Source organism: Microbacterium sp. MDV22-iso44 (assembly GCF_058629135.1).
In genome coordinates this window covers 1,239,758-1,294,525 of sequence record NZ_JBZVWS010000001.1, presented here as the reverse complement: position 1 = coordinate 1,294,525, position 54,768 = coordinate 1,239,758, and the positions used below count along the sequence as shown (strand labels likewise).

Annotated in this window: 55 protein-coding genes and 1 riboswitch (1 of these 56 running past the window's edge); of the genes, 27 read left to right on the top strand and 28 right to left on the bottom strand. The window is 70.8% G+C overall.

The features are described from left to right. The 5 genes from AC4NN1_RS06360 to AC4NN1_RS06340 all read right to left on the bottom strand — a co-directional run. A protein-coding gene (locus AC4NN1_RS06360; RefSeq protein ID WP_491954821.1) for a glycoside hydrolase family 113 crosses the window boundary here: on the bottom strand, nt 1-754 show its 5' portion. Its footprint begins 212 nt before the window's first position; 754 of the gene's 966 nt are visible here — the first part of the coding sequence; the start codon lies at nt 752-754; its stop codon lies off the left edge, out of view. After that, nucleotides 751-3,252 (bottom strand): glycoside hydrolase family 2 protein, encoded by a 2,502-nt coding sequence (locus AC4NN1_RS06355; protein ID WP_491954820.1) that lies wholly within the window; start codon nt 3,250-3,252, stop codon nt 751-753. The genes AC4NN1_RS06360 and AC4NN1_RS06355 overlap by 4 nt, the downstream gene beginning before the upstream one ends. Further along, nucleotides 3,249-4,145, bottom strand: a complete 897-nt coding sequence (locus AC4NN1_RS06350; protein ID WP_491954819.1) for a carbohydrate ABC transporter permease — start codon at nt 4,143-4,145, stop codon at nt 3,249-3,251. The genes AC4NN1_RS06355 and AC4NN1_RS06350 overlap by 4 nt, the downstream gene beginning before the upstream one ends. After that, nucleotides 4,142-5,065 carry a carbohydrate ABC transporter permease gene (locus AC4NN1_RS06345; RefSeq protein ID WP_491954818.1) on the bottom strand — a complete coding sequence of 308 codons (924 nt, stop codon included), beginning with the start codon at nt 5,063-5,065 and terminating at the stop codon, nt 4,142-4,144. Before AC4NN1_RS06345 ends, AC4NN1_RS06350 begins: the two co-directional genes overlap by 4 nt. A gap of 89 nt (nt 5,066-5,154) precedes the next feature. Next, nucleotides 5,155-6,471: an ABC transporter substrate-binding protein gene (locus tag AC4NN1_RS06340; protein WP_491954817.1), complete on the bottom strand. Its 1,317-nt coding sequence runs from the start codon at nt 6,469-6,471 to the stop codon at nt 5,155-5,157. A 273-nt stretch (nt 6,472-6,744) separates the two neighbouring features. On the opposite strand from AC4NN1_RS06340, the gene AC4NN1_RS06335 reads away from it, so the two are divergent. After that, on the top strand, nt 6,745-7,749 hold the full coding sequence (locus AC4NN1_RS06335) for a LacI family DNA-binding transcriptional regulator (RefSeq protein ID WP_020096662.1): 1,005 nt from the start codon (nt 6,745-6,747) through the stop codon (nt 7,747-7,749). Between the two features lie 6 nt (nt 7,750-7,755). On the opposite strand, the gene AC4NN1_RS06330 is transcribed toward AC4NN1_RS06335, so the two are convergent. After that, nucleotides 7,756-8,724, bottom strand: a complete 969-nt coding sequence (locus AC4NN1_RS06330; RefSeq protein WP_020096663.1) for an acetylxylan esterase — start codon at nt 8,722-8,724, stop codon at nt 7,756-7,758. A 115-nt stretch (nt 8,725-8,839) separates the two neighbouring features. On the opposite strand from AC4NN1_RS06330, the gene AC4NN1_RS06325 reads away from it, so the two are divergent. Continuing rightward, nucleotides 8,840-11,056 carry an NADP-dependent isocitrate dehydrogenase gene (locus AC4NN1_RS06325; protein WP_336124540.1) on the top strand — a complete coding sequence of 739 codons (2,217 nt, stop codon included), beginning with the start codon at nt 8,840-8,842 and terminating at the stop codon, nt 11,054-11,056. Nucleotides 11,057-11,119: 63 nt separating this feature from the next. Here the strand turns inward: AC4NN1_RS06325 and AC4NN1_RS06320 are convergent, their stop codons facing one another. From AC4NN1_RS06320 to AC4NN1_RS06310, 3 genes are all read right to left on the bottom strand, one after another. Further along, nucleotides 11,120-11,572, bottom strand: a complete 453-nt coding sequence (locus AC4NN1_RS06320; RefSeq protein ID WP_116228534.1) for a GNAT family N-acetyltransferase — start codon at nt 11,570-11,572, stop codon at nt 11,120-11,122. 58 nt (nt 11,573-11,630) lie between these two features. Then, nucleotides 11,631-13,055, bottom strand: coding sequence for a L,D-transpeptidase family protein (locus tag AC4NN1_RS06315; RefSeq protein WP_116228535.1), 1,425 nt, complete (start codon nt 13,053-13,055; stop codon nt 11,631-11,633). Between the two features lie 112 nt (nt 13,056-13,167). Then, the gene (locus AC4NN1_RS06310; RefSeq protein ID WP_336124538.1) at nt 13,168-13,596 is read right to left on the bottom strand and encodes a hypothetical protein; all 429 of its coding nucleotides are present in this window, start codon (nt 13,594-13,596) and stop codon (nt 13,168-13,170) included. A gap of 119 nt (nt 13,597-13,715) precedes the next feature. On the opposite strand from AC4NN1_RS06310, the gene AC4NN1_RS06305 reads away from it, so the two are divergent. Continuing rightward, nucleotides 13,716-14,333, top strand: coding sequence for a hypothetical protein (locus AC4NN1_RS06305; protein ID WP_020096667.1), 618 nt, complete (start codon nt 13,716-13,718; stop codon nt 14,331-14,333). Here AC4NN1_RS06305 and AC4NN1_RS06300 read toward each other — a convergent pair. Together AC4NN1_RS06300 and AC4NN1_RS06295 are read right to left on the bottom strand one after the other, a co-directional pair. Next, nucleotides 14,324-15,691 carry an FAD-binding oxidoreductase gene (locus tag AC4NN1_RS06300; protein WP_336124536.1) on the bottom strand — a complete coding sequence of 456 codons (1,368 nt, stop codon included), beginning with the start codon at nt 15,689-15,691 and terminating at the stop codon, nt 14,324-14,326. The genes AC4NN1_RS06305 and AC4NN1_RS06300 overlap by 10 nt on opposite strands. Then, nucleotides 15,688-16,113 carry a YrdB family protein gene (locus AC4NN1_RS06295; protein WP_020096669.1) on the bottom strand — a complete coding sequence of 142 codons (426 nt, stop codon included), beginning with the start codon at nt 16,111-16,113 and terminating at the stop codon, nt 15,688-15,690. The genes AC4NN1_RS06300 and AC4NN1_RS06295 overlap by 4 nt, the downstream gene beginning before the upstream one ends. A 116-nt stretch (nt 16,114-16,229) precedes the next feature. Between AC4NN1_RS06295 and AC4NN1_RS06290 the strand changes: the two genes are divergently transcribed. The 5 genes from AC4NN1_RS06290 to AC4NN1_RS06270 all read left to right on the top strand — a co-directional run bounded on the left by AC4NN1_RS06290 (nt 16,230) and on the right by AC4NN1_RS06270 (nt 21,591). After that, nucleotides 16,230-17,366, top strand: coding sequence for an ROK family transcriptional regulator (locus AC4NN1_RS06290; protein ID WP_311857757.1), 1,137 nt, complete (start codon nt 16,230-16,232; stop codon nt 17,364-17,366). 67 nt (nt 17,367-17,433) lie between these two features. After that, on the top strand, nt 17,434-18,696 hold the full coding sequence (locus AC4NN1_RS06285; protein ID WP_311857755.1) for an extracellular solute-binding protein: 1,263 nt from the start codon (nt 17,434-17,436) through the stop codon (nt 18,694-18,696). Between the two features lie 60 nt (nt 18,697-18,756). After that, nucleotides 18,757-19,728, top strand: a complete 972-nt coding sequence (locus tag AC4NN1_RS06280; protein WP_311857752.1) for a carbohydrate ABC transporter permease — start codon at nt 18,757-18,759, stop codon at nt 19,726-19,728. After that, nucleotides 19,725-20,687 (top strand): carbohydrate ABC transporter permease, encoded by a 963-nt coding sequence (locus AC4NN1_RS06275; RefSeq protein WP_311857751.1) that lies wholly within the window; start codon nt 19,725-19,727, stop codon nt 20,685-20,687. The genes AC4NN1_RS06280 and AC4NN1_RS06275 overlap by 4 nt, the downstream gene beginning before the upstream one ends. A gap of 1 nt (nt 20,688) precedes the next feature. Further along, nucleotides 20,689-21,591: an ROK family protein gene (locus tag AC4NN1_RS06270; protein ID WP_491954816.1), complete on the top strand. Its 903-nt coding sequence runs from the start codon at nt 20,689-20,691 to the stop codon at nt 21,589-21,591. Nucleotides 21,592-21,734: 143 nt separating this feature from the next. On the opposite strand, the gene nagA is transcribed toward AC4NN1_RS06270, so the two are convergent. Together nagA and AC4NN1_RS06260 are read right to left on the bottom strand one after the other, a co-directional pair. Beyond that, a complete protein-coding gene (nagA, locus tag AC4NN1_RS06265; protein WP_491954815.1) occupies nt 21,735-22,868 on the bottom strand; it encodes an N-acetylglucosamine-6-phosphate deacetylase in 1,134 nt (377 codons plus the stop codon). Next, nucleotides 22,856-24,334, bottom strand: a complete 1,479-nt coding sequence (locus AC4NN1_RS06260; RefSeq protein WP_311857746.1) for a beta-N-acetylhexosaminidase — start codon at nt 24,332-24,334, stop codon at nt 22,856-22,858. Before AC4NN1_RS06260 ends, nagA begins: the two co-directional genes overlap by 13 nt. A gap of 67 nt (nt 24,335-24,401) precedes the next feature. After that, nucleotides 24,402-24,485, top strand: a riboswitch (ZMP/ZTP riboswitch). A gap of 38 nt (nt 24,486-24,523) precedes the next feature. Here AC4NN1_RS06260 and glyA point away from each other — a divergent pair. Both glyA and AC4NN1_RS06250 read left to right on the top strand, forming a co-directional pair. After that, the gene (gene glyA / locus AC4NN1_RS06255) at nt 24,524-25,798 is read left to right on the top strand and encodes a serine hydroxymethyltransferase (protein ID WP_311857744.1); all 1,275 of its coding nucleotides are present in this window, start codon (nt 24,524-24,526) and stop codon (nt 25,796-25,798) included. 124 nt (nt 25,799-25,922) lie between these two features. After that, entirely contained in the window at nt 25,923-26,813 is an 891-nt protein-coding gene (locus AC4NN1_RS06250; protein WP_311857742.1) for a bifunctional methylenetetrahydrofolate dehydrogenase/methenyltetrahydrofolate cyclohydrolase, read from the top strand. 320 nt (nt 26,814-27,133) lie between these two features. On the opposite strand, the gene AC4NN1_RS06245 is transcribed toward AC4NN1_RS06250, so the two are convergent. From AC4NN1_RS06245 to AC4NN1_RS06235, 3 genes are read right to left on the bottom strand one after another with little or no spacing between them, the layout of a single operon-like run. Continuing rightward, nucleotides 27,134-27,868: an amino acid ABC transporter ATP-binding protein gene (locus tag AC4NN1_RS06245; RefSeq protein WP_491954814.1), complete on the bottom strand. Its 735-nt coding sequence runs from the start codon at nt 27,866-27,868 to the stop codon at nt 27,134-27,136. Beyond that, entirely contained in the window at nt 27,865-28,710 is an 846-nt protein-coding gene (locus AC4NN1_RS06240; protein WP_018188840.1) for an amino acid ABC transporter permease, read from the bottom strand. Before AC4NN1_RS06240 ends, AC4NN1_RS06245 begins: the two co-directional genes overlap by 4 nt. A 34-nt stretch (nt 28,711-28,744) precedes the next feature. Further along, the gene (locus tag AC4NN1_RS06235) at nt 28,745-29,605 is read right to left on the bottom strand and encodes an ABC transporter substrate-binding protein (protein WP_020096680.1); all 861 of its coding nucleotides are present in this window, start codon (nt 29,603-29,605) and stop codon (nt 28,745-28,747) included. Nucleotides 29,606-29,773: 168 nt separating this feature from the next. Between AC4NN1_RS06235 and AC4NN1_RS06230 the strand changes: the two genes are divergently transcribed. Together AC4NN1_RS06230 and AC4NN1_RS06225 are read left to right on the top strand one after the other, a co-directional pair. Next, on the top strand, nt 29,774-30,577 hold the full coding sequence (locus AC4NN1_RS06230) for a sugar nucleotide-binding protein (RefSeq protein ID WP_020096681.1): 804 nt from the start codon (nt 29,774-29,776) through the stop codon (nt 30,575-30,577). A 39-nt stretch (nt 30,578-30,616) separates the two neighbouring features. Then, complete coding sequence (locus tag AC4NN1_RS06225; protein ID WP_491954813.1) at nt 30,617-31,585, top strand: squalene cyclase; 969 nt, start codon at nt 30,617-30,619, stop codon at nt 31,583-31,585. 15 nt (nt 31,586-31,600) lie between these two features. On the opposite strand, the gene AC4NN1_RS06220 is transcribed toward AC4NN1_RS06225, so the two are convergent. Genes AC4NN1_RS06220 through AC4NN1_RS06195 form a run of 6 tightly spaced genes read right to left on the bottom strand, consistent with a single transcriptional unit; the run spans nt 31,601 to nt 38,057 of the window. Then, nucleotides 31,601-32,383, bottom strand: coding sequence for an aldolase/citrate lyase family protein (locus tag AC4NN1_RS06220; protein ID WP_020096683.1), 783 nt, complete (start codon nt 32,381-32,383; stop codon nt 31,601-31,603). After that, nucleotides 32,368-33,153, bottom strand: coding sequence for a 2-keto-4-pentenoate hydratase (locus tag AC4NN1_RS06215; protein WP_020096684.1), 786 nt, complete (start codon nt 33,151-33,153; stop codon nt 32,368-32,370). The genes AC4NN1_RS06220 and AC4NN1_RS06215 overlap by 16 nt, the downstream gene beginning before the upstream one ends. Next, complete coding sequence (hpaD, locus tag AC4NN1_RS06210; RefSeq protein WP_020096685.1) at nt 33,153-34,316, bottom strand: 3,4-dihydroxyphenylacetate 2,3-dioxygenase; 1,164 nt, start codon at nt 34,314-34,316, stop codon at nt 33,153-33,155. The genes AC4NN1_RS06215 and hpaD overlap by 1 nt, the downstream gene beginning before the upstream one ends. Before the next feature lie 29 nt (nt 34,317-34,345). After that, nucleotides 34,346-35,857, bottom strand: a complete 1,512-nt coding sequence (gene hpaE / locus AC4NN1_RS06205) for a 5-carboxymethyl-2-hydroxymuconate semialdehyde dehydrogenase (RefSeq protein WP_491954812.1) — start codon at nt 35,855-35,857, stop codon at nt 34,346-34,348. Between the two features lie 23 nt (nt 35,858-35,880). After that, nucleotides 35,881-36,564: a GntR family transcriptional regulator gene (locus AC4NN1_RS06200; RefSeq protein ID WP_018188832.1), complete on the bottom strand. Its 684-nt coding sequence runs from the start codon at nt 36,562-36,564 to the stop codon at nt 35,881-35,883. Beyond that, nucleotides 36,561-38,057, bottom strand: a complete 1,497-nt coding sequence (locus AC4NN1_RS06195) for a fumarylacetoacetate hydrolase family protein (RefSeq protein WP_491954811.1) — start codon at nt 38,055-38,057, stop codon at nt 36,561-36,563. The genes AC4NN1_RS06200 and AC4NN1_RS06195 overlap by 4 nt, the downstream gene beginning before the upstream one ends. A 104-nt stretch (nt 38,058-38,161) precedes the next feature. On the opposite strand from AC4NN1_RS06195, the gene AC4NN1_RS06190 reads away from it, so the two are divergent. The 4 genes from AC4NN1_RS06190 to AC4NN1_RS06175 all read left to right on the top strand — a co-directional run bounded on the left by AC4NN1_RS06190 (nt 38,162) and on the right by AC4NN1_RS06175 (nt 42,238). Beyond that, the gene (locus tag AC4NN1_RS06190) at nt 38,162-39,544 is read left to right on the top strand and encodes an MFS transporter (protein WP_018188830.1); all 1,383 of its coding nucleotides are present in this window, start codon (nt 38,162-38,164) and stop codon (nt 39,542-39,544) included. Between the two features lie 16 nt (nt 39,545-39,560). Beyond that, the gene (locus AC4NN1_RS06185) at nt 39,561-41,441 is read left to right on the top strand and encodes an FAD-dependent monooxygenase (protein ID WP_336124506.1); all 1,881 of its coding nucleotides are present in this window, start codon (nt 39,561-39,563) and stop codon (nt 41,439-41,441) included. Between the two features lie 110 nt (nt 41,442-41,551). Further along, nucleotides 41,552-41,788, top strand: coding sequence for a PLDc N-terminal domain-containing protein (locus AC4NN1_RS06180; protein ID WP_336124504.1), 237 nt, complete (start codon nt 41,552-41,554; stop codon nt 41,786-41,788). 78 nt (nt 41,789-41,866) lie between these two features. Further along, complete coding sequence (locus tag AC4NN1_RS06175; RefSeq protein WP_018188827.1) at nt 41,867-42,238, top strand: hypothetical protein; 372 nt, start codon at nt 41,867-41,869, stop codon at nt 42,236-42,238. 34 nt (nt 42,239-42,272) lie between these two features. Here AC4NN1_RS06175 and AC4NN1_RS06170 read toward each other — a convergent pair whose 3' ends face one another. The 3 genes from AC4NN1_RS06170 to AC4NN1_RS06160 all read right to left on the bottom strand — a co-directional run bounded on the left by AC4NN1_RS06170 (nt 42,273) and on the right by AC4NN1_RS06160 (nt 45,275). Then, nucleotides 42,273-42,686, bottom strand: a complete 414-nt coding sequence (locus tag AC4NN1_RS06170; RefSeq protein WP_018188826.1) for a MarR family winged helix-turn-helix transcriptional regulator — start codon at nt 42,684-42,686, stop codon at nt 42,273-42,275. Nucleotides 42,687-42,876: 190 nt separating this feature from the next. Beyond that, nucleotides 42,877-43,440: a hypothetical protein gene (locus tag AC4NN1_RS06165; protein ID WP_116228558.1), complete on the bottom strand. Its 564-nt coding sequence runs from the start codon at nt 43,438-43,440 to the stop codon at nt 42,877-42,879. Between the two features lie 176 nt (nt 43,441-43,616). Continuing rightward, nucleotides 43,617-45,275 (bottom strand): thiamine pyrophosphate-binding protein, encoded by a 1,659-nt coding sequence (locus AC4NN1_RS06160; RefSeq protein ID WP_491954810.1) that lies wholly within the window; start codon nt 45,273-45,275, stop codon nt 43,617-43,619. 161 nt (nt 45,276-45,436) lie between these two features. Between AC4NN1_RS06160 and AC4NN1_RS06155 the strand changes: the two genes are divergently transcribed. The 11 genes from AC4NN1_RS06155 to AC4NN1_RS06105 all read left to right on the top strand — a co-directional run bounded on the left by AC4NN1_RS06155 (nt 45,437) and on the right by AC4NN1_RS06105 (nt 51,086). Next, a complete protein-coding gene (locus AC4NN1_RS06155) occupies nt 45,437-45,778 on the top strand; it encodes a DUF6054 family protein (protein ID WP_018188824.1) in 342 nt (113 codons plus the stop codon). After that, nucleotides 45,750-46,826: a winged helix DNA-binding domain-containing protein gene (locus AC4NN1_RS06150; protein ID WP_491954809.1), complete on the top strand. Its 1,077-nt coding sequence runs from the start codon at nt 45,750-45,752 to the stop codon at nt 46,824-46,826. Before AC4NN1_RS06155 ends, AC4NN1_RS06150 begins: the two co-directional genes overlap by 29 nt. Nucleotides 46,827-46,925: 99 nt before the next feature. After that, complete coding sequence (locus tag AC4NN1_RS06145; protein WP_336126414.1) at nt 46,926-47,513, top strand: RNA polymerase sigma factor; 588 nt, start codon at nt 46,926-46,928, stop codon at nt 47,511-47,513. Beyond that, on the top strand, nt 47,510-48,085 hold the full coding sequence (locus tag AC4NN1_RS06140) for an Asp23/Gls24 family envelope stress response protein (protein WP_256335309.1): 576 nt from the start codon (nt 47,510-47,512) through the stop codon (nt 48,083-48,085). Before AC4NN1_RS06145 ends, AC4NN1_RS06140 begins: the two co-directional genes overlap by 4 nt. A gap of 4 nt (nt 48,086-48,089) precedes the next feature. After that, the gene (locus tag AC4NN1_RS06135) at nt 48,090-48,458 is read left to right on the top strand and encodes a hypothetical protein (RefSeq protein ID WP_491954808.1); all 369 of its coding nucleotides are present in this window, start codon (nt 48,090-48,092) and stop codon (nt 48,456-48,458) included. A 140-nt stretch (nt 48,459-48,598) separates the two neighbouring features. Further along, nucleotides 48,599-49,069, top strand: a complete 471-nt coding sequence (locus AC4NN1_RS06130; protein ID WP_311857711.1) for an Asp23/Gls24 family envelope stress response protein — start codon at nt 48,599-48,601, stop codon at nt 49,067-49,069. Next, nucleotides 49,066-49,254, top strand: coding sequence for a DUF2273 domain-containing protein (locus AC4NN1_RS06125; RefSeq protein ID WP_018188818.1), 189 nt, complete (start codon nt 49,066-49,068; stop codon nt 49,252-49,254). Before AC4NN1_RS06130 ends, AC4NN1_RS06125 begins: the two co-directional genes overlap by 4 nt. After that, a complete protein-coding gene (locus AC4NN1_RS06120; RefSeq protein WP_018188817.1) occupies nt 49,254-49,649 on the top strand; it encodes a hypothetical protein in 396 nt (131 codons plus the stop codon). Before AC4NN1_RS06125 ends, AC4NN1_RS06120 begins: the two co-directional genes overlap by 1 nt. After that, complete coding sequence (locus AC4NN1_RS06115) at nt 49,646-50,230, top strand: DUF6286 domain-containing protein (RefSeq protein WP_018188816.1); 585 nt, start codon at nt 49,646-49,648, stop codon at nt 50,228-50,230. Before AC4NN1_RS06120 ends, AC4NN1_RS06115 begins: the two co-directional genes overlap by 4 nt. Beyond that, nucleotides 50,227-50,841, top strand: coding sequence for a hypothetical protein (locus AC4NN1_RS06110; protein WP_491954807.1), 615 nt, complete (start codon nt 50,227-50,229; stop codon nt 50,839-50,841). Before AC4NN1_RS06115 ends, AC4NN1_RS06110 begins: the two co-directional genes overlap by 4 nt. 68 nt (nt 50,842-50,909) lie before the next feature. Continuing rightward, nucleotides 50,910-51,086 (top strand): CsbD family protein, encoded by a 177-nt coding sequence (locus tag AC4NN1_RS06105; RefSeq protein ID WP_018188814.1) that lies wholly within the window; start codon nt 50,910-50,912, stop codon nt 51,084-51,086. Between the two features lie 82 nt (nt 51,087-51,168). On the opposite strand, the gene efeB is transcribed toward AC4NN1_RS06105, so the two are convergent. From efeB to efeU, 3 genes are read right to left on the bottom strand one after another with little or no spacing between them, the layout of a single operon-like run. After that, nucleotides 51,169-52,473 carry an iron uptake transporter deferrochelatase/peroxidase subunit gene (efeB, locus tag AC4NN1_RS06100; protein WP_491954806.1) on the bottom strand — a complete coding sequence of 435 codons (1,305 nt, stop codon included), beginning with the start codon at nt 52,471-52,473 and terminating at the stop codon, nt 51,169-51,171. Next, on the bottom strand, nt 52,470-53,708 hold the full coding sequence (efeO, locus tag AC4NN1_RS06095; protein ID WP_491954805.1) for an iron uptake system protein EfeO: 1,239 nt from the start codon (nt 53,706-53,708) through the stop codon (nt 52,470-52,472). Before efeO ends, efeB begins: the two co-directional genes overlap by 4 nt. After that, nucleotides 53,705-54,655 carry an iron uptake transporter permease EfeU gene (efeU, locus tag AC4NN1_RS06090; protein WP_311869855.1) on the bottom strand — a complete coding sequence of 317 codons (951 nt, stop codon included), beginning with the start codon at nt 54,653-54,655 and terminating at the stop codon, nt 53,705-53,707. Before efeU ends, efeO begins: the two co-directional genes overlap by 4 nt. Between the last annotated feature and the right edge of the window lie 113 nt (nt 54,656-54,768).

Here is a 54,768-nt window from a genome sequence, read left to right as displayed (position 1 = left end):
CCTGTCCCGACGGCGCGCCCTCGAGAGCCCAGTCGTTCGGTCGCATCGGGGAGTTCTCGCGCGAGGGGCATCCCGCTTCGAGGAAGACGAACGGTTTGCCGGATGCCGCGACGACCGCCTCGATCCGGTCGAGGTTCTCCTGCCACGCGTCGATCGGGTAGTAGCCGCTCGAGGAGATCACGTCGACCGCGTCCCACCAGCCGACCCGGTCCTCCTGGTACTTGTCGCAGTTGTACGTCACGAGTCCGGAGTACACCTCTCGCACCGCCCGCACCAGGTCACGCCAGTGCGTCTCCTGCCCGTCGGCGCGCACCATCTCGCACCCGATGCAGAGCATCGCGCAGCCCTCGGCCTCGGCGATGCGGGCGGCGTCGAGGATGAACTCCCGGTACGAGGCGAACCACTCCGTCCAGCTCGGCTCGCCGGGCACGTCCCAGTCGAAGAAGCCGATGAACGCGCGCCAGGTCCCGTCGGCGACGTTGACGACCGGCTTCAGACAGACCTTCAGGCCGCGGTCGTGCGCCACACGGATGGCGTGGACGATCTCGTCCTCGGTGACCGTCGGCTCGTCGCGGAACGGGATCTCGGTCGAGAACGCGGTCGTCTGCAGGGCGGCGTACGAGAGCGCCGCCCACGTGACGCCGTGGTCGACCATAGCGTCGAGGGATGCCGCGGCCGCAGGTGTCGTCCACGTTCCGCGGACGCCCGTCCACCCCCACGTCATCCCGCAGACGAATCCATCCGGCAGGCTCATCCGGTCACCAGCTGGTTGGCGGAGCGGAGCACGCGGGGGTCCGCGAGCGCGTCCGCGTCGAGCGCGACGCCGGCGTCGTGGCGCACGACGATGCGTCCGATCTCGCCGGGGAGCAGCGTGAGCAGGCCGTCGGCGGGCTGCGCGGAGGCATGCACCTTGTCGGCGAGCAGCGAGACCTCGCGGGCGAAGCGGGCAGCCGTGATGCTGACCTCGGTGCCTCCCTCGACCGCGCGCGTCGAGACCGTCAGACCGGGATCGCCGAGCGTCGAGTCGCGCGGCTCGGCGAAGTACCAGATTCCGCGCGCGCCGTCGGCATCGACCACGAGCGCCTCGGACGCGGCATCCGCCGCCGTGGCGAGCTCGGCATCGATCGACATGACGAGTGTTCCCCGGGCTTCGACGGTGACGTCCACCGCCGTGTCGGCGAGCACGTCACCGCCGAACGAGACGCGTCGCGTGCGCACCGGGACGCTCCACGCCTCATCGGTGTCGTTTCCGAGGACGGCGACCAGCCGGCCGTCGCGCGGCTGCACCGTCGCGACGCGGGGAGCGAAGGCGTTCTTCAGTGCGTGGAACAGCGGCTTGACCCGCTCGGCCCCGTCGATCGCGGCCCACGAGGTGACCGGCCAGCAGTCGTTGAGCTGCCAGACGACGGCGCCCATCGTGTGCGGCGCCCACGAGCGGAAGTGGTCGAGCGCAGCGCCGACGGCGAGGGCCTGGTTCAGCTGCATCGCCCAGTGCCAGGTCTCCATATCGGCCGGCACCCGGAAGTGGGGGAGCAGCCCGTTCGTGAGCTTCACGTTGCCGTCGATGGCCTTCTGGTGGACGATCATGCCCGGCGACTCGGGCGTCAGCGGCGCATCGTCGACGGACTCGACGAGCGTCGTCCACGCCGGCGGCGCCTGCCAGCCGAACTCGGCGACGAAGCGCGGCGTGTGGTCGCGGTACGTTGCCCAGTCGCGCCGGTTCCACTGCTCCCACAGGTGCATGCTGCCGTGCAGCTCGTCGTTCGGGTGCGGCCCCGTCTGACGACCGGATGCCGCGTCCCAGCCGGTCTCGGGGCTGAAGGGGCTGCCGGGGGCGTACGGGACGTGCGGGGCGAGTTCGGCGATGAGGGCGGGGAAGAGCTCGTAGTAGTACGTCGCACCCCAGCTCTTGCCATCGAGGCTCAGCTTCCAGCCCCAGTCCTCGAAGCCCCAGAGGTTCTCGTTGTTGCCGACGAGCTGCGCGAGCGAGGCGTGCGAGGCAAGTCGGACGATGTTCTCGCGCGCCTCGGCCTCGATCTCGGAGCGCAGTGGCTCCTCCTCGGGGTAGGCGGCGCACGCGAAGAGGAAGTCCTGCCAGACGAGCAGGCCGAGTTCGTCCGCGAGGTCATAGAAGTCGTCGGACTCGTAGAGGCCGCCGCCCCACACGCGGATGAGGTTCACGTTCGCGTCGATCGCCTGGCGGAAGCGGCGCTCGTAACGGTCGCGGTCGACGCGCACGGGGAGCGCGTCGTCGGGGATCCAGTTGACCCCCTTCACGAAGATCGGCCGGTCGTTGACGATGAGCGTGTACGGCGTGCCCGCGGCATCCGGCTCGGTGTCCCAGTGGAGGGTCCGGAACCCGACCCGTCGAGTGGTCGCGTCGACCGTCCCGCCCTCGGCGTGGAGGGAGACCTCGACGGTGTAGAGCGGCTGGTCGCCGTGACCGACGGGCCACCAGCGGTGGGCCACGGGGAGGTCGACCTCGACGTGCCCGTTCTCACCGACGGCGGTGGCGACCGCGGTCGCGTCGCCATCCAGGCCCGGACCCCGCACCACCGCACGCAGCTCGAGCGGGGTGCCGGCGGCATCCGTCCGGTCGATGCGGACGTCCACCGACACGCGTCCGCCGTCGCCGTCCGGCGTCGCGACGACGCGGGTCTCGGCCAGTCGCGCGGTCGACCATGACTCGAGGCGCGCCGACTTCCAGATGCCGCTCGTGTACGTCGCGATGCCCCAGTCCCAGCCGAAGCTGCAGGCGGACTTGCGGATCGCCTCGTAGGGCAGCGGGTACGGACGCGGCCGGGCGCCGAGCTCGATGCTCGCCTGGTTCGCGTACGGCACCGGCGCGCGGAAGGCGACCTCGAGGTCGTTGTCGCCGTCGCGCAGGTGCGCGGCCACGTCATAGCGGTAGGAGCGGTGCTGATTGGCGACCTCGCCGATCACCGTGCCGTTGAGGCGGATCACGGCGACCGTGTCGAGACCGTCGAACACGAGGTCGTGGCGCTCGCTGCCGTCGGGCGTCCAGGCGAACGTCGTCCGATACGTCCAATCGACGAGGCCGATCCACGCCAGCAGCGACTCGTTGTCGCCGTGGAACGGGTCGGGGATCAGGCCCTCGGCGAGCAGATCGACGTGGATGCTGCCGGGCACGGTCGCGGGCACGGTGAGACCGCCGACGACGTCGGGCGCGGGACCCGCGGTGGCGCGGACGGTCCATCCGTCGTGGAGGGGACGGCGGGAGAGGTGGGTCACTTGACGGCTCCTGAGGTGAGGCCCTGGTAGATCCATCGTTGCAGGACGAGGAAGGCGACCAGCGTCGGGATGATCACGACGAGCGTGCCGGCCGCGATCACCTCCCACTGTGCGCCGAAGGGCCCCTTGAATCGGAAGAGGGACGTGGAGATCATGCCCTCGGAGGGCAGGTAGAGGAAGGGGGCGTAGAACTCGTTGTAGACCGCGATGCCCTTGATGATGACGACGGTGGCGATCGCGGGGCGCAGCAGGGGGAGGATCACACGCCAGTAGATCGTCCACCGGTTGGCGCCGTCGATCATCGCGGCTTCGTCGAGCGAGATCGGGATCGACTGCATGAACTGGATGAAGAGGTAGATCGCGATGATGTCGGTGCCCATGAAGAGCAGGATCAGCGCGGCCTTGGTGTCGTAGAGGCCGAGCCCGTTGACGAGCTGGAAGGTCGCGACCTGACTCGTCACGCCCGGGATGAGGGTGGCCAGCAGGAACAGGCCCATGACGAGCTTCTTGCCCCGGAAGGCGAACCGGTCGAGGGCGTACGCGGCCATCGTGCCGAGTGCGATCGTGCCGACGAGCGAGACGGCCAGCACGATCGTCGTGTTGACGAATCCCTCGAGCATCTTGCCGCTCGTGAACGCCGTCACGAAGTTATCGAAGTTCAGCCAGTTCGACGGCGGATCGAACGGCCCCGTCGCCGCGTATTCGCTCGAGCTCTTCATCGAGGCGAACAGCAGCACCGACAGCGGCAGCAGGGTGACGACCGCGGCGATCACGAGGCTCGTGTACTTCGCCGCGGTGGCGCTCATGCTGCCGAGACGCTGGAGCGGCGTCCGCCCCGACCGGCGCCGGGGGAGGGGCATGGGCTTCGTGGGAGGCATCAGGGTGGCGGTCATGTCAGGTCCACCTTCTCGTCGGGGAACACGCGGCGCTGGATCCACGTCACGACCAGCACGATCGCCAGCAGGACGACGGCCATGGCCGAGGCCAGGCCGACCTGGCGGAAGGAGAACGCGGTCTGCAGGGTCTGGATGACGAAGGTCGCCGACCCGTTGGCGCCGCCGGTCATGATGAACGGCACCTCGAACACCGACAGGCTGCCGGCGATGGCGAGGATGAACGACAGTCCGATGATGCGACGGATGCCGGGGGCGATGATCGACCAGAACTGCTGCCACTTGTTGGCGCCGTCCAGCTCAGCGGCTTCGTAGAGCTCGCGGGGGATCGACTGGATCGCGCCGAGGAAGAGCACGAAGTTCAGTCCCGTGTAGCGCCAGACGGATGTCCCGGCGAGCGACCAGTTGACGACGTCGGGGTCGCCCAGCCACTTCGGCGGGTCGGCGAGGCCGACCCATCCGAGCACGGTGTCGAGGGTGCCCCCGGGCTGGAACAGGTAGAGGAAGACGAACCCGATCGCGACGCCGTTGATCAGGTACGGGAAGAAGAGGATGCCGCGGAACAGGTTCGAGAACCGGGTCGAGAAGCTGAGGATCACCGCGAAGTAGAGCGCGATGGCCATCTGCAGGAAGGAGGCGGCGAAGTAGTAGAGGCTCACCCAGAAGACACTGAAGATGCGCGGATCGGTGAAGACCTGCACGTAGTTGTCGATGCCGACGAGGTTCTTCTCGAGGTCGATGCCGTCCCAGTCGGTGACCGAGTAGTAGAAGAGGTTCAGCGCCGGCCAGTAGGTGAACAGGAGGAGGAGGCCGACGGCCCCGGAGAGGAACAGCCAGGGGGTCAGCCGTTGCACGATCCCGCGTCCCGCCCGGCGCGACCCGCTGCCGGGGGCGCCGGATGCGCGGCGTGCGCCGCGCATCCGACGTCCTCGGGCGGGTGCGGACAGGACCGCAGGGGCGTCCGCGGGTGCGGAGCCGGAAGCTGCGATCGCCATCGTGGATACCTCTCTCAGCCGAGCTTCTTCGCCGATGCGCCCCAGCGCTCGTTGAGTTCGGCGAAGTAGCTGTCCTTGTCGCCGTCGGCGGCGCCGCGGGCGATGTCGACGAGCTTCTGGCGGTAGAGCGGGCCGTAGAGGTCGATCTGCGAGTCGTCGGCGATCGCGTTGATCAGACCCTCCTTGCCGGCGGGGGCGGGGTTGATCTCCATGAGCTCGACTCCCGAGTCCTCGAACCCGGCGAGGTTGGCGGGGAGCGGCTTGTCGATGACGGGGGACAGCATGCCCTGCGCCTCGGTGTAGCCGGAGTCGGCGGCGACCCACTGGATCCACGCCCACGCGGCGGCCTTCGCCTTCGAGTGCTTGCTCACGGCGAGGTTGTAGTCGCCGCCGATGACGGCGTACTGGGTGCCATCGACGTTGGCCGGGAAGGCCATGTAACCGATGTCGTCGGCCGAGCCGCCATTCGCCTCGGCGGCCGCCTGCATCTGCGAGATGGCCCACGAGCCGAGCGGCATCGTGGCGATCTTGCCGGTGCCGAGGTCGACCTTGGACTGCTCCCAGTTGGTGGTGAGCGGGTCCTCCTCCGTGAGTCCGGCGGCCACGGTGTCGTAGAGGAAGGAGTCGACCGCGTAGGTGTCGGTGCCCTCGGTCCACGGCGCGGGGTTCTCCGCCATCGTGATGGGGGCGTCGGGGTCGTGCGTGATCGAGCCGAGGTTCCCGAAGGCCTGCGTGAGCGGCCAGCCGTCCTTGTAGTTGGTGTACATCGGGATCGCGTCGGTGTTGTCCTTCACCTTCTGCAGCGTGTCGAGCCAGCCGGCCTCGTCGGTGGGCAGGTCGGTGATCCCCGCCGCGTCGAAGACCTTCTTGTTGTAGACGATGCCGTTGGCGTTGCCGCCGAAGGCGATGCCGTACTGCGTGCCGTCGAAGCTCGCGGCGGGCAGGAAGCGGTACGTGTCCTCGAACGACGAGGTCTTGCCGAGCGGCTCGAGGAACTGCTCGTACTGGTCGGGCTTGATCGCCGGGATGCCGATGACGTCGCCGTAGTTCGTGGTCGACATGCGGGTGAGCATCTCGCCGGCGTAGTCGGTGATGCCCTCGAAGGTGACGTTCACGTCGGGGTACTTCTTGGTGAACTCCTTCGCGTACTTCTCGAAGGTGCCGTCCTCGACAAGGTCGGTGCGCCAGGTGACGACCTTGATGTCGCCGGCCACCTTTCCGTCGATCGTGTTGTCGCCGGCGGGCTGTGTGCCACCGCCGGCGCAACCGGCGAGGGCGATGCCGGCGAGCGTGAGCGTCGCGGCAGCAACGCCGATCCGTGTGCGTGCCATGTGTGCGTCTCCTGTCAGGTTCGTCTTCGAAACCACTCGGGTGCGGGTCGGCAACGGCGCCGACGCGGCTCACGTTAGACCCCCGACCGACCTCTCACAAGGCTTCGATGACAGCGCTGTCTGGACTTGTCCGAATGTCGATGCACATCCGCGAAATAGCCCTGGGCTGGGGTTTATTATCTCGGATGCGTCTTTGTGAGGCTTCCGATGTCAGACAAATGTCCATCGTCGTCATTTCTGTCCGGACTGCTATCGTGGGCGGCGGGAGGCACGATGACGGTGCAGCAACGGGCCACGCTCGACGACGTCGCGCGGCTGGCCGGAGTCAGCTCCAAGACGGTCTCACGGGTCTTCGCGCAGCGGGAGCTCGTCGCACCGCAGACGGTCGAGCGGGTCCTCGCCTCGGCGAAGCGGCTGCGCTTCCGGCCCAACAGCCTCGCGCAGGGGCTGCGCCGTGGGGGCAGCCGCACGGTCGGCTTCATCATCGGCGAGCTGAGCAACCCGTTCTACTACAAGGTCGCCGCCGGTATCGAGAAGGAGCTCTCCGCGCACGGGTTCAGCCTTGTCGTCGCCACCACCGACGACACCGAAGAGGGCGAGGGGCGCGTCGCCGATGCGCTCCTGGCGCAGCGCGTCGGAGCGCTGCTGCTCATCCCCGTCGGCGAGGACCAGTCCTACCTCGAGGGGGAGCGTCAGCTCGGGACCCCGGTCATCGCCATCGACCGCCCGGCCCGCAACCTCGCTGCCGATTCGATCGTCCTCGACAACCGCGCGGCCGTCCTCGAGGCGACCCGTCGGCTGACGGCGCTCGGTCACCGGCGCATCGCCTACGTCTGCAACCCGGCATCCGTCTGGACGCAGTCCGAGCGTCTCGCCGGCTACCGCCAGGCGATGGCCGAGGCGGGCATCGAGGCGGGGCGGTGGGAGATGCTGGGCGACGACCTGTCGATCCCGCCGCGGGAACTCGTGCAGCGCCTCTGGCAGCAGGATGCCTCGCCGACGGCCATCATCGCCGGCAACAACCGGGTGACGGTCGGCGCACTGCGCGCGCTGAAGGCGCGCGACGATCAGCGGACGGCGCTCATCGGCTTCGACGACTTCGACACCGCGGACGTGCTCGGTGTCTCGGTCATCTCATACGACCCGCTCGAACTGGGGCGACGCGCGGCCACCCTCGCGATGGAGCGCATCGGCGACCCCTCCGGCTTCGTGCGTCAGATCACCCTGCCGACGTGGATCATCGAGCGGGGCACCGGCGAGCGTCCGCCGGTCGACTGAGCGGACTCAGACCCGCGCCGCGAGGAACTCGGCCTGCCGCATCCACTGGTACGCCTGGCCGCCCTCGTGCTCGTTGAAGGGGAAGACCTCGATCTCCTTGTCCGCCCCGGCCCATGCGTTGAAGGCCGCGAACACGGTCGACGGCGGGCAGATCGGGTCGAGCAGGGCGACCGAGAAGAGGGATGCCGCCTGTGCCCGCGCGGCGAAGCTCACCCCGTCGAAGTACGAGAGGGTCTCGAAGACGCGCTCCTCCGCTCCGCGGTGGACGGCCAGGTACCGCGCGACCTCCTCGTACGGGTCGCGGCCCGTCATCCCGACGGCGCGCTCGAAGTGGCAGAGAAAGGGCACGTCGGGCATCGCCGCGACGAGATCGTCGCTGAGGGCTGCCGCCGCGATGGCGATGCCGCCGCCCTGGCTGCCGCCGCACACGGCCACACGGGCGGCATCCACCTCGGGGAGGGAACGCACCGCGTCGATCGCCCGCACCGCGTCGGTGAACACGCGGCGGTAGTAGTAGGTCTCGGGGTCGTCGATGCCCTGAGTCATGTATCCCGGGAAGGCGGGGCCGGAGCCGTGCGGGTCGGGGGTCGCCCCGCCCGATCCCCAGGCGCTGCCCTGACCGCGGGTGTCCATGAAGAAGTGCGCGTAGCCGGATGCCGCCCACCCGAGCCGCTCCACCGGCAGACCCCGGCCCCCGCCGTACCCGTTGAACTCGACGACGGCCGGCAGCGCGCCGTCGCGCGCGGTCGGCAGGAGCAGCCAGCCCTTCACGGGGTCGCCCGCGAAGCCGGGGAACGTCACGTCGAACGCCTCGATGCCCCGCAGGGGCGTCTCGACCGGGGTGACCACCGGCGACCCGCCGGCCTCCCGCGCGCCGGCGATCGTGCTCGACCAGAAGTCGTCGAAGTCGGCGGGGATGCGGATCTGGGGACGGTAGTCGCGGAGGTCGGGCAGAGGCAGATCGAAGCGCGGCACGGCCTCACCCTAGCGCCCGGGCGAGCCCCGGCGGAGATATCTCGACATCGAGAGAAACCGGGGTCGTGCGATACGCTGAGGAGCATCCGCGACGCCCTTTTCTTGGAGACGACACGTGCCTGATTCCACCATCATCTACACCTACACCGACGAGGCTCCCGCGCTGGCGACGGCGTCCTTCCTGCCGATCGTCGAAGCGTTCGCCGGAAAGGCCGGAGTCCACATCGACACCCGCGACATCTCGCTCGCGGGCCGCATCCTCGCGGCGTTCCCCCAGAACCTCACCCCCGAGCAGCAGGTGGGCGACGCGCTCGCCGAGCTCGGCGGTCTCGCCACCCTGCCCGAGGCCAACATCATCAAGCTGCCGAACATCTCGGCATCCATTCCGCAGCTCAAGGCGGCCGTCGCCGAGCTGAAGGCCGCCGGCTACGACATCCCGGACTACCCGGACGAGCCGAAGGACGTGGCCGAGAAGGACATCCGCGCCCGTTACGACCGCATCAAGGGTTCCGCCGTGAACCCCGTCCTGCGCGAAGGCAACAGCGACCGTCGTGCCCCGCTCTCGGTCAAGAACTACGCGCGCAAGCACCCGCACCGCAACAAGCCCTTCGCCGACGGAAGCAAGACCCGCGTCGCGACGCTCGGCCACGACGACTTCAAGTCCAACGAGACCTCGACGGTCATCGAGGGTGACGACGTCCTGACGATCCGCTTCACGGCCGAGGACGGCTCCGTCACCGAGCTGAAGTCGGGACTCAAGGTCCTCCCCGGTGAGGTGGTCGACGCGACCTTCCTCTCCGCGGCGGCCCTCGACGCCTTCCTGACCGACACCATCGCTCAGGCTGCGGCCGAGGACGTGCTCTACTCCGTGCACCTCAAGGCCACCATGATGAAGGTCAGCGACCCGATCATCTTCGGTCACGTCGTCCGCGCCTTCTTCGCCGATGTCTTCTCGCGCTTCGGTGACAAGCTCGCCGCGGCCGGCCTCACCCCGAACGACGGTCTCGGCGCGATCCTCGCCGGTCTCGGCCACGTCGAAGGCGGCGACGAGATCCGCTCGGCGTTCGATGCGGCCATCGCGAACGGGCCCCGGCTCTCGTACGTCAACTCCGACAAGGGCATCACCAACCTGCACGTCCCCTCCGACGTGATCGTGGATGCCTCGATGCCGGCCCTCATCCGCAACGGCGGCAAGCTGTGGGGTGCCGACGGCGGTGAGGACGACACGATCGCCGTCATCCCCGACTCCTCCTACGCGGGCGTCTACCAGGCGACCATCGACGACGTCATCGCGAACGGTCCGCTGAACCCGGCGACCATCGGCTCCGTGCCGAACGTCGGACTCATGGCCCAGGCGGCCGAGGAGTACGGCTCGCACGACAAGACGTTCGAGATCCCCGCGGCCGGCACGGTCGAGGTCGTGAACTCGGCGGGCGAGGTCCTCCTCTCGCACGCGGTGCAGTCGGGTGACATCTGGCGTGCGACGCAGACCAAGGACGTCGCCATCCGCGACTGGGTGAAGCTCGCCGTCACGCGTGCCCGTGCGACCGGGGTCCCCGCCGTGTTCTGGCTCGACGAGAGCCGCGCCCACGACGCGAACCTCATCGCGAAGGTGAAGACCTACCTCGCCGACCACGACACCGAGGGGCTCACGATCGAGATCCTCGCGCCGGCCGACGCGACCCGGTACTCGCTCGAGCGCATCCGCCGCGGTGAGGACACCATCTCGGTCACCGGCAACGTCCTCCGCGACTACCTCACCGACCTGTTCCCGATCCTCGAGGTCGGCACGAGCGCCAAGATGCTCTCGATCGTCCCGCTGCTCGCCGGCGGCGGACTGTTCGAGACCGGTGCGGGCGGCTCGGCCCCCAAGCACGTGCAGCAGCTCGTCGGTGAGAACTACCTGCGCTGGGACTCGCTGGGCGAGTTCTTCGCACTGGCTGCCTCGTTCGAGCACCTCGCCGACTACACCGGCAACGCGCACGCGAAGGTCCTCGCCGACACCCTCGACGCGGCCACCGGCACCTTCCTCGAAGAGGACAAGTCGCCCGGACGCGCCCTCGGCACGATCGACAACCGCGGCAGCCACTTCTACCTCGCGACCTACTGGGCGCAGGAGCTGGCTCGTCAGACCGTCGACGCCGAGCTCGCGGCGGCCTTCGCCCCCGTCGCCGAGGCGCTGAGCTCGAACGAGGAGACGATCGTCGCCGAGCTCGTCGCCGTGCAGGGAGCCCCGGCCGAGATCGGCGGCTACTACCGCCCCGACCCCGCTTTGGTCGAGAAGGTCATGCGCCCCTCGGCGACGCTGAACGGCATCATCGACGGGCTCTGATCCGAACGAACGGATGCCCCGGCCGCGTCAGCGGGCCGGGGCATCCGTTCGTTCGGGGGAGTGTCAGAGCTTGATCTGCGCGACGACCTCGCCGTACTCGGTCTCGTCGACGGGAGTGAAGCCGACGCGCTGGAAGAACGCGTCCGGCCCGCCCTCGCCCGCTTCATAGATGACGTTGACGTGGTCGAAGCCGCGCGCACGGGCTTCGTCGATGAGCTGGTCGACGGCGTAACGGCCGACGCCGCGGCCCTGGTCGTCGGCATCCACGTTGATGCGCCACAGCACCGAACGGAAGTGCTCGTGGGGGGCGTCCGCATCGAACCCGGCACTCACGAAGCCCACGACCTCGTCGCCGTCGAGGATGACGCGCTGCCACGAGGTGGCGGGATCGACCACGGTCGCCGCGATCGCGTAGCTCTCGGGCGTGACGAACCGTTCCTGGCCCGGCTTGAGGGAGAGCGTGTTCACACCGACGATCGTCGACGCCGACAGTTCTTCTACGCGGAGGTCAGCCATGAGCACAGGCTAACCGGGATCGCCACGGACTGCATCCGAACGATCGATGCGCTTCGCGTCAGGAATGGATCCAGACGTCGCCGCCGTCGGGCATCCAGTCGTAGAGCTTCTTGGCCAGGGCCGGAGGCATGTTGACGCAGCCGGCGCTCATCTGGTTGCCGAAGTTGTTGTGCCAGTACGCGCCGTGGAAGGCCTGGTTGCCGTTGAAGTACATGACCCACGGGACGTCGGGCTGCGTGTACTTGTTGCCGGTGTCGCGCGACGTGCCCTTCATGTCCTGCAGGGGGGTGCGCCAGCCGATCGAGTAGTGACCGGTGTACGTCACCGCGCCGTCGCGGCCGCTGGAGATCAGCCAGGTGTCGACGACCTTGCCGTTCTCCTTCAGGTAGAGCCGCTGCTCGCCGAGGTCGACCTCGGCGAGTCGGACGGTGCTCACCGTGTCGCGCGGCGTCACATCGACGGGCAGGTCGTAGGACGCATCGCCGGTGGCGAGCTGGTCGGCGAAGTCGCGGGCGATGCCCGAGGTCTCCCCGAGGACGCGGCCGTCCTGGCCCGCGACGACGGTCGACAGCACGGTGCCCGCCTCGCTCGTGAGGACGTTGGCGCTCTCGGGGTCCTGGTTGACCTTCGTCGGCAGCGCGTCGACGGCCGCCTGGATCGCGGCGGCGTCGGCCGTGTAGCCGAACGTGCCGGACTCGTCGGCCGAGACCTGCAGCCAGGACGCGAGGGTCTCGGGTGCGACAGGCACGGCACGGTCGTCGCCGACGTAGAAGCCGGCCTCGGCGATCATGTCGTTGAGGGTGGTCGCGGTCGCCTCGGCCTCCGCCGTCGTGACGGCCGACGCGACCGGCTCGGGCGTCGGGTCGACGCTGGCGGTGCTGGCGCCGTCGGCGAGGGCGGTCTCGAGGGCGGCGCGGACGGCGTCGATCGACACCCCGGTGCCGTCGACCGCCGGTGTCACCGTGTACGCGCCGTCCTGGAACGAGACGGCCGCAGGCGTCGGATCGGTGTACGCGTCGGGCAGTGCCGCGCGCAGAGCGGATGCCGCCCGGTCGGCGTCGAGGGTGACCTCAGGCGTGCCGTACTCGGCGAACCACGCGGTCACGTTCCACATGGGGCTGCCCGCGAAAGCGGCATCGGCGACGGCGGAGGCATCGACCGAGGCGCCGAGATCGGCAGCCGACACGGTCGGGCCGCCGTCACCCAGCGAGACCTCGATGGACCCGAGGCGCGACGAGATCGAGTCGGCAGCGGCTCCTGCGGTCTGTCCGCCCACCGGCACTCCGGCGGCGGTCGTCCCCGGGGCGATCAGCACGAGCGAGCACACCGTGGCGGCGGCGACGACAGCGGCGACGGGCAGCCCGATCTTCAGCCACAGACGGCGAGGCTTGGGCGCCGGCTCGGCCGGTGCCCAGCGGACGTCGACGTGCCCACCCGATGCGGGCGTGCCGTCGGCGTCCTGGCGTGTGATGGTCTCGGACATCGATCTCCCCCGAGCTGCGGCCCGGCGTTCCCGACTCCACGGGGATCCGGGGTCTCGTCGCCAGGGCGAATGTCGCTTCCGAAAAGGGTACGCGACGTGGGCTGAATCCGGTTCACCGACCGCACAGATCGTGATAATCGGACACCGCCGTGCGGATGCGGTCGGTGGCGTCGGCGAGGCCGGTGGCGCCGTCGAGGTCGCCCGCCGCGGCATCCGCGGAGGCGTCCGCCAGAACGTCGAATCCGGCGCGGAGGTCGGCGACGATCGCCTCGACGCGTGCATTGTCGATCGATCCGGAGACCTGGCGCAGCGTCGTGCGGACGGCGGCGGTGGCCGTCGCGGCGGCGGCCGGGTCGGCGGCATCCGCCTCGGCGAAGTCGGTCATCGCACCGTCGACGGCGCCCGAGAGGGTCGCGCAGGCGGCGGCGACGGTCTGCGTGTCGTGCCTCGGGGCCGCCGGCGTGCACCCGACAGTGATGGCGGCGATCGCGGCGGCGACGAGGAGGGTGCCCGCGGCGCGGGCGGGGCGGAATGCGGACACGTCGGGCCTCCTCGGGTCGGAACCGTTCGAGCCTGTCACGTCTCCGCTGGAGGAACGGTGGACTCCGGGCTCCGGCCGAGCGGGTGGCAGCCCCGCACCGCGGGCCGTAGGGTGTGGCCATGCAGCGCACAACGGTGTGGTCGTGGCTCATCGGCGGTCTCCTGCTCGTCGGGCAGAGCGTGCTCGGCGTGCTCTCCGCCCTCGCCGCCCGCGCGGGAGACGCCGCCTCGGTACCGCTCGAACTCGGCGCCGCCGTGCTGGTCGCCGCCGCCTGCGTCGTCTATGCGTTCGGGTTGCGGCCCGAGGAGAGCGTCGTCGCCCGTCGGCCGGCGGGTGTGGTCATGCTGCTCTCGCTGGGCGGGTTCGTCCTGGTGCGCGCCGCGTGGTGGGCCGGCCCCACCGGGTACGCCGTCGGTGCGGAGCCGACCGCGGCGCTGAGTGTCATCGTCGCTTTCCTCCTGGCCATCGGGGGCGCGATCGCGATCCTCCGCATCGGGGTGATCCCGCGGCCGTGGAGTTGGATCCCGATCGCCGCCATCGGTCTGGGGCTCGGCCTCGCCACCATGTTCGCCGTCGCGACACTCGTGGCGCCGGGGGCCGGCGGTCCCGTCGGAGTGCTCCCTGCGTCGATCCCGGGTGTCGTCGGAATCATCTCGATCGTCCTGGCGGTCACGACGCAGCCGTCGCCGGCGCGGCCGTCGGCTTCACCGGCCGGCGCCGCCGTTCGTCACGGCTGAGGAGAGAAGACCTTGCCCGGGTTGAGGATCCCGGCCGGGTCGAAGACGGACTTGATCCCGCGCTGCAGCGACCACTGATCCTCGCCGAGCTCGTCCGCGAGCCAGCGGCTCTTCAGGACGCCGATGCCGTGTTCGCCGGTCAGGGTGCCGCCGAGGGCGATCGCCGCGCGGAACAGGTCGTCGGCCGCGCGCCAGACCTCGGCGGGCACCTCGTCGCCCTCGAAGATGAAGTTGGGGTGCAGGTTGCCGTCGCCGGCGTGACAGACCGTGGGGATCGTCAGCCCGTAGGCGGCTTCGATGCGGGCGATCTCGTCGAACATCGCCGGCAGCGCGCTCCGCGGCACGGACACGTCCTCGATCAACGCCGTTCCCAGCGTCTCCATCGCGGGGTGCATCGCCCGCCGCACCGCCCACAGCTGCGCGGCTTCCGCGTCGTCCGCGGCGAGCCGCACGGCTCCGCCGCTCGCGGCGAGGATGTCCGCGATCTCGGTCTGCTCGTATGCCGCGGCGGCTCCGTCGGTCTGCACGGTCAGCTGCGTCGCGCCGGGCGTCGGCGGGGCGAGACCGAGGAGCGCATGCGCGGCCGTCAGGCTCACGGCATCCATCAGCTCCATGATCGACGGCTGGATGCCGGCCGCGGTCACGGCGGCGGCTCCGGCGGCGGCGGCGCGGACGTCGGGGAAGCGGGCGGTGAGGGTCCGCGTCTCGCCGGGCACGAGCCGACGGAGCTTCAGGGTGGCGCCGACCACGACGCCCAGGGTGCCCTCCGAGCCGATCATGAGTGCCGTCAGGTCGTAGCCCGTGACGCCTTTGACGCTGCGATGACCCGTCGAGATGAGCCGCCCGTCGGCGAGGACGACATCGAGTGCGAGGACGGCGTCGCGGACGACTCCGTACTTCGCGCACAGCAACCCGCCCGCGCCCGTCGCGATGTTGCCGCCGACGGTCGAGATCTCGCGGCTGGCGGGGTCGGGTGCCCACCAGAGACCATAGGGGGCGAGGGTGCGCCCGAGGTCGGCGTTGAGGATGCCGGGTTCCACGACGGCGAGGAGGTCGTCCGGGCGGACCTCGAGTACGCGGTCCATGCCGCGCACCGACAGGGCGATTTCGCCGGCGCCGGTGTTCGCTCCTCCGGCGAGGCCCGTACCGGCGCCGCGGGTCACGACCGGCGTGCCCGTCGCGGTGGCGATCCGCATCGTGGTCTGGACGTCTGCGACGGATGCCGCGTGCACGACGGCGAGCGGTCGCCCGGCGGCGCGGTGCCCCGACTTGTCGGCGCGGGCCGCGTCGACGGCCGGATCGGAGGTGTCGACGCGCTCCCCGAGCGCCTCGCGCAGCAGAGCGACGACGTCGGTCACGACAGGCGGCGGCGACCCGCCAGGACGCCGACCACGACGGCGACGACGGCGAAGCCGAGACCGATCCAGGCCTGTCCTGCGCTCCACCAGGCGATCGTCGCCGACAGGTAGATGAGCAGCTCGACGAGTCCGCGCACGAAGGGGTGGACGCGGATCACGGCGCGCGGCGAGGCGAACAGGCCCCACACGATGAGCGTCGCGAGGGGCGCGGCGATTCCGAAGACGATGTTCCAGGGGAGGTCCCACGCAGTGAAGCCCCAGATCGCGAGTGATGCCACCGCGAAGAGGGTGCACAGGAAGCTGAGGAGGTCGAGGGCCGAGAGCCGCTCTGCGGTCGCGGTGGTCCCGGTGGCGGCGGGTGCCGTGGCGGCGGGTGCGGGCTCCGCGGGTCGTTCGGGGCGGACGTGGGGGAGCTCGGACATGCCTTGATTCTACGGGGGCCGTCGTGACGGCCGGAGTGTAACGAGTTTGTTAAGACTGCTTGCAAAAGCGGGTCACTCTCTTGCGGCATCCGTATTCGTAAGGCTTACTAACAAACATGCCGAGCCCGACCCGATCCGCAGCCGTGACCCGCTCCCGACGTGCCGCGGGCAAGATCCTCCCCGAGCACGCCCGTGCCCACAATCGCGCACTGGTGCTGCAGTCGCTCTTCTCCGCAGGGGCGATGAGCCGCGCCGATCTCGCGCGCGAGACCGGACTCACCCGGGTCACCATCTCGGATCTCGTGGGGTCGCTCATGGAGGACGGGTACGTCGTCGAGCAGGGTGTGCGGGAGGCATCCGGCCCCGGCAAGCCCGCCATGCTCGTCGACATCGCGCGCGACGGTCATCGCATCGTCGGACTCGACCTGTCGGGCAGCGAGAGCCTCGTCGGCGCGGTGCTCACCCTCGACGGCGAGATCGTCGCACGCCACAGCGTCCCGGTCCCCGCCCGGCAGAGCGAGGTCCTCGACGCGATCGTCGCCCTCGCCCGCACGGTCGTCGCCGACGCCCATGCCCCGGTCCTGGGTCTCGGCGTCGGGACACCGGGCGTCGTCGACGACCGCGGCGTCGTCCTCGCGGCGCCCGGCTTCGGGTGGGCGGATCTCGACCTCGCCGGGACCCTCGAGCGCGACCTCGGACTCCCCGTGCTCGTCGCCAACGACGCGAACGCCGCAGTCCTCGCCGAGCACACGTTCGGCGGCGCCGGCGACGACGTGATCCTCGTCCGCGTCGGCCGCGGTGTCGGCGCGGGCCTCCTCACCGGGGGAGAGCCGCTCGCCGGTGCCCGCTTCGCCGCCGGCGAGATCGGCCACGTCACCGTCGGCACCGACGGCGGACCCGCCTGCGCCTGCGGCAAGATCGGATGCCTCGAAGCCTGGCTCGCCGTCCCCGCACTCACCGAGCGCATCGCCGCCACCGGCGACCCCGACAGCGTCCTGCGCGACGCCGGCGAGCGGCTCGGCATCGCCCTCGCGCCCATCGTCGGAGCGCTCGACCTGTCGGAGATCGCGCTCTCCGGCCCCGCCGACCTGCTCGGCGGGGCGCTCGCCGAGGCCGCGGCCGAGACGGTCCGCACCCGCACCCTCGCCACGTTCCACGACGGGCTCCAGGTGCGGATGTCGACCCACAGCGAGGACATCGTCCTGCGCGGTGCGGCCGTCATGGTCCTCTCCGGTCGCCTCGGAGTGTCCTGACCCGCACCACCCGCATCCGCGACGACCCGTCCGGGCCGCCGCATCCCCACACAGTGAAGGAACCGCTATGAAGAAGACCCTCGGAGCACTGTCGCTCCTCGGCGCATCAGCCCTCGTCCTCTCCGGCTGCGCCGGTGGCGGGACGCCCACCGGCGGGAGCGCCGAGACCGGCGACCTGACCGTCTGGCTGGTCGGCACCGACACGCCCCAGGACGCGCGCGACTATCTGAAGAAGACGTTCGAAGACCAGAACGACGGCTGGACCCTCACGATCGAGGAGAAGACGTGGGCCGACACCGGTGAGGCGTACGTCGCCGCGCTCTCGTCCAACGACGCGCCCGACATCGTCGAGGTCGGCAACACGCAGGCGCCGGGATTCATCTCGCAGGGCCTGTTCGCCGACCTCTCCGGCATCCAGGACGACCTCGGGGGCGACGACATGCTGACGAGTTTCGTCGACCTCGGGTCGGAGGACGGCACGCTCTACGCAGCGCCGTACTACGCCGGATCGCGCGTCGTGTTCTACTCGCCCGCCAGCTACTCCGGAGAGGTCCCGACGACGCTCGCCGACTACGTGAAGGCCGGCATCGACGGGACCACTGCAACGAAGTCGGGCATCTACGCCCCCGGCAAGGACTGGTACAACGCCCTGCCCTACATCTGGGCCAACGGCGGCGAGATCGCCACCCTCGACGGCGAGAAGTGGGTCGGCGGATTCTCGAGCGAAGGCGGGATCGCGGGCCTCACGATGCTGCAGAACGTCTACACGAACGCGACCATCGCCCCCGCCGACTCCGACGAGACCGACCCGCAGGTGCCGTTCTGCGCCGGCGAGGTCGGGTTCCTCTCGGCGCCGGCGTGGGTGAAGTGGTCGATCCTCGCGGCCGCCGACGCCGAAGCGCCCGGATGCCCCGACGAGGCCGGTAAGGACCTGGCGGCGTTCGCCCTGCCCGGCATGAGCGCCGGCGAGGTCGCCCCGGTCTTCGCGGGCGGCTCGAACATCGCGGTCGCCGCGAAGTCGGACGCGCAGGACAAGGCGCAGGCGGCGCTGGAGATCATCCTGTCGGAGGGGTACCAGAAGATCCTCGCCGAGAACGGGCTGATCCCCGCGCGCACCTCGTTCGCGCAGTACCTGCCCGACGACGCCATCACCGCCGAGGCGGCCAAGGCCGCGGCATCCTCCAAGGCGGTCCCGGCGAGCCCCAAGTGGGCCGAGGTCGAGTCGGCCGGCGTCATCAAGGACGCGCTCGTGAAGATCGCGCAGGGAGGCGACGTCACCCAGATCGCCACCGCCCTCGACGGTCAGATCGAAGCGATCCTCAACTCCTGACCGACCTGTGCAGGGGGCGGTCGTCCCCCGGCTGCCCCCTCACCCTGCACGGAGACGATGATGTCCGGAACCCTCACACGCCCCGCCCCGCCGGCGCCGCCACGCGATCGCCTCGCCACCGCGGCCCGCGAGCGCGGCCGCCGTCGCAAGGACGGCGCGGCGGCGCTCACCCTGCTCGGCCCCTCCCTCGTCATCCTCGCGGTGATGGTCGGTTACCCCGCGGTCCTGATGGTCGTCCAGTCGTTCACCGACTACTCGATCCGCGACAAGGTGCAGGGGACTCTTCCCGACGTGGTCGGCCTGGACAACTACCTCGAGGTGTTCACCGCGTCCGACTTCCCGGCGGTGCTCGTGCGCAGCCTCGGGCTCATGCTCGTCATGACCGTGCTGATCGTCGGGCTCGGCGCACTCGTCGCGGTGCTCATGACACGACTCACCCGCGGCTGGCGCCTGCTGGTGTCGATCGGGCTGCTCCTCGCGTGGGCGATGCCGCCGCTGGCGGCGACCACCGTCTGGGGGTGGATCTTCGACGCGCAGTACGGCCTCGTGAACTGGCTGCTCGACTCCGTCACCGGGTCCACGGACTTCACGAACCACTCCTGGCTCCTCGACCCCTGGTCGTTCTTCGCCGTCCTCACGATCATCGTCGTGTGGCAGGGGGTCCCCTTCGCCGCCTTCACCCTCTATGCCGCGCTCGGCCAGGTTCCGGGCGAGGTCCTCGAGGCGGCGTCGCTCGACGGCGCGACCGGGCTGCAGCGGTTCCGCCTCGTGGTCTACCCGTACCTGCGGAACGTGGTGACCGTCGTCGTCGTCCTGCAGGTGATCTGGAACCTCCGGATCTTCACGCAGGTGTACACGCTGCAGCAGCGCGGTGGGCTCGTCTCGGAGACGAACGTCCTCGGCACCTACATCTTCCGTCAGGGGGTGGGCGAGTTCGGGGTGACCAGCGCGATCGGCGTGCTCACCGTCATTCTCCTGCTCGCCCTGTCCTGGGGATACGTCCGGACGACCCTCAAGGAGGAGGAGCTGTGAGCACGCAGATCACGCCTGCCGCGCAGCTGGCGACCGTCGGCGTCGACGAGGTCGCCGGCCGGGTCGGCGACGCGCGGACGCCCGTCGCGGGATCGCTCGCCGCACGGCGGCGTCGCCGCTCACCGCTCGGCCGCGTGGTGCTCAACGTCGCCGCGCTCGTCGTCTTCGCGTGCTCGGTGTTCCCCGTCTACTGGATGCTGAACATGTCGTTCACGAGCGGCGAATCGATCATCAGCCGTACGCCGAGCTTCCTGCCGCTGGACTTCACGCTCCGCAACTACGAGACGGCGTGGACGCGACCCGCAGCGCCCGGGCAGACCGATTTCCTGCACGGACTGATCAGTTCGGGTCTCGTCACGGTCGGCGTCCTCGTGGTCACCCTCCTCGTCGCGTTCCTCGCCTCGATCGCGGTCGCCCGCATCCGCTTCCGGGGACGCCGCTCGTTCATCGTCTCGGTCCTCATCGTGCAGATGATCCCGGGTGAGGCGATGATGTTCACGATCTACGGGATGATCGACGACTGGCGGCTCATGAACACGCTCGTGGGGCTCGGCATCGTCTACGTCGCCGCGGTCGTCCCGTTCACGATCTGGACCCTGCGCGGGTTCGTCGCGGGGGTTCCGGTCGACCTCGAAGAGGCGGCCATGATCGACGGGTGCACGCGCTCGCAGGCGTTCTGGAAGGTCACCTTCCCGCTCCTCGCTCCGGGTCTCGTCGCCACCGGCGTCTTTGCCTTCATCCAATCGTGGAACGAGTTCACGATGGCGCTCCTGCTGCTGCGGGGCCAGAACCTGACGCTGCCGCCGTGGCTCCTGTCGTTCCAGTCCGCGACCGAGGCGACCAACTGGGGCGCAGTGATGGCGGCATCCACCCTCATCTCCATCCCTGTCGTCGTCTTCTTCCTCATCGTGCAGGGGCGGATGTCGGGCGGGCTCGTCTCGGGCGCCGTAAAGGGCTGACATGCGCGTCGGAATCGACGTCGGCGGCACGAAGACGCTGGCCGTCGCGGTGGATGACGGCGGTCGCGTCGTCGCGACCGACCGCCGCGCGACCGGGCGGGGAGCCGAGGCCGTCGTCGACGGGATCTGCGCGGCCGTGCACGCCGTGCTCGGCGACGCGCCGCCGGGCCCGGTCGGAGTCGGCATGCCGGGGCAGGTCTCGCCCGGCGGCGTCGTCCGGCACGCGCTGAACCTCGGGATCGGGAGCGTCGACCTGGCCGAGGCCGTCGGCGCCCGGATCGGTGTGCGGCCCGTCGTCGAGAACGACGTGCGCGCCGCCGCCGTGGGCGCGGCCGCCCTTCTGCCGGCAACGGACTCGCTCGCCTACCTGAACCTCGGGACGGGCGTCGCCGCGGGGATCGTCCGGGCCGGGATGCCGTGGCGCGGCGCGCGTGGCGCCGCCGGCGAGATCGGGCATCTCAGCGTCGACCCCGCGGGGCCGGTCTGCCCCTGCGGGCAACGCGGATGCATCGAGGCGCTCGCCGGCGGCGCCGGGGTCGCCGCGCGGTGGGGGAAGCCGTCGCCGCTCCCCGTCGCCGAGGTGTTCGACTGCGCGGATGCGGGCGACCCGCTCGCCCGGACGCTGCGGGCGGATCTGGTCCGTGGCGTGGCCGCCGCGGTGCAGGTGCTCGTGCTCACGGCCGACGTCGAGCTCGTCGTCCTCGGCGGCGGGGTGTCGCGTCTGGGTGAGCGGGTGTTCGCGCCGGTGCGCACGGCGCTTCGGGCCGCGGCATCCGGGTCGGCCTTCCTCGCCTCGCTCGATCTGGCGGAACGGCTCGCCCCGGTGCCCGCGGGCGAGCCCGTCGGCGCGGTCGGTGCCGCACTGCTGGCGGGGTCGCCCGTCGGGGTCGCGCCGGGACTCTGATCGATGTGCTGGTCGGTATTCAGTCTCGACGCGAGTCCGCTGGGCGTGCGGGGGCGGATCCCCGGGCGTCAGCTCAGCGGCCGCACCGATCGGGACTGCATACCGAATGCGGCGTCTGACCGGCGATCGGAGGGAGCCGCGGCTCAGACCGTCCCGGAGAAGACCCGCCGCACGTGCAGATCGGCGCTCAGGAGCACCGCGTCGGCGACGGCGCCGACGGCGAGGGAGCCGAGCTCCGGCCGACCGATGGTGCGCGCCGGCGTCGCGGTGAGCGCGGCGACGGCGTCGGGCAGTGCCACGCCCGCCGCGACGGCGGTGCGGAGCGCGGCATCCTGCGTCAGGGTGGAACCTGCGATCGTCCCGTCGGCCAGGCGCGCGACACCCGCGTCGACCGTGACCGACAGCGACCCGAGAAGGTAGGTCCCGTCCGCGGCGCCGGCGGCGGCCATCGCGTCGGTCACGAGCGCGATCCGGCCCGGGGCAGCGGCGAACAGCATCCGGATAACGTCGGGGTGCAGGTGCACGCCGTCGGCGATGACCTCGAGGGTCACGCGGGGGTCGCCGGTCGCGGCGCCGACCGGTCCCGGGGCGCGGTGGTGGAGTCCCGGCATCGCATTGAAGGCGTGGGTGAGGAGGGTGGCGCCTGCGTCGAACGCGCGGCGCGTGGCCTCGACGTCGGCATCGGTGTGACCGACCGCGACGACGACGCCGGCCGCGGCGAACTGGGCGATCGCGTCGTGCCCGCCGGGCAGTTCGGGCGCGAGCGTCACCTGCACGAGCGAGCCGTGCGCCGCTTCGATCAGCGCGGCGACGGCCTCGGGCGTGGGGGTGAGGAGAAGGGCAGGATCGTGGGCACCGTGGTGCGCCGGGTCGAGGAACGGGCCCTCCAGGTGCGCGCCGAGGACCGAGGCATCCGCTTCCGCGAGCTCGGCGATCGCACCGAGACGGGTCGCGAGGTCGGCGGGGGAACCGGCGACCAGCGAGATGACGGCGCGCGTCGTGCCGTACGCGAGGTGCGTCGCCCGGGCGACGCGGATCGCCTCGATGCCGTCCTCGTGCGCGCGACCGCCTCCGCCGTGCCCGTGCAGGTCGACGAAACCGGGCGTGAGCACCGCGCCCGACGCATCGACGACCTCGTCGGCGCCGAGCGAGCGCCACGAATCCCCGGTGCCGGATGCCGCGACCCGTCCGGCCTCGACGCGGATCCACGCGTCCGGGGTCTCCGCGCCGGCGTCGATCAGCCGGGCGGAGTGGATGATGCGGGTCACGTCGTCCACGGGACCTCCGCGAGGGCGGGGAAGCGGATGCCGAGCGAAGTCCAGAGCGGCCCGAGCTCGCCGACCCGCGCGCGGAACGAGTCCCACGTGCGCTCGGGGCCGGTGGCGGCGGACCACGCGATCTCGGCCGCGGCCGCGATGCGGGGGAAGGCGAGTGCGTCGATGTCGGCGAGGCTCGCGACGGTCTCGGTCCACAGCGGAGCCTCGACGCCGAGGATGGCGTCCTCGACGAGACCGTCGACGACCGCGGTCGGCTCCCACGAGTACGCGCGCTCGACGCTCGTCGCGCCGTTCGCCCAGGTGAGACCCAGGGGTGCGTCGTCGGTCGGCTTCATGTCGAGGTAGATCGCGTCGGCAGGCGAGAGGATGACGCGGCCGCCGCGCTCGGCGAAGGCGCGGGCGTGCCGGGGCGCGGCATCCGTCGGCGTCGCGAAGCCCCAGTACTGGCCGATCGTGCCGGGAGCCAGGCCCGCGACGGCGCCGGCCTCATGCCAGGCGATCGGCGTCTTGCCGAGGTCGGCGATGACGGCGCTCGCACGCGTGACGAAGTGCGCGAAGTCCTCGGGCGTCGTCCCGTGGGACTCGTCGCCGCCGAAGTGCAGCCAGGGTCCCGGGGTGAGCCCGGCGAGTTCGGCGAAGACGTCGCGCATGAAGGCATACGTCGCCTCGTCGTGGACGCGGAGCGACGAGAAGCCGACCGCGGTGCCGGTGTACGGCTCGCCCTCGACGGGGATCGCGCCTTCGGTGATGACGTCCGTGACCGGCGCCTCGGCGATCTCCGGGTAGGCGAGGGCGACGGCGTGCGTGTGTCCCGGCATGTCGAACTCGGGGACGACGGTCATGTGACGGGATGCCGCGTACGCGACGATCTCGCGGTACTCGTCCTGCGTGTAGAAGCCTCCGGGAGCCCCGTCGACCGCGGTCGTCGAAGCCCTCTCGGTGAGCTCGGGACGCGAGCGCAGCTCGAGCCGCCAGCCCTGGTCGTCCGAGAGGTGCAGGTGCAGGACGTTGAGCTTCAGCGATGCGGCGCGGTCGATGTACGCCCGCACCGTGTCGACTCCGTGGAAGTGGCGCGCGACGTCGAGCATGACCCCGCGGTACGCGAACCGCGGGGCGTCCGCGATGCGGACGGCCGGCACCACCCAGCGCTCGCCGTCACGACGGACGAGCTGGCCGAGCGTCTGCACGCCGGAGAAGAGGCCCGCGGCATCCGCTCCCGTGATCCGGATGCCGGTGGCCGCCGCCTCGAGGACGTACGACTCCGCGGGGCCGCCGTCCCGCACGTCGAGCACGATGCCGTCGCCGTCCGGCAGGTCGAGGCCCGTGCGCGCGGCGACGAGGGAGCGGAGGGCGGTCGCGGCATCCGTCTCGCCCGTCAGGCCGGCCCCGGCGAGGTCGAAGGCGGGCCCGTTCTGGACGGCGACGTCCGCGGGGAAGGGCACGAGGGGGAGGGGCACCGGAGCCACCGCCGTTCTGTAAGGTGTCCTAACAAAACCGATCGGGCCAGCCTATCAGCGGCCCCATCCGTTATGCTCGCATTGTCGCGACTGGCGTTGAGGTGGGCTACCACCGGGGAGCGATTGACACGGCATTCGACCGCGCGCCTGGGCCGATGCGAGATTCCTCATCCCGAAAGCCGTCGTCAGGAGATCGTCATGACCCATTCGCTGTTCAACGCCCCCCTCTCCGAGGTCGATCCCGAGATCGCCGATGTGCTCGAGCGGGAGCTCGACCGTCAGCGAGGGTTCCTCGAGATGATCGCCTCCGAGAACTTCGTTCCCGTCTCGGTGCTGCAGTCGCAGGGCTCAGTCCTCACCAACAAGTACGCCGAGGGATACCCCGGCCGCCGCTACTACGGCGGCTGCGAGGTCGTCGACGTCGCCGAGGAGCTCGCGATCGAGCGCGCCAAGGCCCTCTTCGGCGCCGGGTTCGCCAACGTGCAGCCCCACTCGGGTGCGTCGGCCAACGCCGCCGTCCTGCACGCGATCGCCCGCCCCGGCGACACGCTGCTCGGCCTCTCGCTCGACCACGGCGGCCACCTCACCCACGGCATGAAGATCAACTTCTCGGGCCGCCTGTACGACATCGTCGCGTACGGCGTCGACGCCGAGACCTCGCTCGTCGACATGGACGAGGTCCGCCGTCTCGCGATCGAGCACAAGCCGAAGGTCATCATCGCCGGCTGGTCGGCCTACCCCCGTCAGCTCGACTTCGCCGCCTTCCGCGCGATCGCCGACGAGGTGGGCGCCCTCCTCTGGGTCGACATGGCGCACTTCGCCGGTCTCGTCGCCGCGGGCCTGCACCCGTCGCCCATCCCGCACGCGCACGTCGTCTCGACCACCGTGCACAAGACGATCGGCGGTCCCCGCTCGGGCCTCATCCTCTCGAACGACGCCGACATCGCGAAGAAGATCAACACCGCGGTCTTCCCCGGCCAGCAGGGCGGGCCTCTGATGCACGTGATCGCGGCGAAGGCGACCGCGTTCAAGCTCGCGATGACCCCGGAGTTCAAGGAGCGCCAGGAGCGCACGCTCCGGGGAGCCGCGATCCTCGCCGATCGCCTCACCCAGGACGACGTCACGGGCGCCGGCATCGCCGTGCGCTCGGGCGGCACCGACGTGCACCTCGTCCTCGTCGACCTCCGCGACGCCGCGATCGACGGCAAGCAGGCCGAAGACCTGCTGCACGACATCCGGATCACGGTGAACCGCAACGCGGTCCCGAACGACCCGCGTCCGCCGATGGTCACCTCGGGTCTGCGGATCGGCACGCCGGCGCTCGCGACCCGCGGCTTCGGCGACGCCGAGTTCACCGAGGTCGCCGACGTCATCGCGCTCGCGCTGCTGCCGGGTGCTGACCACGAGGCGCTCCGCGCGCGCGTCGCGAAGCTCGCCGAGGCGTTCCCGCTCTACCCCGGCCTCCAGCAGTGACCCCCGGCATCCGGCCCCTCCTCCGACCGCGAGACTGCACGCACGCCTCGAGACAGTGGTCCTTGACCGCAGTCTCGAGCTCCCCGTGCAGTCTCGCGGGCGAGGGGCGACGACAGGAGGCATCATGACCGCGGCGGTCCTCGACGGCAAGGCCGCCTCGGCGGCGATCAAGACGGAGCTCGCCGAACGCGTCGCGGTGCTGAAGGAGCACGGCGTGACGCCCGGCATCGCCACCGTCCTCGTGGGCGCGGACCCGGCATCCCAGCTCTACGTCGGGATGAAGCACCGCCAGTCCGAGGCGATCGGGATGAACTCGATCCAGCGCGAGCTGCCCGCCGACGCGACGCAGGAGCAGGTCGAAGCGCTGATCGACGAGCTCAACGCCGACCCCACCTGCCACGGGTACATCGTGCAGCTGCCGCTGCCGAAGCACCTCGACACCGACCGGATCCTCGAGCGGATCGATCCCGAGAAGGATGCCGACGGCCTCCACCCGACGAACCTCGGTCGCCTGGTGCTCAACGTCAACACCCCGATCACGTCGCCGCTGCCGTGCACGCCCCGCGGCGTCATCGAGCTGCTGGTGCGGAACGGCTACGACCTGGCCGGAAAGCACGTCGTCGTCGTCGGTCGCGGTGTCACGATCGGCCGATCGATCGGCCTGCTGCTCACGCGCCGCGAGTACAACGCGACCGTCACGCTCACCCACACCGGCACGACCGACCTCGGCGCGCACCTGCGCGAAGCCGATGTCATCGTCGCCGCGGCGGGCGTGAAGCACATCGTCACGGCCGAGCACGTGAAGCCCGGCGCGGCGGTGCTCGACGTCGGCGTCACCCGCGAGGACGACCCCGAGACCGGCAAGAGCCGCGTCTACGGCGACGTCCACCCGGACGTCACGGAGGTCGCCGGCTGGGTATCGCCGAACCCCGGCGGCGTCGGCCCGATGACGGTCGCCCTGCTCATGACCAACGTCGTCGAGGTCGCCGAGCGCGCTGCGGGCCTGCGCGTCTGACGTGTGCTTGTGAACGAGGGATGCCGGGTGCCGCCCGGCATCCCTCGCCTTCGTTGACGGGCACCGCTCGCCTGTCGCGATGTGCGGTGGCGTGCGGCGTGTTGTGACAGGGGAAGCCCGGCGGGGAGTCCTGCGCCGCGGGTGCGCGGCCGCGCTGCTCGCCTGTCGCGATGTGCGATGGCGTGCGGCGTGTTGTGACAGGGGAAGCCCGCGGGGGCCCTGCGCCGGGGAAGCCCGCGGGGGCGCTGCGCCGCCGCTCGCCTGTCGCGATGTGCGGTGGCGCGCGGCGTGTTGTGACAGGAGAAGCGCGCGCCGGGGCGTCAGGCGGTGAAGCGGGCGAGGAAGGCGCGGGTGCGTGCTTCCTGCGGATACCGCAGCACGGACGACGGCGGACCCTCCTCGACGATCGTGCCGGCGTCGAGGAACACGACGCGATCGGCGACGTCGCGCGCGAACGCCATCTCGTGCGTCGCCATCAGGATCGTCGCGCCCTCCGACGCCAGGTCACGGACGAGCTCGAGGACCTCGCCGACGAGCTCCGGGTCGAGCGCCGAGGTGATCTCGTCGAGGAGCAGCACCTCGGGGTCGGTCGCGATCGCGCGGGCGATGGCGACGCGCTGCTGCTGACCGCCCGACAGCCGGTCGGGGTGATCCTTCGCCTTGTCGGCGAGCCCGACGCGGGCCAGCAACTCGGCCGCGCGGGCTTCGGCGTCGCGGCGCGGCATCCGGTGCACCACGCGCGAGGCGAGCGTGACGTTGTCGAGCACGGACAGATGCGGGAAGAGGTTGAAGCTCTGGAACACGGCGCCCAGGCGCGCTCGCACGCGGTTGCCGTCGACCCGCGGGTCGGAGATGTCCTCGTCGCCGAGGAAGATCTGCCCGTCGTCGATGGGCTCCAGCAATCCCAGGCACCGCAGCAGCGTCGACTTGCCCGATCCGCTCGCGCCGATGAGCGCGACGACCTCGTGCGCACCGAGCGTCACATCGACGCCCTTCAGCACGTCCCGGTCACCGAAGGACTTGCGGATGCCGGTCGCCGTCAAGATCCCGCTCACAGCACCGATCCTGACTGCTCGCGCTCGCGGAGCCTCGCCGTGTACCAGTCCGTCAGGCGGATCGTGGGGATCGCCAGGAGGATGAAGAGGATGCCTGCCACGACGTACGGCGTGAAGTTGTAGGTCGTCGCGACGACGCCCTTCGCCCGCGCGATCGCGTCGAGGCCCGCGATGATCGAGATGAGCCCGACGTCCTTCTGCATCGAGATGAAGTCGTTCATGAGCGCGGGTGTCATCTTGCGGAGAGCCTGCGGCAAAACGACGCGGCGGAGCGTCTGCACATGGTTCAGGCCGAGCGCACGGGCGGCGAGGCGCTGAGAGGGGTGCACCGAGTCGATGCCGGCGCGGATCACCTCGGCGACGTAGGCCGAGTATGTGAGCGTGACGGCGAGGATGCCGAGGAACAGCTCGTCGATCCGCTCGCCGACGATCGTCGGCAGCCCGAACCCGACGAGGTAGAGCACGATGATGAACGGCAGCCCGCGGAACAGATCGGTGTAGCCCGCCGCCAGGGTCCGCACGGGAAAGAAGACCGGGCCCCGGAGAGTGCGCAGGAGTGCGATCACGAGCGCGACGCCGCCGACCGTGAAGATCGAGATGCCGAGCACCGTCAGGTTGAGGAGGAAGCCCTCCCACACCTTCGGCAGCGCCTCGATGGCGACAGCGGGGTCGAAGAAGGCCCGCTGGACCTTCGCCCAGCCCTCCGTGTTGATGACGAACGCCCACACGATCACCGCGAACGCGGCCGTCGAGAGGATCGCGATGAGCACGGACCGTCGCTCCCGCCCGCGCCGATAGGCGCGACGGTCGAGCTCGAGTGCGCTCGGGATGCTGGTACTCACGGATCGACGCTAGCGCGTCCTCACGGGCGCTTCGTCACTGGAGCTTCGTCACGCCTTCGGTGAGACCCGACAGCCATTCCTTCTCGAGCTCCGCCAGGGTGCCGTCCTCCCGGAGGGCGTCGACGGCCGCGCTCACCGCGGGGGTCAACGGCGAGTCCTTGGCGAGCAGCAGGCCCCACTGGTCCTCGACGCCGACCTTCGGGAGCTCGCCGACGATGAAGGAGTCGGTGATGTACGCGGTGACCGCGACGTAGGCGGTCGGGGTGTCGAGGACGACGGCATCCACCTGTCCGGCGCTGAGGGCCGCGGTGGCGTCCTCGTTCGAGTTGTAGAGCTTCGGGGTGAGCCCGAGGTCGAGCGCGTCGAGCGTCAGAGCGCTCGTCGAGTTCGCCATGGCGCCGATCGTGATGTCCTTGAGCCCGGCGAGGTCGGTCACGCCGTCGGCCTTGCCGCCCTTGAGGGCGATGATCGACTGGCTCGCGGAGTAGTACGGCGACGAGAAGTCGACGCCCTTCTTGCGGTCGTCGGTGATCGTGTACTGCTGCAGGTTCACGTCGAAGCTCTTGGGGCCGGGCGCGATCGCCGCCTCGAAGCTCGTGCGGACCCACTCGACGTCGTCCTTCGCGAAGCCGAGCTTGTCGGCGACGGCGTAGGCGACGGCGGCCTCGAAGCCCTTGCCCGACTCAGGCTTGTCGTCGTAGACGTAGGGCTCGTAGGCGGTCTCGCCGGTGGCGACGGTGAACTTGCCGGGGGTGACGTAATCGTCGGGCGAGGGAGTCGCACCGGCGGACGACCCGGCACCCGGGGCCGCGTTCGAGGCGCAGCCTCCGAGGAGGAGGGCGAGGGCCGCGGCGGACGCGACGAGTGCGGTGCGCAGGGCGGGACGACGGGACATGAGGGCCTCCGGGGGCGCCGAGGGTGCTCGGACGAGGGGGTCGGGTTGGCATCGCCGCGTGATCGCGGAGAGCCGCTGATCATTCTCGCGCGCAGACGGATGCCGCGGGTCCTGCGGCGACGCTTTGTTACACGCCCGTCACCCCAGGGCGATTGAGAGGATGGGGGGATGATCCCTGCGCGCACGCTCCTCATCGGTTCCGGTCGCATCGGAACGCGGGTGGCGGAGGAGCTCCGGCGCGCGGGCGGCGAGGTCGTCACGCTGCGGCGGTCGGCGGCATCCGATTCGGACGGCTGGCGACACATCGCCGCGGACCTGTCCCGGCCGCTCACCGAGTCGCTGCCGGCGGTCGACGCGGTCGTCGTGACGCTGCCGCCGGGCGAGGAGCAAGGTTTTCTCGCCGGCGCGATCGGCCGCGTCGCAGAAGCGTTGCCCGAGCGGCCGGCACGCACGATCTGGGTGTCGTCGACGCGGGTGTTCGAGGGGTACGGCGACGAGCGGCCGCTGGACGAGAACGACGAGCCGCGGCCGCGCAGCGATCGAGCCCAGCAGCTCGTCGACGGGGAGGAGCGCGCGGTCGAGCTGTTCGGCGCGACCATCCTGCGACCCGCGGGCATCTACGGACCGGGACGTGACCGGCTCATCCGCCAGGTGCTCGCCGGCACCCCGGTGGATCACGACCGCCGGACCAACCGCATCCACGAGACCGACGTCGTCCGCACGATCCTCACGCTGCTGCGGGCCGACGAGGTGCCCGCCGTCCTCCACGCCGTCGACCGGCGGCCGGCGACGCTCGGCGAGGTCGTGAGCTTCCTCGCCGAGCGCCTCGGCGTGCCGGTGCCGCCTCGCGGCGAACCCGCCGAGCGGCGCGGGACGATCCTCGACGGCACGCGCCTCACCGAGGTCGTCGACGGCCTCGCCTACCCGACGTTCGAGGACGGCTACGGAGAGATGCTCGCGCAGCGCGGCTGAGCCCTGGCGGATGTCGGCGGCCCGCGCGAAGATGCCGACATGACGCGCGCGCAGGAGATCCTCGACTGGCTGCGGGACTCGGACCCGTCACTGCGGTGGCAGGTAGAGCGGGATCTCCTGGGCGTGCCGCCCGAGCAGTGGGAGGTCACGCGGGCACGCGTGACCACCGAGGGGAACGGAGCCACGCTCCTCGCGCAGCAGGGGGAGGACGGGCAGTGGGAGGGCGGCGCGTACTTCCCGGCCGGGTTCTTCGGCAGCCCCGAGTCAGAGATGCCCGGCCAGCCGTGGACGGCCACGACCTGGACGCTCAAGGATCTGCGCGAGTGGGGAGTGCCGGCATCCGCTCTCGGGGACACCGCGGCGAAGCTCGACCGCAACAGCCGCTGGGAGTACGACGACCTGCCGTACTGGGGTGGGGAGGTGGACGTCTGCATCAACGCGTTCACGCTCGGGACGGGAGCGTGGCTCGGCGCCGACGTCTCGGCGCTCGCCGCATGGTTCCCCGAGCATCAGCTCGCCGACGCCGGCTGGAACTGCGAGGCCGAGGAGGGTGACTCGGTCCGCGGGTCGTTCCACTCGACGCTCAATGCCGTCCGCGGCATGCTCGCCTACGAGCAGTTCACCGGCGACACGGCGCTGCGCGACAGCCGGCACCGCGGCGAGGAGTACCTCCTCGAACGGCGCCTGGCGTACCGGCTGTCGACGGGAGAGGTCGTCGGCAGCTTCGTCACCGACTTCGTCTACCCCAACCGGCACCGCTACAGCGCGCTCGCGGCGCTCGATCATTTCCGGGATGCCGCTCTCCAGGCCGGCACCCCGCCGGACCCGCGGCTCGCCGAGGCGATCGAGATGGTCCGCGCGGCGCGGCACGCCGACGGCACGTGGCACCAGGGACGCACGCTCGAGGGCAGGCGCTGGTTCGACATCGACGCACCCGAGCGTCAGCCGTCGCGGTGGCTCACCTTCCTCGCGCTCCGGGTCCTCCAGTGGTGGGATGCCGCCCGCTGACGACCGCGCGGTGGCTCAGCCGCCGGCGCGACCCCATCGGGCCGCGAGCGCCTCGGACCCGCGGGCGAGGAGGGTGACGTCGGCGCCGACCAGCACGAAGGACGCGCCCTCGTCGAGGTAGCGTTGCGCGGCATCCGGATCGAAGGCGTTGACGCCCACGGGCTTTCCCGACGCACGGACGGCGGCGAACGCGTCGAGGACGGCTGCGACCACATCGGGATGCGTCTGCGCGCCGAGGAGCCCCATCGACGCCGCGAGGTCGCTCGGGCCGACGAAGACCCCGTCGATCCCGTCGACCGCGGCGATCTCGGCGGCGTTCCGGACACCCTCGACCGTCTCGACCTGCACGAACAGGGAGACGTGGCGGTCGGCGTCGGCGAGGTAGTCCTCGACGCGATTCCACCGGCCGGAGCGGGCGAGCGCGGACCCGACGCCGCGGCGTCCGTGCGGGGGATACCGCACCGCGGCGACGAGCTCCGCCGCCTGCGCCGCCGTGTCGACCATCGGCACGAGGATGTTCTGCGCGCCGATGTCGAGCACCTGCTTGATCGTCACGACGTCGCCGAACGGCACGCGCACCACCGCCGTCACGGGGGCGGCGGCGACGGCCTGCAGCTGCGCGAGCACCGACTCGAGCCCGTTCGGGGAGTGCTCCATGTCGATCAGCAGCCAGTCGAGGCCCGCGCCCGCGCAGATTTCGGCGACGAGCGGCGACCCGGAGCACACCCACATGCCGGCGAGGGGACGGTCGGCATCCGTCAGCGCTTCGCGGAACGTCGGGTTCAGATGAAACGGCATTCGATCACTCCCATCGGCCCATAGTCGCAGCGCACCTCGTCGCCCCGCGACACCCACACCGGCCGCGTGAACGAGCCGGCGAGGATGATCTCGCCCGCCTCGAGACGTGCGCCGTGCTGGTGGATCTTGTTGGCGAGCCACGCGACGCCCGTCGCGGGGTGGCCGAGGACACCCTGCGCGACACCGGTCTCCTCGATCTCGCCGTTGCGTGAGAGCACCCCCGGCACCCAGCGCAGGTCGATCTCGTCGGGGCGGCGGTGTTCGATGCCGAGAACCATTGCACCGTAGGCGGCGTTGTCGCTGATCGTGTCGACGATCGTGCGGCCCTCGAGTTCGATGTGCGAGTTCAGCACTTCGAGCGCGGGTACGGCGTAGTCGATCGCCGCGAGGGCGTCCTCGAGCGTGCAGTCGGGGCCTTCGAGCGGGCTCGCGAGGACGAAGGCGAGTTCGACCTCGATCCGGACGTTCGAGAAGTGGTCGACGGGGATGCTGTCGCCCGAGCGGTAGACGGTGTCGTCGAACATGACCCCGTAGTCGGGCTCGGTGATCCCCGTCGCCTGCTGCATCGCCTTGGAGGTCAGCCCGATCTTGCGACCGACGAGGCGCCGGCCCGACGCGACCATCCGGTCGCGCCAGACGCCTTGGATCGCGTAGGAGTCCTCGACCGTGGCCTCGGGGTGGCGTGCGGTGATCCGTGGGATGACGCCGTGCGTACGATCGGCCTCGGCGAGCTCGTCCGCGATGCGCGAGACGTCCTCGGTGGACAGCATCAGAGCTGGTTCCCGAGCTTGTACTCGCCCTGCTTCCACGAGGGCATCGCCTCGTCATCGCCCTCGCGGGTGTACGAGAAGCCGTCGGCGCCGATCGTGACCGCCATCTCGCTGCGGTCCTCCCGGGTGCGGACGGGCTGCGGGTTGCCGTCGAGGTCGAGCACGAGGGATGCCTCGGTGTACCAGGACGGGACGACTGGGTTGCCCCAGAAGTCGCGTCGCTGGTTGTCGTGCACGTCCCACGTGATGACCGGGTTGTCGGGGTCACCGGTGTAGTAGTCCTGCGTGTAGATCTCCACCCGGTGGCCGTCGGGGTCGCGCAGGTACAGGTAGAAGGCGTTCGAGACGCCGTGCCGGCCCGGTCCCCGCTCGATCGCGTCGGAGCGTCGCAGCGCGCCGAGCTTGTCGCAGATCGCGAGGATGTTGTGCTTCTCGTGCGTCGCGAAGGCGACGTGGTGCATGCGAGGCCCGTCGCCGCCGGTCGCGGCGGTGTCGTGCACGGTGGGCTTCCGCCGCATCCACGCCGCGTAGACCGTGCCGTCCTCGTCCTGGATGTCCTCGGTCACCCGGAACCCCAGGTCCTGGTAGTGGCGCACCGCGCGCGGGACGTCGGGCGTCACCTGGTTGAAGTGGTCGAGGCGGACGAGTTCGCCCGGGATCTGCAGGTCGTAGCGCCACGACAGCCGCTCGACGTGCTCGCTCTGGTGGAAGAACTCGTACGGGAACCCGAGGGGGTCCTCGACGCGCACCGAGTCGCCGATGCCCTTCGTGAACCCCTCGGGGCGGCGCTCGACGCGGCATCCGATCTCGCTGTAGAAGGCGACGGCCCGATCGAGGTCCTCGGGCGTGCGGACGCGGTACGAGAACGCGGCGACGGCGGCGACGGGCCCCTTCCGCAGCACGAGGTTGTGGTGGATGAACTCCTCCGTCGAACGGAGGTAGATCACGTCGTCGTCCTCCTCGGTGACGTGGAGCCCCAGGATGTCGACGTAGAACTGGCGGGATGCCGCGAGGTCGGTGACCACGAGGTCCATGTACGCGCAGCGCAGGATGTCGGGGGCGGGGGAGGTGGGCGTCCGCACCGGGTCGTCGGTGCGGATGGGGGCTTCTTGCGAGACGAAGAACCCGGAGGAGGTCTTGGTCATGCCGTCGCGGTGGCTCATGTCAGCGTCCTTGCTGGTCGTGGGCGGAGTCAGTTCTTGCCAAAGGTGGGGTTGTGGACCGCGCCGAGCGTGATGTGCACGGCCTGCTGGTCGGTGTAGAAGTCAATCGAGCGGTAACCGCCCTCGTGGCCGAGTCCGGAGGCTTTCACGCCGCCGAAGGGCGTACGCAGGTCGCGGACGTTGTTCGAGTTCAGCCACACCATGCCGGCCTCGACGGCCTGCGAGAAGTTGTGGGCTCGCTTCAGGTCGTTCGTCCACACGTAGGCGGCGAGACCGTATCTGGTGTCGTTGGCGAGGGCGAGGGCGTCGTCGTCGGTGTCGAACGGGGTGATCGCGACGACGGGACCGAAGATCTCCTCCTGGAAGATCCGCGCGGTCGGGGGCACATCGGCGAACACCGTCGGGGCGACGAAGTTGCCGTCGGCGAACCCCTCGGGGCGACCGCCGCCGGCGACGAGGCGACCTTCCCCCTTGCCGATCTCGACGTACGACATGACCTTGTCGTAGTGCTCGGGGTGCACGAGGGCACCGACCTCGGTGGCGGGATCGTGCGGAAAACCGACCTTCACGCGCTGCGCCTGGGCGGCGTAGCGCGCGACGAACTCGTCGTACACGTCGCGCTGTACGAGGATGCGGCTGCCTGCTGTGCAGCGCTCGCCGTTGAGGGAGAAGACCCCGAAGATCGTCGCGTCGATGGCGGCGTCGAGGTCGGCGTCGGCGAAGACGATCGCGGGGCTCTTGCCGCCGAGCTCCATCGACAGGCCCTTCAACCAGGGAGCGGCGTTGGCGAAGATGAGCTTGCCGGTCGAGCTCTCGCCGGTGAAGGAGATGAGCGGCACGTCGGGGTGCTTCACCAGCGCGTCGCCGGCGTCCTCGCCGAGGCCGTTGACGAGGTTGAAGACGCCCTGCGGGAGGCCGGCCTCTTCGAAGATCCCGGCCCAGAGCGATGCCGAGAGGGGAGTGAACTCGGCGGGCTTCAGCACGACCGTGTTGCCCGTGGCGAGGGCGGGACCGAGCTTCCAGGACTCGAGCATGAACGGCGTGTTCCACGGGGTGATGAGCCCCGCGACGCCGATCGGCTTGCGGTTGACGTAGTTGATCTGGCGACCGGGCACCTTGAACGTGTCGTCGGACTGGGCGACGATCAGGTCGGCGAAGAACCGGAAGTTCTCGGCGGCGCGACGGGCCTGGCCGAGCGCCTGCGTGATCGGCAGACCCGAGTCGAACGACTCGAGCTCCGCGAGCCGGGCGTCGCGCGACTCGACGATGTCGGCGATGCGGTGCAGCACGCGCGAGCGCTCGCGCGGCAGCATCCGCGGCCACGGGCCGTCGGTGAACGCGCGGCGCGCGGCGGCGACGGCGGCATCCACATCGGCCCTCTTGCCGGCCGCGGCCTGCAGGTAGACACGGTTCGTCACGGGATCGAGGACGTCGAACGTGTCGCCGTCCGCCGAGTCGACGAAGGCACCGTCGATGTAGTGCTGGATGCGGGTGGGAAGGTCGGCGGGCGTGTGCGGCGCCGCCAGCGTGGGATCCGTCATGTCGTGCGTCCTTGTTCGAGGGGTCAGAAGTTCGGCAGGCCGAGGGCCTGGTCGGGGTGCTCGTGGGTCATGTAGGCGTCGAGGGTCGCCGAGCGGTGTCGCCGCGCGGCGTGCTCGATCTCGCTGAGGGGAGCGCTCCGCTCGATGAGCACGAGGATCTGCTCGTGCTCGCGGACCGACTCCTGCGCGCGCCCCGGCACGAAGCTGAACGTGGAATCGCGGAGGTGCCCGAGCCGTGCCCACTCGACCTGGACGAGCTCCAGCATCCGCGGGTTCGCGCAGCGCTCGAAGAGGGTCGCGTGGAACTCCTGGTTCAGGCGGGTGAACGCACGCGGGTCGAAGTGGTCGAGCGTCTCGATCATGAGCTCGTTGATGTCGCGCGCTCGCCGGACGTCGGACTCGGTGAGGGCGCGGGCGGACAGTGCCGTGGCGGTGCCTTCGAGGATCGACAGCGCCTGCATGCTGAAGCGGTACTGCGAGTCGTCGACCATCGCGACGCGCGCGCCGACGTTGCGCTCGAAGGTGACGAGCCCCTCGGCTTCGAGCTGGCGGATCGCCTCGCGCACCGGGACGACGCTCATGTCGAGCTCGCCCGCGATGCTGCCGAGCACCAGGCGGTAGCCGGGGGTGAACGCCTCGCTGACGATGCGCTCCTTGATCCACGCGTACGCCTGCTGCGACTTGCTCGGGGCCGCGACGTCGCTCATCGGGAGCCCCGTTCGGCTTCGTAGCGCGCCCGCCACGCGGCGTTCATCGGGAAGAGCCCGTCGACCGGCTCGCCTTCCGCGACGCGGTCGGCGATCCACGCGTCCTCGTCCTCCTGCGCGAGGGCCGCGTCGGCGACCTCCTCGGCGAGCGCGGGCGGCAGCACGATCACGCCGTCGCGGTCGCCCACGATGATGTCGCCCGGCTGCACGGTCGTGCCGCCGCAGGCGATCGTGCCCCCGGCATCCCACGGCACGTGCTTGCGACCGAGGACCGCCGGGTGCGCGCCCGCGGTGTAGACCGGGATGCCGACCGCGGCCACCGCGGCGATGTCGCGCACGCCGCCGTCGGTCACGATGCCGGCCGCGCCCTGCGCGTGCGCACGGATGGCGAGGATGTCGCCGAGCGTGCCGGAACCGGCCTCGCCACGCGCCTCGATCACGATGACCTCGCCTTCGCGGACCGTGTCGAACGTGCGCTTCTGCGCGTTGTAACCGCCGCCGTGGCTCTGGAACAGGTCCTCGCGGTTCGGTACGAAGCGGAGCGTCGCGGCGACGCCGACGAGCTTCGCATCGGGGTGGAGCGGGGCGACGCCGTCGATGGTGACGTTGTCGAGACCGCGCTTGCGCAGCTGCTGCGACAGCCCCGCGACGGGGACGCGCTCGAGCTTCGCGCGGAGATCGGGGGAGAGAGCGGATGCCGCGGCGAGCCCGGCTGCCTCGCGGGAGCCCCACGCCTCTTCACGCTGAGTGTCGTCGACCTGGGGGAGCGAGCCGAGTGCAGGGTCGAACGCGATGTCGGGGCCGTCGACGACGGTCGTCGTGAGCCGGCCGGTGGTCGCCCCGGTGTCGGGGGCGTCGACCTCGACCTCGACGACGTCGCTGGGGACGATGACCGACGAGCCCGCGGGCGTGCCGGTGAGGATGACGTCGCCGGGTTCGAGTGTGAAGTGCTGCGACAGATCGGCGACGATCTGCGGGAGGGGGAAGAGGAGGTCGTCGGTGCTGCCGTCCTGGACGAGCTCCCCGTTCACCCAGGTGCGCACGCGCAGCCGGGTGGGATCGAGCCGGCGGGCGTCGAGGACGACGGGGCCGATCGGGGTGAAGCCGTCGCCGCTCTTGGAGCGGACGTTCGACCCCTTGTCGTTCGCCCGCAGGTCGTAGAGGCCGAGGTCGTTGGATGCCGTGACGCCGGCGACGTGCTCCCACGCCCGGGCAGCGCTGACGCGGCGGGCCGCCGTGCCGATGACGAGCGCGATCTCACCCTCGAAGGCGAGGAGCTCGGTTCCGACGGGCCGCTCGACCGTTCCGCCGGACGCCGCGACGGAGCCCGTGGACTTGAAGAAGTAGGACGGCGCCGCAGGCGTGCGTCCGCGTTGGGCGGCGCGCGACCGGTAGTTCAGATGGACGGCGACGATCGTGCCGGGGCGGCCCGGGAGGGCGGCGAAGCGCGGGTCCAGGGATGCGGCATCCGTCACCGTGTCGTCGTTCTGCATCTCGTGAGCTCCCTCGCTCTTGCGTCGTATCTCAAATCGTATATGATTGGGCTGCACCGGACAACCGGGAATCGACGAAGACGTCGGATGACACAGGAGTCAGCATGAGTACTTCCCCCACCCCTCGCGGGTTCACCCCCACCGGGACCATCGCGACCGCCGCGGACCGCCGCCGCGTCGTGTTCGCCACCGTCGTCGGCACCACCGTGGAGTGGTACGACTTCTTCATCTACGCGACCGCCGTCGGGCTCGTGTTCGGACAGCTCTTCTTCGCCCCGCTCGGCAAGGACAGCGTCCTCATCGGGTTCGCGACGGTCGGTGTGAGCTTCCTCTTCCGGCCCCTCGGCGCGTTCCTCGCCGGCCACCTCGGTGACAAGTACGGCCGCAAGGTCGTGCTCATGTGGACGCTCATCCTGATGGGCCTGGCGACGGCGCTCATCGGCGTCCTGCCGAGCTACGAGTCCATCGGCCTCGCCGCGCCCATCCTCCTCGTGCTCCTGCGCATCCTGCAGGGCATCTCCGCCGGCGGGGAGTGGGGCGGCGCGGTGCTCATGGCCGTCGAGCACGCCCCCAAGACGCGCCGCGGCGCGTTCGGCGCCTCGCCGCAGATCGGCGTGCCGCTGGGCCTGCTGCTCGCATCGGGCGTCATGGCGCTCATGTCGGCGATCGCGCCGGGGGAGCAGTTCCTGCAGTGGGGCTGGCGCGTACCGTTCCTCCTCAGCGTCGTCCTCATCCTCGTCGGCTGGTACGTTCGCCGCCGCGTGGAGGAGAGCCCCGTCTTCCTCGAGCTCGCCGAGCGCAAAGAACACAGCCGGATGCCGATCGTCGAGCTCTTCCGCAAGCACGCGGTGCTCGTGATCGTCGCCGCCTTCGTCTTCGCCGGGAACAACGCCGTCGGCTACATGACCACCGGCGGGTACATCCAGGGCTACGCCACGAACCCCGAAGGCCCCCTCGGTCTCGACCGCGGCCCGGTGCTGTGGGCGGTGACCGGGTCGGCCGTCACGTGGCTGCTCTCCACCCTCGTGGCCGGTTTCGCCTCGGACCGGTTCGGGCGCCGCACGACGTACATCGCGGGCTGGATCATGCAGCTCGTGGGTGTGTTCGCGCTCTTCCCGCTGGTCAACACGGGGAACGTCTTCGTCCTCTTCCTCGGGCTCGCGATCCTCACGATCGGTCTCGGTTTCACCTACGGCCCCCAGGCCGCGCTCTACGCCGAGCTGTTCCCCGCCTCGATCCGCTTCTCGGGCGTCTCGATCTCGTACGCGATCGGTGCGATCCTCGGCGGCGCGTTCGCCCCGACGATCGCGACCGCGCTCGTCGCCGCCTTCGGGTCGACCACCCCCGTCACCTGGTACCTGGCCGGCATGACCGTGCTGGGCCTCGTGGCGACGCTGCTGCTGCGCGATCGCAGCGGCATCCCGCTCGACCCCGATCACGAGGCGGAGCAGGCGGTCAGCCCGGTCCGCGGCCTCACCCGCGCCTGACCGTTCGAGGAGAACCATGCAGTTCCACCACCACGGCTACGTCTCGGGCGATCCGCGGGTGCTGCCCGCCGCCGGCACCGGCGTCGACCGCCCCGAGGAGCTCCCCGACGAGACCGACGTGCTCATCGTCGGCTCGGGTCCGGCGGGGATGCTGTTGGCCGCCCAGATGTCGCAGTTCCCGCAGGTCTCGACACGTCTCATCGAGCGGCGCACCGGTCGGCTCGAACTGGGTCAGGCCGACGGCATCCAGCCGCGTTCGGTGGAGACGTTCCAGGCGTTCGGGTTCGCCGAGCGGATCATCGCCGAGGCGTACAACATCGGCTACATGAACTTCTGGGGCCCCGACCCGGCCGACCCGAGCCGCATCCGCCGCACATCGCGGACCGATGACTACGGGCTGAAGATCAGCGAGTTCCCGCACCTGATCGTCAACCAGGCGCGCGTGCTCGACTACTTCGCCGAGGCCGCCGCCCACGGCCCCGGACGGATCGTGCCCGATTACGGCATCGAGTTCGTCGGCCTCGAGGTGCCCGAGGATGCCGCGGCCCCCGTCGCGGTCACGGTCCGCCACGTCGGCGGCCCCCGCGCGGGGGAGGAGCGCGTCGTCCGGGCGCGGTACGTCGTCGGATGCGACGGTGCCCGGAGCGGTGTGCGACAGGCGATCGGGCGCGTGCACGTCGGCGATGCGTCGAAGCACGCCTGGGGCGTCATGGACGTGCTGGTCGACACCGATTTCCCCGACTGGCGCATCAAGTGCGCCATCAACAGCTCGGCGGGGAACATCCTCCACATCCCTCGCGAGGGCGGGTACCTCAGCCGCATGTACATCGACCTCGGCGCGGTCGCCGCGGACGACAACCACCGCGTCCGCGAGACCCCCATCGAAGAGGTCATCCGCCGCGCGAACGAGATCCTCCACCCCTACACGATCGATGTGAAACAGGTCGCCTGGCACAGCGTGTACGAGGTCGGACACCGTGTCACCGACGGATTCGACGACGTTCCCGAGGGCGTCGACCGCGATCCGCGGGTCTTCCTCACCGGCGACGCATGCCACACCCACAGCGCCAAGGCCGGGCAGGGCATGAACGTCTCGATGCAGGACGGGTTCAACCTGGGGTGGAAGCTCGGGCACGTGCTGACCGGGCTGGCCCCGGCATCCCTCCTCGCCACCTACGGCGCCGAGCGACGACCCGTCGCGCAGCAGCTGATCGACTTCGACAAGGAGTGGTCGTCGCTGATGGCGCGCAAGCCCGAGGAGATCACCGACCCTGAAGACCTCGCGACGTACTACCTCGCGACCGCCGAGTTCCCGTCGGGGTTCATGACGCACTACGGCGCCTCGGCGATCGTCGCAGGCGCCGAGCATCAGGACCTCGCGACGGGGTTCCCCGTCGGCAAGCGGCTGAAGTCCGCGGAGGTCGTCCGGGTCGCGGACGGCAACGTCGTGCACCTCGGTCACCATGCCAAGGCCGACGGTCGGTGGCGCGTGTACGCCTTCGCCGATGCGTCGGGCGAAGACCTCTCGGCCTGGGCGGAGTGGTTCGCCTCGGCATCCGGCCCGATCGCCCGGCACACGCCGGCCGGGGCCGATCCCGACGCCGTCTTCGACACGAAGGTGATCTACCCGCGGCGGTACGAGGACGTCGAGATGGCGGCGGTGCCCGCCGTGTTCCGACCCCACTCGGGGCCGCTCGGGCTCATGGACTGGGAGAAGGTGTACGCGACCGGACCGTCGACCTGGACGGATGTCGACGTCTTCGCCGAGCGCGGGATCTCGCCGCGTGGCGCGGTCGTCGTCGTCCGCCCCGACCAGTACGTCGCCGCCGTCCTGCCGTTGACCGCCACCGCCGAGCTGGGGGAGTTCCTCGCCGGAGCCTTCCGCCCCGCCGGCTGACGCGTCGAGGTGCCGAGGCGTCGCAGATGGTCGCCTGCGCGGCATCCCGCCGACCATCTGCGACGTCTCGGCGCTCCCACCGTCGGCTCGAGCACCGCTAGGGTCGGGGTGTGAGCGCCCTGAACCCGCTGGTCCCGTCCGGATACGACATCGTCTGGTCCGTCATCGCGCTGATCGCGGCCGTGCTCATGGTCGTCGCCCTGGTCTCGCTCGCCCGGTCGACGCGGCGGTTGACCTCGAGGCAGGCGCTGGCGTGGGTCCTCGTGGTGCTGCTGGTCCCGGTGGCGGGTCCCGCCGCGTGGCTCGCGATCGGTCGACGAGCAGGGATGCCGCGCCGCGAGGCGTGAGCCGCGCTTCCCGAGCGCGATAATCGAGCGAGCGGTCTCGCCCCGGCATCGCCTGTACCACCTACCCGAGGACGACCCATGGTGTTCCACAGCAAGGCCACGCTCGAGCACTGGGTGGCCGAGTTCATCGAAGCCCGAAGCGCCGGGGAGGAGATCCGCGTCGTCGTGCAGGACGGGTCGGGCGGAGAGGACACCGGACTGGTTCTGATCCCGCTGGAGAACGCACCGAACCAGGTGTGGATCGAACCTCGCGACGAGGGTGACGATCTCAGTTGGCACGTGTTCATCCAACCCGCCGAGCGGACCCTGGAGCTGACCAGCTTCGAGCTCAACGCCCTCACACACGAACTTCAGATCGCAGCCGAGCTGTGCGCCTTCCTCCAGGAGAAGTCCCTCGGGCACTCCGAGCCGGAACCCGCCGCGGAGACCGAGTCATCCTCGGCGGAGTGATCACCGCTCCGCGGAGCGCCTGCGAGGAACGAGGTCAGGCTGCGATGCTTCCCTCGACGGCATCGGTCACCACTTCGAGGAACGCTTCGATGTGGTTGATCTCGGACGGGCTGAGACGCTCCACGGCGGCCTCCATGAGCTCGTCCAACTCCTCGAACGTGGTGCGCATCTCCCGTTTGGCGAGCGGCGTCGCCGTGACCGAGACGGCCCGTCGGTCGCCGGCGACCTCGTGCCGCACGATCCGGCCGGTGCGTTCGAGCTTGTCGATCATGGCGGTCACCGATGCGGACGAGATCCCCAGATGCTGGATGAGCGCGTGGGGCCTCGCGGCGTGATCGCGCTGCTGCATCAGGAAACGGAGTGCCGCGAACTCGTTCTCGCTCATACCGAGTGAGCGCCGGGCGCGGGTCAGCATGTCGGACTCGGCCACGCGGTAGCGCCGCAACATGGCGAGGACTCTTCGGGCGTCGTGCCGCGCGACCCGAGGGGTCACATCGTTACCGTTCATCGCGCTCCACTCACGCCGCTTGGCTGAGGGCAACAGTAGTGCGCGCACCGCGCTTCTCCCCTCCCGTAGCGCGGGGCGATGCCACGTGGTAGCCCTCCCCGGGCAGGCCGCAGTCGAGGGCTCGATCGATTCAGGAAGGTATCGGAGCGGGTTCGGCGATCGATGTGAGCCCCCGAAGGTAGTGCGTTCCCACGAGCACCAGAGTGATGGTGCGAAGACGGTATCCCAGGGGCTCGTCGTGCCACGTTGCGTCCGGTCGCACTTCACGCATGTAAAGCCAGGGTGGGATGACTCCCTCGAGGACGCCGATCCACATCGCGTCGTACTTCTTGTTCCGTTCTACTCCGAACAGTTGCCCTGGACTCGCCAACGATGCGAGCAGGCCGGCCGTTGTGCCGAGCTCCACATCTCGGTCGCTTCGGGGTTGCGCAGGTGGCCACTCGGGCTGTGTGCGTGCGAATGCGGACTCGAAGGTCACATCGCCACGCACACGGTGAACCTCGCTGATCCGGATCGCAACGTGTCCGTCGAAAAAGCCGCCATCCATCGTCTGATGAACGAGCACCCAACGCCTGCCGACGCTGACGATGAAGCCCTTGACCGTCTGCGACGGGCGGGACACGCGGTCGATGACGACGAGATCGGACCCGCCGATAGCTTCGCGGAGCTTGCGACGGATGGTCTTCTTGCGCACCTCGCCATCCTCGCCGAAGTCAGGACCTGCCGGAACCTCGTTCCGTCGTTGAGGAGCGCCCAGGCTTCATCCCGCCGCCACCGTTGCCGAGCCGACGCGAAGTGTCGTCTCATCGCCACGACGGGGACAGTTCGCGTCGGCTCGACGCTGCCCGGCTAGCCCTCCCCGGGCGAACGTCACCGCCGCAGGTTCACCTGCAGGATCTCCTCCTGGTAGGGCGCGCGGACGGCGCCCGAGACCCGCAGGTCGAGCAGCAGGAACGGGCGCTCGTCGGCGGGGAGATCGCGCCAGCGCGCGAGTGCCTGCAGGTCGTCGAGCGTCCGCACGATGACCCCTTCCGCGCCGACGGCCCGCGCGAGCCCGGCGAAGTCGACCTCGGGGATCTCCATCGGCCCCCGCGCGAGACCCATGACCCCGTACAGGTGCACCTCGGCTCCGTACGCACCGTCGTTCCACACCACGGCGAGGCCGCGCCCGCGCGCCACCCGGACGGCCGACTCGAGGTCGGCGATCGCCATGAGGCCGCCGCCGTCGCCCGTCGTGAGGACGATCGTCGACTCGGGCCGCGCCCGCGCCGCGCCCGGTACCGACGGGAACCCGAGGCCGATCGACTGGTACGCCGTGCCGATCATCATCATCCGGTCGGGCGAGGCCACCGGCCAGAACATGTTGGCCCAGCCGATGAAGTGCCCGCCGTCCGAGACGACGACGCGATCCTCGGGCAGCAGTCCCGCGATCGCCGCGGCCGCGCTCCGCGGGTCGAGTCGTCCGTCGGGTGCGAGAGCGTCGCCGACGTCGTAGGTCCGGAGCCCGGCGACGTCGACCGCCTCCCGCCAGCCCGACGGCGTCACCTCGAGCTGCTCGAGCTCGTCGGCGATCGCGCGCGCCGCGAGGGCGGCATCCGCTCGCAGGTACCGGCCGACCTGCGGATGCGTCGCCGCGGCCGCCACGTCGACCTGCGCGATCGTGGCGCCCGGCGAGAAGAGCTCGCCGAAGCGCATCGTGAACTGGTTGAGCGACGCCCCGAACACGACGACGACGTCGGCCTCGCGGATCGCGGCCATCGCGCCTTCCGCCCCGAAACCGCCGGTGACGCCCAGGTCGTACTCGCCGCGCGGGAAGACGCCGCGGCCGAGTGCGGTGGATGCCGTCAGTGCCCCGACCGCGTCGGCGAGGCGTCCGAGCTGCCCACCGGCGCCCGCCGTCCACGCGCCGCGGCCGGCGAGGAGGAGGGGGCGTTCGGCTGACGCGAGCGCGCGGGCGACGGCGGACACCGTCGCGAGGGCGTGCGGGCCGGTCGGGGCGAGCGGGGCGGGGAGGACGGGATCGGGCGTCACCGGGATCTCGCCCGCGTCGCGCCCGCCCACGTCGTAGGGGATCGCGAGCACGACGGGGATGCGGAACGACAGGGCGTGCTCGATCGCGATGACCGTCGTGGCCGCGGCATCCGTCCGTCCCACCGTGTAGGTGCGGACCCCCACGGCCGACGCGAGCGAGAGCTGGTCGACGTCCCACGGCCGCGGGCCCGAGGTCGGCTCGTCACCGACGACGAGCACGAGCGGCACGCGCGCCTGCGCGGCCTCGGCGAGCGCGGTGAGGGTGTTCGTGAAGCCCGCACCGTAGGTCGAGGTCGCCGCGGCGAGGCCGCCCCCGGCGCGGTGGTGCGCATCGGCGGCGACGACACCGCCGGCTTCGTGACGGACGGCGGTGAAGGTGACGTCATCGCGTCGTTCGAGGGCGTCGAGGACGAGCGCGTTGCCGTTGCCCATGACGCCGAAGACGTGATCGACGTGGGCGGCGAGGGCGGAGGCGACGTGGGCGGCGACGGTGGGCATGAGAGCTCCTGGAGACGATGACGACGGATGCCGTATATGTCTCGCGCTCCGCGACGATGCGGGTGGCTGCGTGCCCCTTTTCCGAGCACCAGGACCTTCGCGGTCCCGGACGGGGATCAGTATAGGCGCGCGGACCGGGACGTCCGTGGCACACTGCGGTCATGCTGCAGACGATGGAGATCAGCCTCACGCCGTTCGACGCCGCCCGGATCGTGCTCGACCACGTGCAGTCGTCGGGGATGACGGTGGAGTGCGTGGGTCAGCACGCGACCGCTACGGAGGCCGGGCATCAGACCGCGCTCCTGATCTTCGAGAAGTACTACATGCGCACCAGCAGTCGGGCGTCGCTGACGGTCCTGCTCGAGAACCTCGCCGGTCGCACGAAGGCCGTGTTCCGGGGTTCCGGGGGAGGGGAGGGCGCCCTGTTCCGGTTCGACTGGGGGGCGAGCGCCGACTTCGCCGCGAGCGTCGTCGATGCGCTCCAGCCCTACGCGACCGACTGAACCGCAGATGGATGCCGCGCAGATCCGACTCCGTCGACTCCGCTCGCACCTGCTCGTCGAGCCCGCCGCGACCGTCCCCGACGTCGCGCGCCGGCTGTTCGCCGTGCAGGCGCAGGACTTCGCGGCCGGTCGCTGGGCGCTCGGCATCCGCACCTCCGGCGGCCCCGCCGTCGGCGACGTCGATCGCGCGTTCGACGCGGGGCTCCTGGTGCGCGCGTGGACGCAGCGCGGCACCCTCCACATCGTGGAGCCCGGTTCGGTGGGGGCGATCCTCGACGTGACGGGGGAGCGGCAGACGCGGGCGTACGGCATCGACCCGGGAGTGCTCGATCGTGGCGAACGCGTCTTCCGGTCCGCCCTCGCCGCAGAGGCACCCCTGACCAGGGCCGCGTTCGTCGACGCCCTGCAGCGGGACGGCGTCGCGGGGTCCGTCGCTGCGGGCACGCGCATCCTCACCGCCCTGTCGATCCGCGGGGTGCTCGCGCTCGGCCCTGTCGTCCCGCGCGACGAGGGAGTCGCCCGTGAGCAGTACCTCGTCGCCCTCCCGCCCCGCGGCCCGGCCGGCGACGACCCGGCCGTCGATCTCCTCGTGGCCTACCTGCGCGGACACGGGCCCGCGACCGGTGCGGACTTCGCCTGGTGGGCGGGGCTTCCGGCGGGGCAGGCCCGGGGAGCCGCCGAGCGTGCGGGCGACCGCGTCGTGGCCCTCGGCGGGGAGCTCCTCGACGTGCCCGACGAGCCGACCACCGCGGTGCCCGCCCCGGCCCTCCCGGGCACGATCGCGCTCCCGGCCTTCGACGAATACGTCCTCTCGTACGCCGACCGCTCGATCGGGATGGGTGCCGGTGATCGCATGAGCATCGGCCCCACCGTCAACGGGATGGTGCGTCCGGTCATCCTCCGCGGTGGTGTCGCGGTCGGCACCTGGAGCCTCTCGCTCGCGGTGGGGAGCTCCGACATCCCCGCAGCGACCCTGTTCAACGGGCAGTCGGATGCCGGGGTGGGCGACGCGCTCGCACGCGTGGGTGGCTTCTTCGGGCGCCAATAGCGAGTGCGGGGCCGTGGCGCAAGCGGTTCTTCGTGCCGTTCCGCCCGATTAGCGTCCTCTCAAGCCCGCTGATCCTGGCGGCCGTGTCGGAGGGAGTGCATCATCGACTCCCCGCTGCGCGATTCTCCCCGGCGCGACACCTCGTCGCTTCGCGATGCGCCGGACCGGATCCTCGTCCAGCGTGCCGTCGACGGCGACACGGCAGCGTTCGGAGAGATCCTCCGGCGTCACTCCTCTCTCGTGCGCGCCTACGTTTACCGCATCGTCGGGTCGGTCGCCGACACCGACGACGTCGTGCAGGACGCGTTCGTGACGGCATGGAAGCAGCTCCCGACGCTCCGCGACCCGTCGGCCGTGAAATCGTGGCTGATGCGGATCGCCGGCCGGGAGGCGCTCGCCCTCGCGACCCGGAGATCGCGAGAGGATGCTCTCGACGAGGCTGTCCTTCCGCCGTCCTCGCATGCGCAGCCCGAGCGCGCGGCGATCCAGAACGACCGCCTCGCGGCCCTCTCGCGGGCGCTCGACCGACTGAAGGAGGATCAACGCCGATGCTGGCTGCTGCGTGAAGTCGCAGAGCTCAGCTATGCCGAGATCGCAGAAGAGATGAACATGACCGACAGCACCGTTCGGGGACTGCTCGCACGGGCCCGGGCGAGCATCGCGATCGAGATGGAGGGGTGGCGATGAACGACGACGACACTCTCGAGTGCGGCCGCTCCGTCGACGAGCTCAGCAGCTACGTCGAGTCCGGTCGCACGCCCCGCGACCCCCACATCGAGTCGTGCCCCGACTGCCTGAACGTCATCGAGGCCCTGGAGCGGGTCGGCCAGCTCTCCCGGGACCTGGTCGCCGACGATGCCGAGCGGATGCCGCGACCCCCCGAGAGCTGGTTCGAGGGGATCCTCTCGGTCATCCACTCCGAGTTGCGCGCGGGTCGCAGCTTCCCCATCCACCACCCCGACCCCCGCGTGACGATCACGGTCACCGAGGGGGCCGTCCGCTCGCTCGTGCGCTCGAGTGCCGACGAGCTCGACGGGATCTACCTCGGGCGCACCGAGATCGTGGGCGATGCCGAGACCCCGGGCGCCCCGGTGCGCATAGAGCTCACCGCCTCCGTCGCCTGGGGCAAGTCGATCCCCGAGCTCACGGCGAGCCTTCGCGAGCTCGTCTACCGCGTCCTCGCCGAGCACACCGAGCTCAACGTCACCGCTGTCAACGTCGCCGTCGAGGAGCTCCACGGCACAGAAGGGAAGGAGTGACGCCATGACCCGGGTCCCCTCCATCGGTCAGCCCCCCATCGGGCAACCCTCCGACGAGCCGATCGACGCGTCCGCCGGCCAGCCCGATCTCGTCGCCCGCATCCGCGCCGTCGACGGCGTCACCGACGTCTACTCGCCCCGCTCCACCGTCGCTCGCATCCCCGGTCTCATCGCCGCCGCCGCCGGCGCGGACGGGGATCGCATGGCGGAGGTCGCCGTGACCGTTCGCGATGGGATGCCGCTGGTCGCCGCGCGGATCGCAACCGCGTCGCAGGACAACACCCCGGATGCGGCCCGCCGCGTGGCCGACGCGCTGATCGCGAACACCCCGGACGACGCGCGGATCAGCATCCAGATCGCCCGGATCCACTGACGCCGAGAGCGGTCGCAGAACTTCTCCGAACTTTTTTGTGACGAATCGGGACGCCCGGCCCTCTTATGTACGAGGCCGAAAGCAACGGCCCGCGACGCACCCACGGTGCGTCGGAAGATCGTTCGAGAAAGAGGAGAACCATGGCTACCGAGACCCCCGCGACCACCACCCCCGCCGTGCCCGGCGCACGCGTCGACCGTTCGCTGCCGAAGGCCGACGAGACCTCGTCGTCCACCGCCGGCACGACCGTCATCTCCGACGGCGTCGTGGCCAAGGTCGCCGGCATCGCCGCTCGTGAGATCCCCGGCGTCCACGCTCTCGGTGGCGGCGGAGCACGTGCCCTCGGCGCGATCCGCAACGCCATCAACGCCCAGGACCTCGGTCAGGGCGTCAAGGTCGAGGTCGGCGAGACCCAGGCCGCCGTCGACCTGACGATCGTCGTCGAGTACCCGACCCCCGTCCACCAGGTCGCCTCGCAGGTCCGTGACGCCGTCGCCGGCGCCATCACGCGCCTCGTCGGACTCGAGGTCGTGGAGGTCAACGTCACCGTCGACGACGTCCACATCCCGGGCGACGAGGACGAGCAGCACGAGGAGTCGCGCGTCTCATGAGCACCACGCTGATCGGCGCCCTGACCGGCGCCATCCTCGCCGTCGTGGGCCTCGCGTTCGGGTTCTGGGGATTCCTCCTCACCGCCCTGTTCATGGCGATCGGCGCCGTCGTGGGCCGCATCGCCTCGGGCAAGCTCGACGTGCGGGCCGTGACCGACGCCTTCACGGGACGGCGCACCTCCTGATGCGTACCGACACCGACGGAACGGCGGGCGGCGGGTCCTCGCGACCCGCCGCCGCGGCCCCCGGCGTCGCCGGCCGTACCGAGGTCGCCGAGCGTGTGCTCGTCGGCATCGCACGGGCGGTGTCCGCCGATGTCATCGGCGTCCCGCGGGGCGAGATCTCCGTGGGTGTCGCCGACCGACGGGACGGCATGGCTCTGAAGGTATCGAGCCCTCTCCCCGTCCCCGACCTCGATGATCTGGATGCGGTGCGGAGCACCGTCCCCGTCCTCGAGCGCGCCTCGCAGATGCAGGAGCAGCTGCGCGAGCGACTGACCCACCTCCTCGGGCGCGACATCGCCCGAATCGACGTCACCGTGACCGGTGCCCGGACCCCGGAAAGGAAGCGTGTGCGATGACCACCCCTGTGCTGCGTCGCGTCGTGCGCCGCGAGACCCACTCGCCGCGCAGCGTCGCCTTCGCCCTCGTCGTCCTGGTCGCGATCATCCTGGCCCTGTACGTCGCCGTCGAGCTCGTGCTGGCCCTCGCGGCCCAGCCCGCACTTCTGGTGCGCCCTGTGGCGGCGCTGGAGTGGCTGGCCGGACTCCCCGGCAACGCCCCGGTGGCGGCCGGTGTCGCCGGGGGGCTCGTCGTGGCCGCGATCGGGCTGTGGCTCGTGGTCCTGGCCGTCGCGCCGGGCCGTCTGTCCAAGCACGAAGTGGATGCCGGTGGCCGCGTCGCCGTCATCGACAACGGCGTCCTCGCCGCGGCGCTCGCCCAGCGGGTGAGCGACGAGATCGGCGTCGCCCGCGACCGTGTGACGGTCGGGGTCGCCCACCGGAGCGTCGACGTCACCGTCCGTCCCGGAGCCGGCATCCCGGTCGACAAGACCCAGGTCACCTCGCTGGCCGATGCGGAGATCGCCGCGCTGAAGCTGGCGCGCCCTGTTCGCACCCGCGTGCGGATCGCGCGCCCCGACGATGAGGAGAAGGCGGCATGAACGACACCAACCGTGCACTCAACCGCACCGTCCTGATGATCGTCGGCGTGATCCTGCTGATCGGCGGGGGCGCGGCGGCCACGGCGGCGGCCCTCCCGGCCGTCGGCGACGTGTGGACCTCCTCCGGGAAGGCCGCCGTCGACGCACTCCGCGCCGCGGGCGACGCCACCGCGATCCCCGGCACCGCGCTCAGCTGGGCGGCCATCGGTGCGGCGGTCATCGCGATCGTGATCGCGGTCGTCCTCTTCGCCAGTCTCACGACTCTCGTGAGCCGGCGTTCCCGCACCGTCCTCCGCTCGAGCGGCTCGCAGACGCCGCTCGGCCGGGTCACGATCACCGAGGGCTTCGCGGCGGACGCCGTGAAGAATTCCCTCGCCCGTGAGGGCGACGTGGTCGCGGCATCCGTCACTGCGCACACGGTCCGCGACGAGCCCGTGCTCCACGTGAGCATCACGGCCCGTCAGGGAGCCGACCCCCGTCGCGTCGTCGATCACGTCGATCGGCTGATGGACGGCCTGGCAGTCGTGACCGGCGCAGACACCGCCGCCTACATCTCGATCCACGGCGGCCTGCGCAGCAGGTTCGCCTCGGACGCCGCGCGGGTCAGCTGATCCACCGATCGAACCACCGGTCCAGGCACCGGTTTCCCCCCCACCACCGATAGAGAAAGGAGACCCTCATGGGACTCGACGACAAGATCAAGAACGCCGCTCAGGACATCGCCGGCAAGGCGAAGGAAGCGATCGGCAAGGCCACCGACAACGACAAGCTCGTTGCTGAAGGCAAGGCCGACCAGACGAAGGCCGACGCCAAGAAGGCCGGCGAGAACGTGAAGGACGCCTTCAAGAAGGACTGACCTTCACCACTCGCGCTGTTCGGGCGCGCGAGTCGAGCGGGGAGCACACGGGGACTGTGCTCCCCGCTTTCGTGTGCCCGGGTCAGGCGAACAGTTCCGCGCCCACGTACGAGCCGTCCCCCGCGCCGCGGGGCACCGCCCAGATGCCCGACGCGATGTGACGCACGTACTCGTTCATGAGGTCGGTCGACAGGGCGCGTTGGAGCGTCACGAACTGGTCCGGGCTCCGTTGGTACGAGAGGAAGAACAGTCCCGCGTCGAGGCGGCCGAGGTCGGTGTTGCCGTCGACGTAGTTGTAGCCGCGCCGCAGGATGCGGATGCCGTTGTTCAGGTCGGGATGGGCGAGGCGCACGTGCGAGGCCCGGTCGATCGCGGGGGCACCGGCGGCATCCGTGGTGCCGAAGTCGGGCGCGGTCGTCTCGACGCCGCCCGAGAGCGGAGCGCCCTGCGCCTTGTCGCGTCCGATGATCCGCTGCTGCTCCGACAGTCGCACGCGGTCCCACGTCTCGATGAGCATCGCGACCTTGCGGGCCACGAGGTACGAGCCGCCGGCCAGCCACGCCGGAGCGTCGTCCTCGGCGACCCACACGTGGTCGGCGAGGGCGCTCGTGTCGTCCGCGAGGATGTTCGCCGTACCGTCCTTGAAGCCGAAGAGGTTCCGCGGCGTCGCCTGCGCGGCGGTCGTCTTCGAGGTCTTTCCGAAGCCGAGCTGAGACCAGCGCAGCCGCGCACGCCCGAAGGCTATCCGGCTGAGGTTGCGGATCGCGTGCACGGCGACCTGCGGATCGTCGGCGCACGCCTGGATGCAGAGGTCGCCCCCCGAGACGGACGGGTCGAGGTCGTCGCCGAGGAACGCGGGCAGTTTCGCGAGGCCCGCCGGGCGCAGCCGGGCGAGCCCGTACCGATCCTCGCCGCTGTCGGTCGAGAACAGGGTCGGGCCCAGGCCGAAGGTGATCGTGAGGCCGGATGCCGGCAGCCCCAGCGCCTCACCGGTGTCGTCCGGCGGCGCCTCGGGCGACCCTCCGACGGCGCCGCTGGCACTCACGTCGAGACCCTGCGTCATCCGTGCCGCCGCGTAGCTCCAGTCCTTCAGGAGCGACTGCAGGTCGTCCCGGCTCGAGCCCGCCATCATGTCGAAGGCGGCGAAGTGCAGGTGGTCCTGCATCGGTGTCGTGATCCCCGCCTGGTGCGTCCCGAAGAAGGGGTGGACGGATGCTGCCCCCTCCTGCTCCGCGCGCTCGCGCCCGACCGCGACGCCGATCGCGGAGCCCGCACCCGCGCCGAGCGCGAGGCCCGCGGCGCCGACTCCTGCGGCGAGACCGAACAGGCCGCGCCTGCTGAGCGACGGGCGGGCGGTCTCTTCTGAGGGCGAGTCCTCGGTGCTCATTGCAGGACGGTGGAGGTCAGGCGGGACAGCGGCTCGGCCAGCGCGTTGATCAGGTCGGTCAGCTCGCGCTTGTCGTCCTCGGTGAGGGTCTTGTAGGCGACGAAGCCCTTCTCGAGCGAGCCGTGGGCGGCGAGGGCGGCATTCAGGTCGTCGTAGCGCCGCGCGATCTCCGTCGAGAGCGTCTTCCCATCGGATCCGGCGGCCGACGCGAAGTCACGCACGAGCGAGAACGCCATCTTCGAGCCCTCGACGTTCGCGGCGAAGTCCGACAGGTCCGTGCCCGACCACCAGTCCTCCTCGCCGCTGATCTTGCCGGTCGCCACCTCGTCGAGCAGGGCGATCGCGCCATTGGAGATCCCGGCGACGCCCTGGGCGTCGAGCGCCTTCTGGAACGCGTCGGAGTGGACGTAGTCGTTGAGTTCGCCGACGTCCGCGACCAGCTTGTCGCCGTACGTCGCCCGTTCCTCCGTGGTCGACGGAGCCCAGTCCTGCCATGCCGGCGTCTCGCCGTCGGCGTTCAGCGCGTCCTTCTCCGGCACCCACAGGTCCTTCTCGATGCGGTGGAAGCCGGTCCATTCGAGGCCGTCGGCCACGGCATCCACTTCGCGGTAGTCGATGCGCGGGTCGAGGTCGCCGAGGGATTCGGCGACCGGCTCGATGCGCTCGTAGAACGCGCGCACCGTCGGGAACTGCGCGCGCGCCTCGTCGTCCCGCCCCGACTCGTAGGCGGTCGTGAAGGCGTCGACGGCGGGGACGAGCTGCTCGACCTGGTCCTTGACGAACGCGGCATAGAGGTCGACGGCCTTCTGCTTCTGCTCGGCGTCGTCGCCGGTGGCGGCGACCGCCCCGCCGGTGACGCTGAAATCAGCGCGCCCGACGCCCTCGCCGACCATGCCCGGCTTGCAGAGCGTCTTGTACTTCCCCGGCTGCGCGACGACGGTCAGGGTCCGCTCGGCGCCGGGTGAGATGTTCTCGACTTCGCCGATGATGCGCAGCCCGTCCTCGGCGAGCAGGTAGAACTCGCTCACCTGGGAGCTCTTGTTCGACACCGCGAAGGTCAGCGTTCCGCTCTTCGCCGTCGCCGTCGAGACGTCGCAGGAGGTATCCGTCGAGGTCACCGTGAGGGCGTCCGTGCTCGTCGCGTCGGTCTTCGCGACGCAGCCCGAGAGGGCGACGGCGCTGACGGCCACGAGGGCGAGGGCGGCATGCGCCGTGGTGAGGCGGGGGCGGGTCATGATGCTCCTTGGGATGCGTGACGGGATGCGGAGGTGCCGGCGGATGCCGCAGGCGCAGGACGCGGGCGCGGGAACAGGCCTCGGACGAAGAACGTGCCGACGACGGCGAGGTAGAGCCCCCAGGCGATCACCTGCAGCCAGGTCATCTCGGGCATGAAGCCGACGGTCGCCTGGAGGAGCGCGGCGATCGCGCTGCCGGGAGGGAGCTGCGCGCTCAGGTCGAAGGCCCAGCCGAACGGGAACCCGGCGACGCCGACGCCGACGCCACCGGTGACGGGGTCGATGGTCGCGGCATCCGAGAAGGGTCCGGGGAGGGCGCCCGCCTCCTGCAGGTCGTGGAAGGCGTAGGCGAGCACACCCGCGGCGACGACGACGAGGAAGCCGCCCGTCCACGCGAAGAACCGGCGGAGGTCGAGACGCACGGCGCCGCGGGCGAGCAGCCATCCGAGGAGGACGGCGACGGCGAGGCCGAGCACGGCGCCGAGCCAGCCCGGGCCTTCCTGGCCGGCGGTCTGCACCATGGACCAGAGGAAGAGCGTCGTCTCGATGCCTTCGCGAGCCACCGACACGAACCCGATCAGGACGATCCCCCAGAAGCCGCCCATCGCGAGTGCGCGATCGATGCCGCTTTCGAGATGGGAGCGCATGGTGCGCGCGGTCCGCTGCATCCAGAAGATCATCCAGGTCACCATGCCGACGGCGAGGAGGGAGAGGAGGCCGCCGAGGAGCTCCTGGGCCTGGAAGGTGAGGGCGTAGGCGCCGAAGGTGAGGACGGCGCCGATGACGAGGACGAGCGCTGCCGCGAGTCCCACTCCGGCCCAGAGCTTCGGGAGGACGTCGCGGCGGTCGATCCGGACGAGGTAGGCGACGAGGATGCCGACGACGAGCGCGGCCTCCAGGCCTTCGCGGAGGCCGATGAGGAAGGGAGGGAGGAGCGAGGCGAGCACGGGATCTCTTCGGGTGTTCGGGAGTGAGGCCGGTGCCCGCTGCCCCGTCGCAGCCCGTCCGCGGGACCTGCTGCACGTCGTCGCAGATTAGGTTAGGCGAACCTCACTCGCGA

Excerpts from the sequence above, each read along its gene's own strand:
- AC4NN1_RS06350 (WP_491954819.1), bottom strand. The coding sequence starts at position 4,145 with ATGACCGCCACCCTGATGCCTCCCACGAAGCCCATGCCCCTCCCCCGG.
- AC4NN1_RS06345 (WP_491954818.1), bottom strand. The coding sequence starts at position 5,065 with ATGCGCGGCGCACGCCGCGCATCCGGCGCCCCCGGCAGCGGGTCGCGC.
- AC4NN1_RS06340 (WP_491954817.1), bottom strand. The coding sequence starts at position 6,471 with ATGGCACGCACACGGATCGGCGTTGCTGCCGCGACGCTCACGCTCGCC.
- AC4NN1_RS06335 (WP_020096662.1), top strand. The coding sequence starts at position 6,745 with ATGACGGTGCAGCAACGGGCCACGCTCGACGACGTCGCGCGGCTGGCC.
- AC4NN1_RS06320 (WP_116228534.1), bottom strand. The coding sequence starts at position 11,572 with ATGGCTGACCTCCGCGTAGAAGAACTGTCGGCGTCGACGATCGTCGGT.
- AC4NN1_RS06315 (WP_116228535.1), bottom strand. The coding sequence starts at position 13,055 with ATGTCCGAGACCATCACACGCCAGGACGCCGACGGCACGCCCGCATCG.
- AC4NN1_RS06305 (WP_020096667.1), top strand. The coding sequence starts at position 13,716 with ATGCAGCGCACAACGGTGTGGTCGTGGCTCATCGGCGGTCTCCTGCTC.
- AC4NN1_RS06295 (WP_020096669.1), bottom strand. The coding sequence starts at position 16,113 with ATGTCCGAGCTCCCCCACGTCCGCCCCGAACGACCCGCGGAGCCCGCA.
- AC4NN1_RS06290 (WP_311857757.1), top strand. The coding sequence starts at position 16,230 with ATGCCGAGCCCGACCCGATCCGCAGCCGTGACCCGCTCCCGACGTGCC.
- AC4NN1_RS06285 (WP_311857755.1), top strand. The coding sequence starts at position 17,434 with ATGAAGAAGACCCTCGGAGCACTGTCGCTCCTCGGCGCATCAGCCCTC.
- AC4NN1_RS06280 (WP_311857752.1), top strand. The coding sequence starts at position 18,757 with ATGTCCGGAACCCTCACACGCCCCGCCCCGCCGGCGCCGCCACGCGAT.
- AC4NN1_RS06270 (WP_491954816.1), top strand. The coding sequence starts at position 20,689 with ATGCGCGTCGGAATCGACGTCGGCGGCACGAAGACGCTGGCCGTCGCG.
- glyA (WP_311857744.1), top strand. The coding sequence starts at position 24,524 with ATGACCCATTCGCTGTTCAACGCCCCCCTCTCCGAGGTCGATCCCGAG.
- AC4NN1_RS06250 (WP_311857742.1), top strand. The coding sequence starts at position 25,923 with ATGACCGCGGCGGTCCTCGACGGCAAGGCCGCCTCGGCGGCGATCAAG.
- AC4NN1_RS06235 (WP_020096680.1), bottom strand. The coding sequence starts at position 29,605 with ATGTCCCGTCGTCCCGCCCTGCGCACCGCACTCGTCGCGTCCGCCGCG.
- AC4NN1_RS06230 (WP_020096681.1), top strand. The coding sequence starts at position 29,774 with ATGATCCCTGCGCGCACGCTCCTCATCGGTTCCGGTCGCATCGGAACG.
- AC4NN1_RS06225 (WP_491954813.1), top strand. The coding sequence starts at position 30,617 with ATGACGCGCGCGCAGGAGATCCTCGACTGGCTGCGGGACTCGGACCCG.
- AC4NN1_RS06220 (WP_020096683.1), bottom strand. The coding sequence starts at position 32,383 with ATGCCGTTTCATCTGAACCCGACGTTCCGCGAAGCGCTGACGGATGCC.
- AC4NN1_RS06215 (WP_020096684.1), bottom strand. The coding sequence starts at position 33,153 with ATGCTGTCCACCGAGGACGTCTCGCGCATCGCGGACGAGCTCGCCGAG.
- hpaD (WP_020096685.1), bottom strand. The coding sequence starts at position 34,316 with ATGAGCCACCGCGACGGCATGACCAAGACCTCCTCCGGGTTCTTCGTC.
- hpaE (WP_491954812.1), bottom strand. The coding sequence starts at position 35,857 with ATGACGGATCCCACGCTGGCGGCGCCGCACACGCCCGCCGACCTTCCC.
- AC4NN1_RS06200 (WP_018188832.1), bottom strand. The coding sequence starts at position 36,564 with ATGAGCGACGTCGCGGCCCCGAGCAAGTCGCAGCAGGCGTACGCGTGG.
- AC4NN1_RS06195 (WP_491954811.1), bottom strand. The coding sequence starts at position 38,057 with ATGCAGAACGACGACACGGTGACGGATGCCGCATCCCTGGACCCGCGC.
- AC4NN1_RS06190 (WP_018188830.1), top strand. The coding sequence starts at position 38,162 with ATGAGTACTTCCCCCACCCCTCGCGGGTTCACCCCCACCGGGACCATC.
- AC4NN1_RS06185 (WP_336124506.1), top strand. The coding sequence starts at position 39,561 with ATGCAGTTCCACCACCACGGCTACGTCTCGGGCGATCCGCGGGTGCTG.
- AC4NN1_RS06175 (WP_018188827.1), top strand. The coding sequence starts at position 41,867 with ATGGTGTTCCACAGCAAGGCCACGCTCGAGCACTGGGTGGCCGAGTTC.
- AC4NN1_RS06170 (WP_018188826.1), bottom strand. The coding sequence starts at position 42,686 with ATGTTGCGGCGCTACCGCGTGGCCGAGTCCGACATGCTGACCCGCGCC.
- AC4NN1_RS06160 (WP_491954810.1), bottom strand. The coding sequence starts at position 45,275 with ATGCCCACCGTCGCCGCCCACGTCGCCTCCGCCCTCGCCGCCCACGTC.
- AC4NN1_RS06155 (WP_018188824.1), top strand. The coding sequence starts at position 45,437 with ATGCTGCAGACGATGGAGATCAGCCTCACGCCGTTCGACGCCGCCCGG.
- AC4NN1_RS06150 (WP_491954809.1), top strand. The coding sequence starts at position 45,750 with ATGCGCTCCAGCCCTACGCGACCGACTGAACCGCAGATGGATGCCGCG.
- AC4NN1_RS06140 (WP_256335309.1), top strand. The coding sequence starts at position 47,510 with ATGAACGACGACGACACTCTCGAGTGCGGCCGCTCCGTCGACGAGCTC.
- AC4NN1_RS06135 (WP_491954808.1), top strand. The coding sequence starts at position 48,090 with ATGACCCGGGTCCCCTCCATCGGTCAGCCCCCCATCGGGCAACCCTCC.
- AC4NN1_RS06130 (WP_311857711.1), top strand. The coding sequence starts at position 48,599 with ATGGCTACCGAGACCCCCGCGACCACCACCCCCGCCGTGCCCGGCGCA.
- AC4NN1_RS06125 (WP_018188818.1), top strand. The coding sequence starts at position 49,066 with ATGAGCACCACGCTGATCGGCGCCCTGACCGGCGCCATCCTCGCCGTC.
- AC4NN1_RS06120 (WP_018188817.1), top strand. The coding sequence starts at position 49,254 with ATGCGTACCGACACCGACGGAACGGCGGGCGGCGGGTCCTCGCGACCC.
- AC4NN1_RS06115 (WP_018188816.1), top strand. The coding sequence starts at position 49,646 with ATGACCACCCCTGTGCTGCGTCGCGTCGTGCGCCGCGAGACCCACTCG.
- AC4NN1_RS06110 (WP_491954807.1), top strand. The coding sequence starts at position 50,227 with ATGAACGACACCAACCGTGCACTCAACCGCACCGTCCTGATGATCGTC.
- AC4NN1_RS06105 (WP_018188814.1), top strand. The coding sequence starts at position 50,910 with ATGGGACTCGACGACAAGATCAAGAACGCCGCTCAGGACATCGCCGGC.
- efeB (WP_491954806.1), bottom strand. The coding sequence starts at position 52,473 with ATGAGCACCGAGGACTCGCCCTCAGAAGAGACCGCCCGCCCGTCGCTC.
- efeO (WP_491954805.1), bottom strand. The coding sequence starts at position 53,708 with ATGACCCGCCCCCGCCTCACCACGGCGCATGCCGCCCTCGCCCTCGTG.